General features: G+C 72.5%; 51 protein-coding genes, 2 tRNA genes and 1 pseudogene (2 of these 54 running past the window's edge). 9 read left to right on the top strand and 45 right to left on the bottom strand.

The genetic code is table 11. The annotated features are described in order from the left end of the window. From ACFV6X_RS14490 to ACFV6X_RS14455, 8 genes are all read right to left on the bottom strand, one after another. Positions 1–3, bottom strand: partial view of a cytidine deaminase gene (locus tag ACFV6X_RS14490; RefSeq protein ID WP_385382559.1) — the beginning only. It extends 351 nt beyond the left edge of the window; the window shows 3 of its 354 coding nt (coding positions 1–3); it begins with the start codon at positions 1–3; its stop codon lies off the left edge, out of view. Between the two features lie 31 nt (positions 4–34). After that, positions 35–394, bottom strand: coding sequence for an MmcQ/YjbR family DNA-binding protein (locus ACFV6X_RS14485; protein ID WP_385382556.1), 360 nt, complete (start codon positions 392–394; stop codon positions 35–37). Next, positions 391–1,698, bottom strand: a complete 1,308-nt coding sequence (locus ACFV6X_RS14480) for a hemolysin family protein (RefSeq protein WP_385382553.1) — start codon at positions 1,696–1,698, stop codon at positions 391–393. The genes ACFV6X_RS14485 and ACFV6X_RS14480 overlap by 4 nt, the downstream gene beginning before the upstream one ends. Then, complete coding sequence (gene ybeY / locus ACFV6X_RS14475; protein WP_365455445.1) at positions 1,695–2,192, bottom strand: rRNA maturation RNase YbeY; 498 nt, start codon at positions 2,190–2,192, stop codon at positions 1,695–1,697. The genes ACFV6X_RS14480 and ybeY overlap by 4 nt, the downstream gene beginning before the upstream one ends. A 12-nt stretch (positions 2,193–2,204) precedes the next feature. After that, on the bottom strand, positions 2,205–3,278 hold the full coding sequence (locus tag ACFV6X_RS14470; RefSeq protein ID WP_385382550.1) for a PhoH family protein: 1,074 nt from the start codon (positions 3,276–3,278) through the stop codon (positions 2,205–2,207). Positions 3,279–3,426: 148 nt separating this feature from the next. Beyond that, the gene (locus ACFV6X_RS14465; protein ID WP_385382702.1) at positions 3,427–4,533 is read right to left on the bottom strand and encodes a carbohydrate kinase family protein; all 1,107 of its coding nucleotides are present in this window, start codon (positions 4,531–4,533) and stop codon (positions 3,427–3,429) included. Positions 4,534–4,894: 361 nt separating this feature from the next. Next, a complete protein-coding gene (locus ACFV6X_RS14460; RefSeq protein WP_385382548.1) occupies positions 4,895–6,184 on the bottom strand; it encodes a glucarate dehydratase family protein in 1,290 nt (429 codons plus the stop codon). After that, on the bottom strand, positions 6,181–7,128 hold the full coding sequence (locus tag ACFV6X_RS14455) for a 5-dehydro-4-deoxyglucarate dehydratase (RefSeq protein WP_385382545.1): 948 nt from the start codon (positions 7,126–7,128) through the stop codon (positions 6,181–6,183). Before ACFV6X_RS14455 ends, ACFV6X_RS14460 begins: the two co-directional genes overlap by 4 nt. 120 nt (positions 7,129–7,248) lie before the next feature. Here ACFV6X_RS14455 and ACFV6X_RS14450 point away from each other — a divergent pair, with 120 nt between their 5' ends. Together ACFV6X_RS14450 and ACFV6X_RS14445 are read left to right on the top strand one after the other, a co-directional pair. After that, positions 7,249–8,031, top strand: coding sequence for an IclR family transcriptional regulator (locus ACFV6X_RS14450; RefSeq protein ID WP_385382542.1), 783 nt, complete (start codon positions 7,249–7,251; stop codon positions 8,029–8,031). Between the two features lie 239 nt (positions 8,032–8,270). Then, positions 8,271–9,524: an MFS transporter gene (locus ACFV6X_RS14445; protein WP_385382539.1), complete on the top strand. Its 1,254-nt coding sequence runs from the start codon at positions 8,271–8,273 to the stop codon at positions 9,522–9,524. Positions 9,525–9,527: 3 nt separating this feature from the next. Here the strand turns inward: ACFV6X_RS14445 and ACFV6X_RS14440 are convergent, their stop codons facing one another. The 10 genes from ACFV6X_RS14440 to hrcA form a co-directional block, all read right to left on the bottom strand. Next, a complete protein-coding gene (locus ACFV6X_RS14440; RefSeq protein WP_385382536.1) occupies positions 9,528–10,520 on the bottom strand; it encodes an adenosine deaminase in 993 nt (330 codons plus the stop codon). A 20-nt stretch (positions 10,521–10,540) separates the two neighbouring features. Further along, positions 10,541–11,446 (bottom strand): ribonuclease Z, encoded by a 906-nt coding sequence (locus tag ACFV6X_RS14435; RefSeq protein WP_385382533.1) that lies wholly within the window; start codon positions 11,444–11,446, stop codon positions 10,541–10,543. Positions 11,447–11,452: 6 nt separating this feature from the next. After that, the gene (locus ACFV6X_RS14430) at positions 11,453–11,806 is read right to left on the bottom strand and encodes a histidine triad nucleotide-binding protein (RefSeq protein ID WP_385382530.1); all 354 of its coding nucleotides are present in this window, start codon (positions 11,804–11,806) and stop codon (positions 11,453–11,455) included. Positions 11,807–11,926: 120 nt separating this feature from the next. Continuing rightward, positions 11,927–15,163: a S41 family peptidase gene (locus ACFV6X_RS14425; RefSeq protein WP_385382527.1), complete on the bottom strand. Its 3,237-nt coding sequence runs from the start codon at positions 15,161–15,163 to the stop codon at positions 11,927–11,929. 62 nt (positions 15,164–15,225) lie between these two features. Further along, the gene (locus ACFV6X_RS14420) at positions 15,226–15,762 is read right to left on the bottom strand and encodes a hypothetical protein (protein ID WP_385382524.1); all 537 of its coding nucleotides are present in this window, start codon (positions 15,760–15,762) and stop codon (positions 15,226–15,228) included. Positions 15,763–15,847: 85 nt separating this feature from the next. Then, positions 15,848–16,240: a VOC family protein gene (locus ACFV6X_RS14415; protein ID WP_385382521.1), complete on the bottom strand. Its 393-nt coding sequence runs from the start codon at positions 16,238–16,240 to the stop codon at positions 15,848–15,850. A 20-nt stretch (positions 16,241–16,260) separates the two neighbouring features. After that, a complete protein-coding gene (locus ACFV6X_RS14410) occupies positions 16,261–17,001 on the bottom strand; it encodes a 16S rRNA (uracil(1498)-N(3))-methyltransferase (protein ID WP_385382518.1) in 741 nt (246 codons plus the stop codon). Next, the gene (locus tag ACFV6X_RS14405) at positions 16,998–18,074 is read right to left on the bottom strand and encodes a nitronate monooxygenase (RefSeq protein ID WP_385382515.1); all 1,077 of its coding nucleotides are present in this window, start codon (positions 18,072–18,074) and stop codon (positions 16,998–17,000) included. Before ACFV6X_RS14405 ends, ACFV6X_RS14410 begins: the two co-directional genes overlap by 4 nt. Before the next feature lie 210 nt (positions 18,075–18,284). Beyond that, positions 18,285–19,424 carry a molecular chaperone DnaJ gene (gene dnaJ / locus ACFV6X_RS14400; protein WP_385382512.1) on the bottom strand — a complete coding sequence of 380 codons (1,140 nt, stop codon included), beginning with the start codon at positions 19,422–19,424 and terminating at the stop codon, positions 18,285–18,287. Then, positions 19,425–20,441 carry a heat-inducible transcriptional repressor HrcA gene (gene hrcA / locus ACFV6X_RS14395; protein WP_385382509.1) on the bottom strand — a complete coding sequence of 339 codons (1,017 nt, stop codon included), beginning with the start codon at positions 20,439–20,441 and terminating at the stop codon, positions 19,425–19,427. A 238-nt stretch (positions 20,442–20,679) separates the two neighbouring features. Between hrcA and ACFV6X_RS14390 the strand changes: the two genes are divergently transcribed. After that, positions 20,680–21,426, top strand: a complete 747-nt coding sequence (locus ACFV6X_RS14390; RefSeq protein WP_385382506.1) for an MBL fold metallo-hydrolase — start codon at positions 20,680–20,682, stop codon at positions 21,424–21,426. 29 nt (positions 21,427–21,455) lie between these two features. Further along, positions 21,456–22,262 carry a DUF3097 domain-containing protein gene (locus tag ACFV6X_RS14385; protein ID WP_385382503.1) on the top strand — a complete coding sequence of 269 codons (807 nt, stop codon included), beginning with the start codon at positions 21,456–21,458 and terminating at the stop codon, positions 22,260–22,262. A 696-nt stretch (positions 22,263–22,958) separates the two neighbouring features. Here ACFV6X_RS14385 and hemW read toward each other — a convergent pair. The 4 genes from hemW to lepA form a co-directional block, all read right to left on the bottom strand. After that, a complete protein-coding gene (gene hemW, locus ACFV6X_RS14380) occupies positions 22,959–24,191 on the bottom strand; it encodes a radical SAM family heme chaperone HemW (protein ID WP_385382500.1) in 1,233 nt (410 codons plus the stop codon). A gap of 27 nt (positions 24,192–24,218) precedes the next feature. Next, entirely contained in the window at positions 24,219–26,159 is a 1,941-nt protein-coding gene (locus ACFV6X_RS14375) for a SpoIIE family protein phosphatase (RefSeq protein ID WP_385382497.1), read from the bottom strand. 245 nt (positions 26,160–26,404) lie between these two features. Beyond that, on the bottom strand, positions 26,405–28,279 hold the full coding sequence (locus ACFV6X_RS14370; protein WP_385382494.1) for an AMP-dependent synthetase/ligase: 1,875 nt from the start codon (positions 28,277–28,279) through the stop codon (positions 26,405–26,407). A 265-nt stretch (positions 28,280–28,544) separates the two neighbouring features. Further along, positions 28,545–30,413, bottom strand: a complete 1,869-nt coding sequence (lepA, locus tag ACFV6X_RS14365) for a translation elongation factor 4 (protein WP_385382491.1) — start codon at positions 30,411–30,413, stop codon at positions 28,545–28,547. 228 nt (positions 30,414–30,641) lie between these two features. On the opposite strand from lepA, the gene rpsT reads away from it, so the two are divergent. Further along, complete coding sequence (gene rpsT / locus ACFV6X_RS14360) at positions 30,642–30,908, top strand: 30S ribosomal protein S20 (RefSeq protein WP_019074070.1); 267 nt, start codon at positions 30,642–30,644, stop codon at positions 30,906–30,908. A 228-nt stretch (positions 30,909–31,136) separates the two neighbouring features. Here rpsT and holA read toward each other — a convergent pair whose 3' ends face one another. The 8 genes and pseudogenes from holA to leuS all read right to left on the bottom strand — a co-directional run bounded on the left by holA (position 31,137) and on the right by leuS (position 41,829). Next, the gene (gene holA / locus ACFV6X_RS14355) at positions 31,137–32,126 is read right to left on the bottom strand and encodes a DNA polymerase III subunit delta (RefSeq protein ID WP_385382488.1); all 990 of its coding nucleotides are present in this window, start codon (positions 32,124–32,126) and stop codon (positions 31,137–31,139) included. 146 nt (positions 32,127–32,272) lie between these two features. Beyond that, positions 32,273–32,518: a hypothetical protein gene (locus tag ACFV6X_RS14350; protein WP_385382486.1), complete on the bottom strand. Its 246-nt coding sequence runs from the start codon at positions 32,516–32,518 to the stop codon at positions 32,273–32,275. A gap of 43 nt (positions 32,519–32,561) precedes the next feature. Continuing rightward, a pseudogene (locus ACFV6X_RS14345) lies at positions 32,562–33,351 on the bottom strand (arylamine N-acetyltransferase). Between the two features lie 103 nt (positions 33,352–33,454). Then, positions 33,455–35,941 carry a ComEC/Rec2 family competence protein gene (locus tag ACFV6X_RS14340; RefSeq protein WP_385382483.1) on the bottom strand — a complete coding sequence of 829 codons (2,487 nt, stop codon included), beginning with the start codon at positions 35,939–35,941 and terminating at the stop codon, positions 33,455–33,457. After that, positions 35,938–36,918 carry a helix-hairpin-helix domain-containing protein gene (locus ACFV6X_RS14335; RefSeq protein WP_385382480.1) on the bottom strand — a complete coding sequence of 327 codons (981 nt, stop codon included), beginning with the start codon at positions 36,916–36,918 and terminating at the stop codon, positions 35,938–35,940. Before ACFV6X_RS14335 ends, ACFV6X_RS14340 begins: the two co-directional genes overlap by 4 nt. A gap of 144 nt (positions 36,919–37,062) precedes the next feature. After that, the gene (locus ACFV6X_RS14330) at positions 37,063–37,908 is read right to left on the bottom strand and encodes a DegV family protein (protein WP_385382477.1); all 846 of its coding nucleotides are present in this window, start codon (positions 37,906–37,908) and stop codon (positions 37,063–37,065) included. Positions 37,909–38,034: 126 nt separating this feature from the next. Beyond that, positions 38,035–38,763 (bottom strand): hypothetical protein, encoded by a 729-nt coding sequence (locus tag ACFV6X_RS14325; RefSeq protein WP_385382474.1) that lies wholly within the window; start codon positions 38,761–38,763, stop codon positions 38,035–38,037. Positions 38,764–38,949: 186 nt separating this feature from the next. Continuing rightward, positions 38,950–41,829, bottom strand: a complete 2,880-nt coding sequence (gene leuS / locus ACFV6X_RS14320) for a leucine--tRNA ligase (protein WP_385382471.1) — start codon at positions 41,827–41,829, stop codon at positions 38,950–38,952. Between the two features lie 376 nt (positions 41,830–42,205). On the opposite strand from leuS, the gene ACFV6X_RS14315 reads away from it, so the two are divergent. Then, complete coding sequence (locus ACFV6X_RS14315) at positions 42,206–43,504, top strand: cytochrome b/b6 domain-containing protein (RefSeq protein WP_385382468.1); 1,299 nt, start codon at positions 42,206–42,208, stop codon at positions 43,502–43,504. Continuing rightward, positions 43,501–45,108: an NADH-ubiquinone oxidoreductase-F iron-sulfur binding region domain-containing protein gene (locus tag ACFV6X_RS14310; protein WP_385382465.1), complete on the top strand. Its 1,608-nt coding sequence runs from the start codon at positions 43,501–43,503 to the stop codon at positions 45,106–45,108. Before ACFV6X_RS14315 ends, ACFV6X_RS14310 begins: the two co-directional genes overlap by 4 nt. Before the next feature lie 103 nt (positions 45,109–45,211). Here ACFV6X_RS14310 and ACFV6X_RS14305 read toward each other — a convergent pair. After that, positions 45,212–45,284 (bottom strand) — tRNA-Ala (locus ACFV6X_RS14305). A 112-nt stretch (positions 45,285–45,396) separates the two neighbouring features. Here ACFV6X_RS14305 and ACFV6X_RS14300 point away from each other — a divergent pair. After that, complete coding sequence (locus ACFV6X_RS14300; RefSeq protein ID WP_385382462.1) at positions 45,397–46,587, top strand: glycosyltransferase 87 family protein; 1,191 nt, start codon at positions 45,397–45,399, stop codon at positions 46,585–46,587. On the opposite strand, the gene ACFV6X_RS14295 is transcribed toward ACFV6X_RS14300, so the two are convergent. The 9 genes from ACFV6X_RS14295 to ACFV6X_RS14255 all read right to left on the bottom strand — a co-directional run bounded on the left by ACFV6X_RS14295 (position 46,566) and on the right by ACFV6X_RS14255 (position 51,363). Beyond that, on the bottom strand, positions 46,566–46,799 hold the full coding sequence (locus ACFV6X_RS14295) for a hypothetical protein (RefSeq protein WP_003976229.1): 234 nt from the start codon (positions 46,797–46,799) through the stop codon (positions 46,566–46,568). The genes ACFV6X_RS14300 and ACFV6X_RS14295 overlap by 22 nt on opposite strands. A 3-nt stretch (positions 46,800–46,802) precedes the next feature. After that, a complete protein-coding gene (locus ACFV6X_RS14290) occupies positions 46,803–46,979 on the bottom strand; it encodes a hypothetical protein (RefSeq protein WP_385382459.1) in 177 nt (58 codons plus the stop codon). Between the two features lie 205 nt (positions 46,980–47,184). Then, positions 47,185–47,257: transfer RNA gene (locus ACFV6X_RS14285), tRNA-Ala, on the bottom strand. A 119-nt stretch (positions 47,258–47,376) separates the two neighbouring features. Next, positions 47,377–48,054, bottom strand: coding sequence for a histidine phosphatase family protein (locus tag ACFV6X_RS14280; RefSeq protein ID WP_385382699.1), 678 nt, complete (start codon positions 48,052–48,054; stop codon positions 47,377–47,379). After that, the gene (gene rsfS, locus ACFV6X_RS14275; protein WP_365448926.1) at positions 48,045–48,491 is read right to left on the bottom strand and encodes a ribosome silencing factor; all 447 of its coding nucleotides are present in this window, start codon (positions 48,489–48,491) and stop codon (positions 48,045–48,047) included. The genes ACFV6X_RS14280 and rsfS overlap by 10 nt, the downstream gene beginning before the upstream one ends. A 68-nt stretch (positions 48,492–48,559) precedes the next feature. Next, positions 48,560–50,263: an LCP family protein gene (locus ACFV6X_RS14270; RefSeq protein ID WP_385382455.1), complete on the bottom strand. Its 1,704-nt coding sequence runs from the start codon at positions 50,261–50,263 to the stop codon at positions 48,560–48,562. Between the two features lie 16 nt (positions 50,264–50,279). After that, positions 50,280–50,906 (bottom strand): nicotinate-nucleotide adenylyltransferase, encoded by a 627-nt coding sequence (gene nadD / locus ACFV6X_RS14265; protein ID WP_385382452.1) that lies wholly within the window; start codon positions 50,904–50,906, stop codon positions 50,280–50,282. 32 nt (positions 50,907–50,938) lie between these two features. Further along, positions 50,939–51,103 (bottom strand): hypothetical protein, encoded by a 165-nt coding sequence (locus tag ACFV6X_RS14260; protein ID WP_385382449.1) that lies wholly within the window; start codon positions 51,101–51,103, stop codon positions 50,939–50,941. Between the two features lie 110 nt (positions 51,104–51,213). Then, positions 51,214–51,363, bottom strand: a complete 150-nt coding sequence (locus tag ACFV6X_RS14255; protein ID WP_365448932.1) for a hypothetical protein — start codon at positions 51,361–51,363, stop codon at positions 51,214–51,216. 151 nt (positions 51,364–51,514) lie between these two features. Here ACFV6X_RS14255 and ACFV6X_RS14250 point away from each other — a divergent pair, with 151 nt between their 5' ends. Continuing rightward, entirely contained in the window at positions 51,515–52,690 is a 1,176-nt protein-coding gene (locus ACFV6X_RS14250; protein WP_385382446.1) for a M48 family metallopeptidase, read from the top strand. A gap of 29 nt (positions 52,691–52,719) precedes the next feature. On the opposite strand, the gene ACFV6X_RS14245 is transcribed toward ACFV6X_RS14250, so the two are convergent. The 5 genes from ACFV6X_RS14245 to proB form a co-directional block, all read right to left on the bottom strand. Next, the gene (locus ACFV6X_RS14245; RefSeq protein ID WP_385382444.1) at positions 52,720–53,793 is read right to left on the bottom strand and encodes a hypothetical protein; all 1,074 of its coding nucleotides are present in this window, start codon (positions 53,791–53,793) and stop codon (positions 52,720–52,722) included. Between the two features lie 159 nt (positions 53,794–53,952). Next, positions 53,953–54,555: a hypothetical protein gene (locus ACFV6X_RS14240; RefSeq protein WP_385382441.1), complete on the bottom strand. Its 603-nt coding sequence runs from the start codon at positions 54,553–54,555 to the stop codon at positions 53,953–53,955. Between the two features lie 73 nt (positions 54,556–54,628). Continuing rightward, the gene (locus ACFV6X_RS14235) at positions 54,629–55,915 is read right to left on the bottom strand and encodes a glutamate-5-semialdehyde dehydrogenase (protein ID WP_385382439.1); all 1,287 of its coding nucleotides are present in this window, start codon (positions 55,913–55,915) and stop codon (positions 54,629–54,631) included. Positions 55,916–55,987: 72 nt separating this feature from the next. Continuing rightward, on the bottom strand, positions 55,988–56,461 hold the full coding sequence (locus ACFV6X_RS14230; protein ID WP_385382436.1) for a hypothetical protein: 474 nt from the start codon (positions 56,459–56,461) through the stop codon (positions 55,988–55,990). A 178-nt stretch (positions 56,462–56,639) separates the two neighbouring features. Beyond that, a protein-coding gene (gene proB, locus ACFV6X_RS14225) for a glutamate 5-kinase (RefSeq protein ID WP_385382697.1) crosses the window boundary here: on the bottom strand, positions 56,640–57,027 show its end. Its footprint extends 719 nt past the window's final position; the window shows 388 of its 1,107 coding nt (coding positions 720–1,107); the start codon falls outside the window, past its right edge — the gene reads right to left on this strand; its stop codon occupies positions 56,640–56,642.

Below are 57,027 nucleotides of genomic sequence, written 5' to 3'. Positions count from 1 at the left end.
CATGTCCCGAGCATACGGAGGCCGGCGGCCTGGTTCAGGGGCGGTCCAGGCGCAGCCGCTCGGCCCGCGGCAGCCCGGCCACCACCAGGTCGTAGGAGTCCTCGATCAGCTCCCGGACCAGGCGACGGGGCAGCGAACCGTCCACCGTCACGGTGTTCCAGTGCCGCTTGTTCATGTGCCGGCCGGGGGCGATCAGGCCGGGGTGGTCGGCGCGCAGGCGCACCGCGTCCTGCGGGTCGCACTTGAGGTTCACCGTGAGCGGGCGGGCGTCCAGGGAGGTCAGCGCGAACATCTTGCCCAGCACCTTGAACACCGAGGCCTCCGGCCCGAACGGGAACTCCTCGACGGCCGCGTCGAAGGACAGACAGAAGGCGCGCAGCTCCTGGGGCGTCACTCCGGCTTCGTCTCCTCCTCAGGCGCCTCCGTGGCGGCCACCGGCTCCACGAGCACAGTCACGATCTTGTTCCGGCGTCCGGCGGCGGCCTCGGCGGTGAGCCGCAGTCGCCGGCCGTCCGGCAGCTCGACCACGGACGTGGCCCCGGCGATCGGGACGCGGCCCAGCGCCTTGGCCAGCAGCCCGCCGACCGTCTCCACGTCCTCGTCGTCGTACGCCTCCAGCCCGTACAGCTCGCCGAGGTCTCCGATGTCGAGGCGGGCGGTGACCCGGTGGCGGCCCTCGCCGAGGGGCTCCACGGGCGGCAGCTCCCGGTCGTACTCGTCGGTGATCTCGCCGACGATCTCCTCCAGGATGTCCTCGATGGTGACGATCCCGGCCGTGCCGCCGTACTCGTCGATGACGACGGCGACGTGGTTGCGCTCCTTCTGCATCTCGCGCAGCAGGTCACCGGCGTTCTTGGTGTCCGGTACGAAGACGGCGGGCCGCATGGCCGTCGAGACCAGCTCGCTCTCGGCCTCCCGGCTGATGTGCGTCTTGCGGACCAGGTCCTTCAGATACACGATCCCGACGATGTCGTCCTCGGACTCCCCGGTCACCGGGATGCGCGAGAAGCCGGACCTGAGCGCGAGGGTCAGGGCCTGGCGGATGGTCTTGTAACGCTCGATGACGACGAGGTCGGTGCGCGGGACCATCACCTCCCGTACGAGGGTGTCGCCGAGCTCGAAGACCGAGTGCACCATGCGGCGCTCGTCGTCCTCGATCAGGGACTCCGCCTCGGCGAGGTCGACCAGGGCGCGCAGCTCCGCCTCCGAGGCGAACGGTCCGCGCCTGAAGCCCTTGCCCGGGGTGAGGGCGTTGCCGATGAGGATCAGCAGGGACGGGATCGGGCCCATGATCCGGGCCAGCGGAACCAGGACGTAGGCCGCCGCGGTGGCCGTGTTCAGGGGGTGCTGGCGGCCGATGGTGCGCGGCGAGACGCCGACCGCGACGTACGAGACGAGGACCATGACCGCGATGGCGATCAGCAGCGCCTCGGTGGTGCTGTCGAACTCGTTCAGGCAGGCGTAGGTGATCAGCGCGGCCGCGGCCATCTCGCAGGCGACGCGGACCAGCAGCGCCACGTTGAGATAGCGGGTGGGGTCGGCGGCGACCTGGGCGAGCTTGGCGCCGCCGCGCCGGCCGGAGCGTACGGCCTCCTCGGCGCGGAAGCTGGAGACGCGGGCGAGGCCCGCCTCCGCGCAGGCGGCGAGCCAGGCGACGACGACCAGCGCGACGGCGCCGGTGACCAGCGGGAGGCTCATGACACGGTGGGGGCCGGGGAGGGGCCGGTGAGGCCCTTCTCCGCACGCCAGCCGTCCACGATGGCTGCCTGCAGGCCGAACATCTCGGCCTTCTCGTCGGCCTCCTCGTGGTCGTACCCGAGCAGGTGCAGCACTCCGTGGACGGTGAGCAGCTGGAGCTCCTCGTCCATGGAGTGCTGCGTCGGGGCCTCGGCCCCCTGCTTGGTGGCGACCTCCGGGCACAGCACGATGTCGCCGAGCAGGCCGTTCGGCGGCTCGTCGTCGTCCTTCGCCGGCGGGCGCAGCTCGTCCATCGGGAAGGACATGACGTCGGTCGGACCCGGCAGGTCCATCCACTGGATGTGCAGCTGCTCCATGGCGTCGGCGTCCACGACGATCACCGAGAGCTCGGAGAGCGGGTGGATGCGCATCCGTGCGAGCGCGTAGCGGGCGATGTCGAGGATCGCCTGCTCGTCGACCTCGGTTCCGGACTCGTTGTTGACGTCGATCGACATGGTCGTGCTGGTCTACTTCCCCTTGGTGCCCTTGGCGCCGGACCTGCCACGGCCCTGGTGTGTGCCGTTCTCCGTGCCGTTCTGGCTGTCGAACTTCTCGTACGCGTCGACGATACGGCCCACCAGCTTGTGCCGGACGACATCGTGGGACGACAGCCGGGAGAAGTGGACGTCCTCGACGCCCTCCAGGATCTCCTGCACCTGGCGCAGACCGGACTTGGTACCGCCGGGCAGGTCGACCTGGGTCACGTCACCCGTGATCACGATCTTCGACTCGAAACCGAGGCGGGTGAGGAACATCTTCATCTGCTCGGGGCTCGTGTTCTGGGCCTCGTCCAGGATGATGAAGGCGTCGTTGAGCGTGCGACCGCGCATGTAGGCGAGCGGCGCGACCTCGATCGTCCCGGCGGCCATCAGACGGGGGATGGAGTCGGGGTCGATCATGTCGTGCAGCGCGTCGTAGAGCGGGCGCAGGTAGGGGTCGATCTTCTCGTAGAGCGTGCCGGGGAGGAAGCCGAGGCGCTCGCCGGCCTCGACCGCCGGGCGGGTCAGGATGATGCGGTTGACCTGCTTGGACTGCAGGGCCTGCACCGCCTTGGCCATGGCGAGGTAGGTCTTGCCGGTGCCGGCGGGGCCGATGCCGAAGACGATCGTGTGCTTGTCGATCGCGTCGACGTACCGCTTCTGGTTGAGGGTCTTGGGGCGGATCGTGCGGCCGCGTGAGGACAGGATGTTCTGGGTGAGCACCTGCGCCGGCGTCTCTTCCGCGCCCTCGCCGTTCTCCGTCGCCCGGAGCATGGCGATCGAGCGTTCCACTGCGTCCTCCGTCATCGGCTGCCCGGTGCGGAGCACCAGCATCATCTCGTCGAACAGGCGCTGGACGAGGGCGACTTCCGCCGCGGGTCCGACCGCGCTGATCTCATTGCCCCGGACGTGGATGTCGGCCGCCGGGAAGGCCGTCTCGATCACACGCAGCAGGGAGTCGCCGGACCCCAGGACGGTGACCATGGGGTGCTGGGCGGGGACGGTGAACTGTGCTCTCGCCTGCCCCTGCGCGGGGGTGTGAGCTGTGGGTGTCTGAGTCATGGGCCGGCGCTTAAGGCCTGCACGTCCTCCTCGATACGACTCGCCTGCCACAAGGGCGGCCTGGCGATTTCCAGAGTACGCCGCAGGACTGACATCGCCGTAGGACTTTTCGATGCGCCGTGCGGCACATGAGGCGCGCGGGGCCGGGTCAGGCGGACCGGCCGAAGCCGATCGTGGGGACGGCGCGGCGCAGGGGCCAGGGGCGGGTGGTGGCGGGGATCAGGTCCTCCAGGAAGGAGTACCGGCGCAGGGCCGCGGGGTCCTGGTCGTCGTACGACTGCACCCTGCGCCACCAGGCCGCGATCTCGGACCAGCCGGGGGCCGAGAGGGAGCCGCCGAACTCCTGGACGGACAGGGCGGCGGTGAGGCCGGCGAAGGCGACGCGGTCGGCCAGGGGCCAGCCGGCCAGGGTGCCGGTGACGAAGCCGGCGACGAAGACGTCTCCCGCGCCGGTGGGGTCCAGGGCCTCGACGGCGATCGCCGGGACCTCGGCGGACTCGCCGGTGCGGCGGTCCACGGCGTACGCGCCGTCGGCACCGAGGGTGACCACGGCGAGCGGCACGTGTTCGGTGAGGGCGTGCGCGGCGGCGCGGGGGCACGTGGCGCCGGTGTAGCGCATCGCCTCCTCGGCGTTGGGCAGGAACGCCTCGCAGTGTTCGAGGTCGGGCAGGCCCGCCAGGTCCCAGGCGCCGGTGTCGTCCCAGCCGACGTCGGCGAAGATGCGGGTGCCCGTGCTCGCGGCCTGGGCGATCCAGGGGGCGCGCTCGCTCGGGGTGAGCGAGGCGACGGCGGCACGCGCGCGGGGCGGGCAGTCGGGGGCGGGCTCCTCGGGGGGCGGCTCGTGGCCGTGGGAGACCATCGTGCGCTCGCCCTCGTAGGCCATGGAGACGGTGACCGACGAGTGCCAGCCGGGCACCGTGCGCGAGGGCGTGAGGTCGATGCCCTCGCCCTGCTCCAGGGCGTCCCAGCAGTAGTCGCCGTAGTGGTCGTCGCCGAAGGCCGCCGCGAGGGACGTCCGCAGGCCGAGGCGGGACAGCGCGGTCGCCATGTTGGCGACGCCGCCCGGGCTCGATCCCATCCCGCGCGCCCAGGACTCCGTCCCGCGCACCGGGGCGGAGTCGAGCCCGGTGAAGATGATGTCGAGGAAGACGCTGCCGGTGAGATATACGTCCCACGGTGGCTCGCCCGGCCCGCGCAGGGCGGCCAGGGGATCGACATGGGCGTGGCAGTACCGACCCTCCCGGATGGTCGGCATCGCCCGGGCGGCGGGCAGCGGTCCCTCTCCGTCGGACCCGATCACAGTGCGCTCCCTGACGTGGTACTGACCCGGCCAGTGTGCACCACACCACTGACAACACCCCGGCGCCCAGGCGGGGAGGGGCGCCCGCGCCGGACTCACGGGGGAGGCGCGCGGGGGCGACCCCGAGGCGTACCGGCGACGTTTCACGCTGTCGCGGGACCCGGTCGCGGAGCCCCCTGGGTCAAACGGGCCCGGGTCGGGGCGGTGTGGCCCCGGGGGCGGTCGTCGGGGCCGCCGTGGACCAGCAGGACGAAGGCTTTCGATCGTGGGCAGGGAACGGGGGTGCGGCGGGCACGGTGCCCGGCGGGCCGGGGACCTACCAGCGGGGCATGGCGGGGGTGACCCACTCCGGGTCGGCGACCCGCATCGCCGCCGCGTCGTCGCGGTCGCGCAGCGTGCCGTCGTCGTCCAGCCAGCGCCGGTGCAGCAGGGCGAGCCGGTCCCGGTCGAGGTCGACGCCCAGGCCGGGGGCGTCCGGGACCTTCACGGACCCGTCCTCGAAGACCAGCCGTTCGGTGAGCACGTCCTCCGACTGCCAGGGGTAGTGGGAGTCGCAGGCGTGGTGGAGGCCGGGGACGGTGGCCGCCACGTGGGTCATCGCGGCGAGGCTGATCCCGAGGTGGGTGTTGGAGTGCATGGACACCCCGACGCCGAAGGTCCGGCAGACCGCGGCGAGTTGCTGGGTGTTGCGCAGCCCGCCCCAGTAGTGGTGGTCGGAGAGGACGACCTCGACGGCACCGCGCGTGAACGCCTCCCTGATCTCGGCGAACGTCGTCACGCACATGTTGGTGGCGAGCGGTACGCCCGTCCGCCCGGCGACCTCCGCCATGGCGGGCGTGCCGAGCGCCGGGTCCTCCAGGTACTCCAGGACGTCACCGAGTTCCTCGGCCACCTTGACCGACGTCCCCACGGACCAGGCCCCGTTGGGGTCGAGCCGCAGCGGGTGCCCGGGGAAGGCCGCCGCCAGCGCCCGTACGGCCGCGATCTCCTCGTCGGGCGGGAAGACGCCCCCCTTGAGCTTGAACGACGAGAACCCGTACCGCTGCTTGAACTTCCGCGCCTGCTCCACGACCCCGGCCGGATCGAGCGCGGCCCCCCAGTCGTCCCGTTCGGCCGGGACGCCGGCCGGGTGCTCGGCCCACTTGTAGAACAGGTAGGCGCTGTACTCGACCGTGTCCCGCACCTTGCCGCCGAGCAGCGCGTGCACGGGCAGCCCGAGCGACTTGCCGAACGCGTCCAGGCAGGCCACCTCGAAGCCGGAGACGACGGACAGCCGCAGCTTGTCCGCGGTCTGCACCCCGCGCAGCCCGCCGACGTCCACCGCCTCGGAGACCCGCGAGGCGTCCACGGCCACCTCGTCGGCGACGGCGAACAGCGCGTTCAGATCACTGACCCGCCGCCCCTTCAGCCTCTCCGCGAAGGGCCGCGCCAGCTCCAGGTACTTGGTGTCCCCGTAGGTCTCCCCGACGCCGGTCACGCCGTCCGCCGTCACCACCTCGACGATCAGCCGGGGTGTATAGGGCTGGTGGACGCCCTGCGTGTTCAGCAGCGGCGGGTCGGCGACCAGGATCGGGGTCAGTCGTACGTCCGTGACGGTGAGGTTCACAAGGCGGCTCCTACGAGGTCGAGTCCGGTGGCGAGCAGGGTCCTCAGGTCGGCGAGGTCGGCCGCCGAGGGGTCGGTGAGCGGGGCGCGGACCGGTCCGGCCGGCCGGCCGCGCAGCCGGGCCGCGGCCTTGACCAGCGACACGGCGTAGCCGGGCGTCCGGTCGCGCAGTTCGACGAGCGGCACGTAGAAGTCCCGCAGCAGCTTGTCCACCACGGCGTCGTCGTCGGTGCGCAGGGCGGTGAAGAAGGCGTTCGCGATCTCGGGCGCGAAGGCGTGCACGGCGGAGGAGTAGGCGGGGACGCCGACGGCGGCGTAGGCGCGGGCCTGGATCTCGGCGGTGGCGGCGCCGTTGAAGAACAGGAAGTCGTCGGGGGCGGCGAGGGTGAGGCGCTGGAGCCGGTCCAGGTCGCTGTGGCCGTCCTTGAGTCCGATGACGCCGGGGATCCGCGTGATCCGGCGGAACGCCTCGGTGCCGTAGGCGACCTGGCCGCGCTGGTAGGCGACGAGCGGCAGCCGGGTGCCGGCGGCGAGCCGCTCCAGCTGGGCGACCAGGCCCTCCTGGGGCGCGGTGACGAGGTAGTGCGGCAGCACGAGCAGCGCGTCCGCGCCCGCCTCCTCGGCGATCCGCGCGAACCGTAGGGCCTGCGCCCAGCCGTAGCCGACCCCGGCCACGACCGGCATCCGGCGCGCCGCCTCCCGCACGGTGGCGGTGACGACCTGCCGGTACTCGTCCTCGTCGAGCGAGAAGAACTCGCCGGTGCCGCAGGCGGGGAAGACCGCGCCGGGTCCGGTGACGAGCTGCCCGGCGAGGTAGGCGCGGAAGCCGTCGAGGTCGAGGGAGCCGTCGTCGTGGAAGGCGGTGAGCGGGAAGGACAGCACGCCGCCCGCCATCCCGGCCCGCAGGCCCGCCGCCACGTCGGTGTCGAGGCTCACGCCCACCATCTCCCTATGTAGACGACATCCATGCATGAAGACGGAGATTAGATAGGCGAACGGCCGCCGTCAATGGTCCGCGCGCCCCGAGCGCACCCCGGAGGGCGGCGCCCTGCTTACGATCAGGACATGTCGGAGACAGGTGGCGTCCGCGAGGTGAAATCGGCGGCGCGGACGGTCGAGTTGCTGGAGCTACTGGCCGCGCGCGGCGACCGTCCGGCACGGCTTCAGGAACTGGCGGACGAGCTCGGCGTACCCCGCAGCTCGATGTACGCGCTGCTCCAGACCCTCGCCGCCCGTGGCTGGGTGCGCAGCGACGTCACCGGCTCCCTGTACGGCATCGGCATCCGCGCCCTGCTCACCGGCACCAGCTACCTCGACTCCGACCCGCGCGTCAGGGCCGTGCGCCCGTACCTCGACGAGGCGTCGGAGGCGCTCGGCGAGACCATCCACATGGGACGGCTGGACGGCCGGGACGTGGCCTATCTGGCGACCCGCGAGTCGCACGAGTACCTGCGGACCATCAGCCGCGTCGGCCGTCGGCTCCCCGCACACGTGGGCGCCCTGGGCAAGGCACTGCTCGCGGAGCACCCCGACACCGACCTGCCCGACGGCCCGTACGAGGCACGCACCCCGCACACCCGCACCACCCGCGCCTCCCTGGTCGCCGACCTCGCCGAGGTGCGGGCGCGCGGCTACTCGGTGGACCGCGAGGAGGGCGTGCTCGGCATCGTCGGCTTCGGCTTCGCCCTGCGCTACGACGACCCGGCCCAGGACGCGATCAGCTGCTCGGTGCCGGTGGCCCGGCTGGCACCCGGGCGTGAGGAGCGGATCGTCGCGGTGATGCGGGAGATCAGGGCGAAGATCGAGGCGACGGTGCCGGGCGGCGGGGGCTCGGCGCACTGGCGTTAGGCGCGCGGGCCGGCCGGAAGCCGTCCCGAAGCCGGTTGGAGGGCAGCCGGAAGCCTGCCGGAAGGCGCTCGTTTACCCGGCCGGGCCGACCCCAAACAGAAGGTGATCCAGATCACCCACCCCGGCCTCCCGTCGCCCTCCCCCCGCTTGATACAAATTGCCCGCGCGTTCCTGTCCGTCGACGGTCGTCGCCCAATCCCCCTTCCTGTGCCGTCCTTTCGCATGCCCTGGGAACGCCCGTGTTCGCCCCCCGCACCACCACGCCCTGGCCCCTCGTCGCCCTTTTCACGGCCGGGTATCTCGCCCCGTACCTCCTCCCGACCGTCGTCGGCAGGCTGGACTCCGGGCTCCCCGTCTCCGCCACCCAGGCGGGCGCCATCGGCAGTGCCCTGCTGCTGAGTTCGGCGGCCGCCGGGTTCCTGCTGGCCTCCCGGGTGGACCGGATCGGCCCGCGCGCCCTGGCCCGTGCCGGACTGGCGCTCGCCGTCCTCGGCTACGGCGGCGCCACCCTCACCACCGCCGTCCCCGCGGTCGTCGCCGGCGCGATGGCCGGTGGCTTCGGCTCCGGGACGGCGACCGCGGTCGCCGCCTGCGGGATCGCGGCTCGGCGCGACGCGCACCGCGTCACCACACTCGGCCTGCTCAGCGTCTCCGCCCTCGCCGGGGCGGTCTATCTGACGGTCCCGCACCTCGGCCCCGGCCACGGACTCCCGCTGGCCGCGATCGCCCTGACCGCGCTCGCCGTCTGGCCGCTGACCGGCCGGCTCCACGCCCGGACACCGGCGCTCACCGTCAGCCGCCCCCGCGAGCCCCTCCCCCATCTGCGGTCGGGCCTGCTCCTCGCCGCCACGATGCCGTGCTGGTCGATGGCGCAGAACGCCCTCTGGGGCGTCAGCGGCAGGATCGGCCTCACCCAGGCGCACCTGGGCGAGGCGACCGTCGGCGCCGTCTTCGCCGTCGCGCTCGGCGCGGGACTGCTGGGCGTCGTCGGCGCCGGAGCCCTCGGCCCCCGGCTCGGGTACGCCGCACCCATCGGCGTCGGCACCGGCCTCATCGCGGGCTGCATCGTGGTCAGCGCGTCCGCGACCGGCCTGACGACCTTCGCGGCGGGCGAGATCGCCTGGAACACGTTTTACCCGATCGTCCTGTCGTACGTCATCGGCCTCGCCGCCTCCCTCGACCCGCGCGGCCGCTGGGCGGTCCTGGTCGGCTCGGCGTCCTCGCTGGGCACGGCCGCGGGCCCGCTGACCGGCAGCCTCCTGTCGGCGCAGGCCGGATTCCCGGCGATGGGCGCGGCACTTGCCGCCGGACTGCTGGTGATCGCCGTGCCGATGACCCTGGTGGCACGGCACGCGTCCCGGCGGCCCACGCACGTCGTCGACGTGCTGGAGATCCCCGTGGACGCCCTGCCGGCGATGCCCGCCCAGCAGCACGCCTACGGCACGGCGGGACCCCGGCAGGCAGCGGCCGCACCGGGGTCAGCGACCGCCTGAGGGCTACGGGAACTCGTACGCCTCGACCTCCGCGAGATACCGTGCCCGCCGCTCCTCGTCGTGCTCCAGGAAGGACGCGAGAAAGGAGTTGCGGGCCAACTCGCGCAGCCGCTCCTCGCCGAGGCCCAGGGCCACGCGCACGGCGTCGAAGGTGTCGCCCGCGTACCCGCCGAAGTAGGCCGGGTCGTCGGAGTTGACGGTGCACAGCAGCCCGGCGTCGAGCATGGCGGGCAGCGGGTGGTCGGCGAGGACGTCGACGGCGCGCAGCCGGACGTTGGACAGCGGGCACAGCGTCAGCGGGACCCGCTCCCGCACCAGCCGCTCCACCAGCGCCGGATCCTCCAGGCACCGCAGCCCGTGGTCGACGCGCTCCACGCCGAGCACGTCGAGGGCCTCGGTGATGTACTCCGGCGGCCCCTCCTCACCGGCGTGCGCGACCCGCCGCAGCCCGAGGGCGGCGGCGGCCTCGTACACCTCGCGGAACTTCACCGGCGGATGCCCGACCTCGGCGGAGTCGAGACCGACCCCGGTGATCCGGTGCAGATACGGCTTCGCCGCGTCCAGCGTCGCCATCGCCGATTCGGCGGACTCGTCGCGCAGGAAACACATGATCAGCCGGGTGGAGACGCCGTGCTCGCGCTCGCTGTGCTCCAGCGCCCGCCACAAACCCTCGACCACAGTGCCCATCCCGACCCCCCGCGCGAGGTGCGCCTGCGGGTCGAAGAAGATCTCCGCGTGCCGCACACCCTGCGCGGCGGCCCGGGCGAGGTAGGCGTTCGCGAGGTCCGCGAAGTCCTGCTCGGTGCGCAGCACGGCCATGAGCTCGTAGTACAGGTTCAGGAAGGACTGGAGATCCTCGAACCGGTACGCCTCGCGCAGCTCGCCGGTGTCCGCATAGGGCAGCTTCACGTCGTTGCGAGCGGCGAGCTCGAAGGCGAGCTCCGGTTCCAGGGTGCCTTCGATATGAAGGTGCAATTCGGCTTTCGGGAGGGGCATCACCTCATCGTACGACCGCTTCACCTGCGCTTCGGAACCGGCACTCTCAGTAGATCGTGCGCCACACTCAGCTCCCCGTCGAAGCCGGCGGCCCGCGCCTGCCGCTCGAACTCCTCCGGCTCTGAGTAGCGCTGGCTGAAGTGGGTGAGCACGAGATGCCGCACACCGCTCTCCGCGGCCACCCGCGCCGCCTGACCGGCCGTCAGATGGCCGTGCTCCACGGCGAGTCCCTCGTCTTCGTCGAGGAACGTCGACTCGATGACGAGCAGGTCGCAGCCCTCGGCGAGCGCGTACACGCCGTCGCAGAGCCGGGTGTCCATGACGAACGCGAACCGCTGACCGCGCCGCACCTCACTGACCTCGTCGAGGGCGACCCCGCCGAGCTCGCCCTCGCGCTGGATGCGGCCCACGTCCGGCCCCTTGATGCCGTGCGCGGCGAGCCGCTCGGGCAGCATGCGGCGCCCGTCCGGCTCGACCAGGCGGTAGCCGTACGCCTCGACCGGGTGGGAGAGCTTGCGGGCCTCCAGGCGGTAGGACGCCGAGGAGGCGAGCACCCCGTCCCGGTCCACCGGCGCCTCGGTGATCCCGACGGTCTCGCGGTAGGCGGTGGCGTACCGCAGCCGGTCGAAGAAGCGCTGCCCGGAGCGGGGGTAGTGCGCGGTGACCGGGTGGGGCACCTGGTCGAGGTTGACGCGCTGGACGACGCCCGCGAGGCCCAGCGAGTGGTCGCCGTGGAAGTGCGTGACGCAGATCCGGTTCAGGTCGTGGGCGGCGACTCCGGCACGCAGCATCTGGCGCTGGGTGCCCTCGCCGGGGTCGAAGAGGATGCCCTCGCCGTCCCAGCGCAGCAGGTAGCCGTTGTGGTTGCGGTGCCGGGTCGGGACCTGGCTGGCGGTGCCGAGGACCACCAATTCACGGACGGACACGACGACTTACCCGGGCGGCCATTCCAGTCCGCGCCCGCCCAGGACGTGGGCGTGCGCGTGCCAGACGGTCTGGCCGGCGCCGGTGCCCGTGTTGAAGACGATGCGGTAGCTCTCCAGCTTCTCGTCGTCGGCGACCGCCTGGGCCTCGCGCAGGACGTCGGCGGCGATCGCCGGTTCGGCGGCCGCGAGGGCCGCCGCGTCCCGGTGGTGCACCTTGGGGATCACCAGGACATGGGTGGGCGCCTGGGGGTTTATGTCCCGGAACGCGACGGTCGTGCCGGTCTCCCGCACGATCGTCGCCGGGATCCGACCCGCGACGATCTTGCAGAACAAGCAGTCGTCCTGCGGCTCCCCTGCCATGGTCCCTCCGGGGGTCGAGCGGTGGATCGTGTGGGGCATCGTATCGTCGCCGGGTGCGCCCGCCGTGTGGCCGGCCGCGCCCATGCGGCGGAGTCGCACATCGAAACGGCCCCGCGCCCCTTACGTGGGCAAGCTCGGCGGAGTCTTCGCGGGACGCCCCTCCAACTCCTCCAGAGCCAGCCTTATGGCCTCGTCGAGCTGTACGTCCCGTTCCGCGGCGTAGTCCTGCGGGCGCTGCACGACCTCCACGTCCGGGTCCACGCCGTGGTTCTCGACGCCCCACTCGTAACCCTCCAGCCAGAAGGCGTACTTCGGCTGGGTGATCAGGGTGCCGTCCACCAGCCGGTAGCGGCTGTCGATGCCGATCACGCCGCCCCACGTCCGCACCCCGACGACCGGGCCGAGCCCGAGCGCCTTGATCGCCGCGTTGACGATGTCGCCGTCCGACCCGGAGAACTCGTTGGCGACGGCGACGACAGGCCCGCGCGGCGCGTCCTGCGGGTAGCTGTAGGGCCGCATGCCGCGCGGCACCGCCCAGCCGACGATCCGCCGGGCCAGCTTCTCCACCACCAGCTGTGAGGTGTGCCCGCCCCGGTTCTCCCGGACGTCCACGACGAGCCCCTCGCGGCCCACCTCCACCCGCAGGTCGCGGTGGATCTGCGCCCAGCCCGGCGCCTGCATGTCCGGCACGTGGAGATAGCCCAGCCGGCCGCCGGACCGCTCGTGCACGTACGCCCGCCGGTCCGCGACCCACGCGTGGTAGCGCAGCGGCTCCTCGTCGGCGACCGGTACGACGACGGCGTGCCGCACCTCGCCGCCGCCGGACGGCGAGATGGTCAGCTCGACCGCCTTGTCCGCCGTACCGACGAGCAGCGGCCCCGGACCGGTCACCGGATTTACCGCGCGTCCGGCCACCGCGACGATCGCGTCCCCGGCGCGCACCGCGACGCCGGGGGCGGCCAGCGGGGAGCGGGCCTCCGGATCGGAGGTCTCCGAGGGCAGGATGCGGTCGATGCGCCAGCTGCCGTCCGCGTGCCGGGAGATGTCCGCGCCGAGCAGTCCCTGCCGGGCGCCGTCGCCGTGTCCGCCGCGCGGGACGACGTAGGCGTGCGAGGTGCCCAGTTCGCCCTGCACCTCCCACAGGAGGTCCACCAGGTCGTCGTGGGTGGCGACCCGGTCCAGCACGGGCCGGTAGCGGTCGAGGACGCCGTCCCAGTCGACGCCGCTCATGTCCGGCCGCCAGAAGTGGTCACGCATGATGCGGCCGGTCTCTTCGTACATCTGCCGCCACTCGGCCGCCGGTTCGACGGTCTGGCGGACGCGGGTGAGGTCGACGGTGACGTTGGTGTCGCTGTCGTCGTCGCCGGAGGCGCGCCGGTCGCTCGGTACGACCTTCAGCCGGCCGTCGGTCCACAGCAGCACCCGCTTGCCGTCGCCGCTGACCGCGAAGTGGTCGGCGTCGGCCGCGAGGTGCTCCAGACGCTGCTGGGCGAGGTCGTAGCGCTCCAGCTCGGTCTTGGGGTCGGGGTCGTCCGGGGTGGCCCGGGCGGAGCCGAGGACGCCCTGCACGGGGTGCCGCAGCCACAGCACCCCGTCCTTCGCGGCGCGCAGGTTGGAGTAGCGCCCGGCCTCGACCGGGAAGGGCACGATCCGGTCGGCGAGGCCTTCGAGGTCGATCCGCGTCGTCGGCGTGCCCTCGCTGTCGGGGGTCTCGTCCTTGTCCGGCGTCTCGAAGGGACGGCCGTGCCGCTGCGGGCCGAACGGGGAGGGCGTGGTCGCGGACAGCGTGATCAGGTGCGGCCGGTCGCCGACCACGAACGCCAGGTCGAAGACGTGCTCGTCGTAGACCGGGTCGAAGGCGCGGTTGGACAGGAACGCGAGGTGCTTGCCGTCGGTGGTGAAGGCCGGGGCGTAGTCCTGGAAGCGCAGCGGGGTCGCCTCTGTGACCGACAGGTCGGTGGTGTTGGCGAGCTTCAACTGGCACAGCGGGCGCGGGCCGGGGTGGGACCAGGCGAGCCAGGCCGAGTCGGGCGAGAAGACCAGGCCGCGCACGTCGCCGTTCTCGCTGCGGTCGACCTCGCGCACCTCGCCGGTCTCCCGCTCGACGAGCAGCAGCCGTCCGTCGTGCGAGGCGACGGCGGCCCGGCTGCCGTCGGGAGCCATGGCGAGCCCGAGGACCCGGCCGAGCCGGCCGCCGGCGAGCCGGCGCGGGATCGAGCCCGGCGCCAGCCCGGAGGCGGGCGCGAACTCCAGGGCGTCCTCGCCCTCGGCGTCCGTCACCCACACCACCCACTCCTCGCCCTCGGCGCGGAACGTGCGGGGCAGCCGGGCCCGGACGCCGGGTTCGGCGGCGAGCGCGCGGGCGGGCCCGGAGCGGTGGGTCACCCAGTGCACGCCGCCGCGCACGGCGACCGCGCTGCCGCGCGCGGTGTGGTCGGGGGAGGCCGAGCCGAACCAGCGGGAGGCGTTCACCGGGTAGGGCTGGCGGTCGGTGCGCTGCCCGCCGGTCCGGATGTCGAGGCGGCGGGGCTCGGCGCCGTCGAGGTCGTCCAGCAGCCACAGCTCACCGGCGGAGGCGTACACGACGCGGGTGCCGTCACCCGCCGCGTGCCGGGCGTAGAAGCCTCCCCCACTCTCGGCTTCGCTCGAGCGGGAGGTGCCCCCAAGGGGGGTGTGCCGGCGCAGGTCGGAGCCGTCGGCGAGGGAGGAGTACAGCGCGCCGGTGCCCTCGTGGTCGCAGAGGAAGGCGATCCGGTCGCCGACCCAGACCGGGTACTCGATGTTCCCGTCGAGGTCCGCGTGCAGCCGTACGAACTCCCCGTCGCCCTCCGCGTCGATCCACAACTTGCCTGCCGTGCCGCCCCGGTAGCGCTTCCACGCGGCGGCCTCGCGGCCCATCGGCGCGGACAGCAGCACGGTGCGCGGGCCGTGGGCGACCTCGCCGACGGGGCCGTACGGCAGCCGCCGCGACGGTCCGCCGTCGAGCGGGAGGGCGTGCGCCCAGGTGCGGCGGAGGGTGGCCTGGCCGTGGGTGGTCAGGGCGAGGATCTGCCCGTCGGGGGTCCAGCCGCGCACCCGGGTCGTCCAACTGCCCCAGTACGTCAGTCGCTTGGCGGGGCCGCCGTCGACGGGCGCGACATGCACCTCCGGGGCGCCGTCGCGGGTGGAGGTCCAGGCGACGGTGGTGCCGTCGGGGGAGATACGTGGCTGGGTCACCGGCACGTTGTCGGCGCTGACCCGCCAGGCGCGCCCCCCGTCGAGCGGCGCGAGCCAGACGTCGTCCTCGGCGGTGAAGGCCACCAACTCGCCCTGGACATGCGGAAACCGGAGATACGCGGGCACTGCGGACTGGGTCACCAGGTCACCCTACGCAGGCACCCGGGTCCGCGCACAGGGGTTTGGATCACTTGCGTCACCTGCTATTTGCCTTCGGGCCAGCATGTGGGGGCGCTTCGGCAGTAGACGGTCTTGGTGACGGTCACCGTCGTGGTGGGGCCGCCGCCCGGCGGGTTGCCGCCCACCGGCGGGGCGGAGGTGGCGTCGCAGTCACCCAGTCCGGTGACCCGGAACCACTCCCTGCCGTCGATCTTCGCGGTGAGGTCGCCGCGCACACAGGCGCCGCCGACCGCGCGCGTCACCTCGCCGGTGACGGTGATGTCCCTGCCGTCGGTGGTCCGCCCCTCGCAGTCGACGTCCGCGACGGTGCGGACGCTCGCCGACGGCGCCGACGCGCTCCGGTCCCCGAAGTCGGCCGTGCACGTCAGCCACCGCACATCGGCCTCGCGCCGCTCCAGCTCCCTCGTCACCAACTCGTCGGTCGTGTAGGCCACGGTCGCGGAACTCGGCGTCCCCGGCTCGCAGGCCACCAGCCCACCCGCACCGGCCACGACAACCACCACCGCACCGGCCGCCCGCCACCCACGAGGACGGCCCCGAATACACCGCGAAGCCCCCATGGCGGCAGCCTGCCACGCTCCCGCCCGCCCCGAAAGGGCACACCCGGCCACTCGGTGCCCGGCGCCGGCGTCGATGCAGGTGTCGTCAGACGTGCAGGAGTTGCCACTCCTGGAGTTCCACCAGGTTGCCTTCCGGGTCCTTGAGGTGGGCCACGCGCAGGCGTGGGGTCATGGGGGCCGGGCCGTGGAGGAGGGTGGCGCCGCGGGACGCGACGCGGTCGCAGTAGGTGTCGAGGTCGTCCACGCGCAGGACGACGAGGGAACGGTGGCCCGTGACGGTGTCGTTCACCTCGCCGAGCAGGTCGGCCATCGTCGCGCGGTCCTGGAGCGCGATGCCCGCCGAGCCGGTCGTGGGGCTGAACTTCTCGTACGGCCCCTCGGTCGCGCCGGACTGCGGCTTCAGGCCCAGGACGTCGGCGTAGAAGCGGTAGCAGGTGGCGAAGTCGCTGACCAGAAGTCTGACCTGGGCTAGTTCCATGGTGTCCTCCCGCGTGGGGATCAGGACCAGCGTCCGGTACGGCCGAGCAGCAGGGCCGCCGCCGCGGTACCGGCCGTCGAGGTGCGCAACACGGACGGCCCGAGGCGGTAGGCAGGCGCCCCGGCCTCGGCGAACAGGGACAACTCCTCGGGTGACACGCCCCCTTCGGGGCCGACGACCAGCATGATCTCGCCCTCGGTGGGCAGTTCGGCCGCGGCCAGCGGCTCCTCACCGCTCTCGTGCAGTACGGCGGCGAAGTCGGCCTTCGCCAGCAGCGCGGCGACCTGCTTGCTCGTCGCCGCGTCCGCGACCTCGGGGAAACGCACGCGCCGGGACTGCTTGCCGGCCTCGCGCGCGGTGGCCCGCCACTTGGCCAGGGCCTTGGCGCCGCGGTCGCCCTTCCACTGCGTGATGCAGCGGGACGCGGCCCACGGCACGATCGCGTCGACCCCGACCTCGGTCATCGTCTCCACGGCCAGCTCGCCCCGCTCCCCCTTGGGCAGTGCCTGGACGACCGTGACGCGCGGCTGGGCCGCCGGCTCCTCGGCCACCGAGTCCATGTGGACGATCAGCCGGTCCTTGCCCTCGGTGTCCACCACCACGCACTCCGCCCAGCGCCCGGCCCCGTCGGTGAGGACCACGTCCTCACCGGCCCGCAGCCGCTTCACGGAGACCGCGTGCCGCCCTTCGGGCCCGTCCAGGACGTACCGCCCGCCGCCGCCCGCGTCGAAGTGGTCGACGACGAACACCGGCGCGGTCATCCGGCACCGCCCCGGCCGGACAGCGCCGACCCGGCCTCGGCCAGCTCGGCCGCCAGCACCTCCACCAGCTGCCCGGCGGGCAGCTCCCGCGCCATCCGGTGCCCCTGGCCCGCCCACAGCGCCATGCCCTGCGCGTCGCCCGCCTTCGCGGCGGCCTTGCGGACCGGGGAGGTGAGGTGGTGGACCTCGGGATAGGCGGCGGGGGCGTACGGGCCGTGCTCGCGCAGGAAGCGGTTGACCAGGCCGCGGGCGGGGCGGCCGGAGAACGCGCGGGTGAGTGCCGTACGCACGAAGAGCGGGTTGGTCAGTGCCTGCTTGTGCGCGGCGTTGGCGCCGGACTCGGCGGTGGCGAGGAACGCCGTGCCGAGTTGCGCCGCGCTCGCGCCGGCCGCCAGCACGGCGGCGATCTGGCTGCCGCGCATGATGCCGCCGGCGGCGATCAGCGGCAGGCCGACCGCCTCGCGGATCTCGCCCAGCAGGGAGAGCACACCGACGGCCGAGCCGTCGTTCTCGGGGATGTCCCGGTGGGTGCCCTGGTGGCCGCCGGCCTCGGCGCCCTGCACGATCACGCCGTCCGCGCCGGCCTGCTCGACGGCCCGGGCCTCGTCGGGGGAGGTGGCGGTGACCAGGGTGAACGTTCCGGCCCGGCGCAGGGCGTCGAGCACCTCACGGGAGGGGACGCCGAAGTGGAACGAGACCACCGGCACCGGGTTGTCCAGCAGCACCGCGAGCTTGGCCTCGTAGCCGTCGTCCCGGCCGCTGTCGGGGTCGCCCAGCTCGGTCTCGTACCACGCGGCCTCGCCGGCCAGCTGGTGGGCGTAGACGTCGACGGCGGCGGGCTCGGCGTACTCGGGCTGCGGCATGAACAGGTTCACGCCGAAGGGTCGGCCCGTCAGCCCCCGCAACTGCTTGATCTCCTGGTACATGCCGTCGGCCGTCTTGTAGCCGGCCGCGAGGAATCCCAGCCCGCCGGCCTCGGACACGGCCGCGGCGAGCTGCGGAACGGAGACGCCGCCCGCCATGGGGGCCTGCACGATCGGAAGTGGGACGAGATCGGTCAGTGCGGAGGACATGACGGCATGTTGTCACGTCCTCCGAACAAGTCCGAATCGGGCCTGCCACCCGGCATGGGCCGGCGGCAACCCGCGGAGCCCGCAGTCCCCGGCGTCCGCGAACGGGCCCGCCGACCGCCGGAACAACCCTTGCCGCCCCGGCCGGCCGGGCCCGCCCGGGGGACGCCCCCAGGCCCCCGGCCGGCCTCGGCAGCCGTGCCGCTCGCCCCGTCAGCGCCCGTTGAACGCGTCCTTCAACCGCGAGAACAACCCTTGCTGCCCCGGCTGGAACTGGCCCGTGGGCCGTTCCTCCCCGCGCAGCTTGGCCAGCTCGCGCAGCAGGCGCTCCTGCTCCACGTCCAGCTTGGTCGGGGTCTGGACCTCGACGTGGACGATGAGGTCGCCGCGTCCGCCGCCGCGCAGGTGGGTCACGCCCCGGCCGTGCAGCGGGATCGACTGGCCGGACTGGGTGCCCGGGCGGATGTCGACCTCCTCCATGCCGTCCAGGGTCTCCAGCGGCACCTTCGTGCCGAGGGAGGCCGCCGTCATCGGGATCGTGACCGTGCAGTGCAGGTCGTCGCCGCGGCGCTGGAAGGTCTGGTGCGGCAGCTCGTGGATCTCGACGTAGAGGTCACCGGCGGGACCGCCACCGGGCCCGACCTCGCCCTCACCGGCGAGCTGGATGCGCGTGCCGTTGTCGACACCGGCCGGGATCTTGACCGTCAGGGTGCGGCGGGACCGCACCCGGCCGTCGCCCGCGCACTCCGGGCACGGGTTCGGAACCACGGTGCCGAAGCCCTGGCACTGCGGGCAGGGGCGCGAGGTCATGACCTGACCCAGGAAGGACCGCGTGACCTGCGACACCTCACCACGGCCGCGGCACATGTCACACGTCTGCGCCGACGTACCCGGCGCCGCGCCCTCGCCGCTGCACGTGGAGCAGACGATGGCCGTGTCGCCCTGGATGTCCTTCGTCGTGCCGAAGGCCGCCTCGTCCAGCTCGATCTCGATACGGATCATCGCGTCCTGGCCCCGGCGGGTGCGCGAGCGCGGCCCGCGCTGCGACGCCGTACCGAAGAACGCGTCCATGATGTCCGAGAAGTTCCCGAAGCCACCCGCGCCGAAGCCGCCCGCGCCACCGGCGCCGCCGGCCTGCGACAGGGGGTCGCCGCCGAGGTCGTAGACCTGCTTCTTCTGCGGATCCGAGAGCACCTCGTAAGCGGCGTTGATCTCCTTGAACCGCTCCTGGGTCTTCGGATCCGGGTTCACGTCCGGATGCAGCTCGCGTGCGAGCCGCCGGAAGGCCTTCTTGATCTCTTCCTGCGACGCGTCGCGGCGCACGCCGAGGACGGCGTAGTAGTCCGTGGCCACTTACGACTCCGCCAGGATCTGTCCGACGTACCGTGCCACTGCGCGTACCGCTCCCATCGTTCCCGGGTAATCCATGCGGGTCGGTCCGACCACGCCGAGCTTGGCAACCGCCTCGCCGCCCGAACCGTAGCCCACCGACACCACCGACGTGGAGTTGAGTCCCTCATGGGCGTTCTCGTGCCCGATGCGCACGGTCATGCCCGAATCCTTCGCCTCGCCAAGCAACTTGAGGAGGACGACCTGCTCCTCCAACGCCTCCAGCACCGGCCGGATGGTGAGGGGGAAGTCATGTCCGAAGCGGGTGAGATTGGCCGTACCGCCGATCACCAGCCGCTCCTCCGTCTCCTCGACAAGCGTCTCCAGCAGGGTGGAGAGCACCATCTGGACAGTGCTACGGTCCTCCGCCTCGAAGGCCTCGGGCAGATCCTGCACCAGTTGGGGCACATCCGAGAAACGGCGGCCCGCGACCCGGCTGTTCAGCCGCGCCCGCAGATCCGCCAGCGACGCCTCGCCGAACGGGGCCGGGCAGTCGACCATCCGCTGCTCGACCCGCCCGGTGTCCGTGATCAGCACCAGCATCACACGCGCGGGTGCCAGCGACAGCAGCTCCACGTGCCGCACGGTGGAGCGGGTCAGCGACGGGTACTGCACGACCGCGACCTGCCGCGTGAGCTGCGCGAGCAGCCGCACGGTCCGGGTCACCACGTCGTCCAGGTCGACGGCCCCGTCGAGGAAGTTCTGGATCGCGCGCCGCTCCGGCGCGGTCAGCGGCTTGACCTCGGCCAGCTTGTCCACGAAGAGCCGGTAGCCCTTGTCGGTCGGGATGCGCCCGGCGCTGGTGTGCGGCTGGGCGATGAACCCCTCGTCCTCCAGCGCCGCCATGTCGTTGCGGACCGTCGCCGGGGAGACGCCGAGACTGTGCCGTTCGGTGAGCGCCTTGGAGCCGACCGGCTCCTCCGTGCCGACGTAGTCCTGGACGATCGCACGCAGTACCTGCAGCCGTCGTTCACTGAGCATCCGCGCGCACCTCCAGTACGTCGTCCCTGGGCGCTCCCCCTGGCACTCGACGCACGCGAGTGCCAGTCTTACCGGCCCAGTGTACGGCCGTCCGGTACACCCCGGGCAAGGCCCGTCCTGCCAGGTCGTGCCGGACGGGGGGTACGGCAGGCCCTGTCGACCCTGTCGCCGTGCTCCCGATTCCGGACGTTCGCCCCCGGGCAGGCGCGAACACCCCGACAGGGCCTAGCGTCGCCGTATGAGCGTGACTTGGGAAGAGGTGGGCTGGGAGCGGCTCGCGAGCGGCGTCGGGCGGTGCCGGCTGCCCGGGTGGGACTGCACGGTGGGGCTGGTGACCGGCAGGGGCGCGGCGCTGCTGATCGACGCGGGGTCGAGCCTCGCCGAGGGGGCGGGGCTGCGGGCGCGGGCGGAGGCTCTGGCCGGGCATCGTGTGACCCATCTCGCGCTCACGCACCCTCACTTCGACCACGTCCTCGGCGCGGCGGCGTTCGCGGGCGCGGAGGTCTTCGGCGCGGTCGGCGCCGACACCGTGCTCGGCGGCCGGCGCGGCCGGGAGGAACTGCGCGCGGACGCCGTCCGGCACGGCCTCGACGCCGCGACCGCCCAGGAGGCGGCCGACACCCTGGTCGCGCCCCGCCACCTCGTCTGCGGCGAGTGGACCCTCGATCTGGGCCCCGGCCGCCAGGTCCTGCTGGCCAACGTGGGCCCGGCGCACACGCCGTACGACCTCGCCGTGCTGGTCCCCGGGGAGCGCGCGGGCGAACCCGAGGTGGTCTTCTGCGGCGACCTCGTCGAGGAGTCCGGCGAGCCGCAGGCGGGCCCCGACGCCGTACCGTCCCACTGGCCCGCCGCCCTCGACCGGCTGCTCGGCCTCGGCGGCGAGGACGCGCTGTACGTGCCCGGTCACGGTGCGGTCGTGGACGCCGCGTTCGTGCGGCGCCAGCGTGACGCCCTGGCCGCGCGGTTCGGCGTGTCGCACGAATGACGTAAGGAGCTGTCCATATCGTCATGCGAATGCGCCAGTATTCTCCGGACCTGACACCGCCGTGGAAGAAGCCCCGACCCGTGCCGGAGGTCCCCGCGGAGCCCGGACTCGTGGTCGAGGAGCCGGGCACCGGTTTCTGCGGCGCGGTGATCCGCTGCGAGGCGGGCACGGTGACCCTGGAGGACCGCTTCGGCAAGCACCGGGTCTTCCCGCTGGAGCCACGGGGGTTTCTGCTGGAGGGCCGCGTGGTGACGCTGGTGAGGCCCGCCGCGGGGCCGGAACGGCCCACTCGCACCGCCTCCGGCTCTGTCGCCGTTCCCGGCGCACGCGCGCGTGTGGCCCGCGCCGGCCGCATCTACGTCGAGGGCCGGCACGACGCCGAGCTCGTCGAGAAGGTCTGGGGCGACGACCTGCGCGTCGAGGGCGTGGTCGTGGAGTACCTGGAGGGAGTGGACGACCTGCCCGCGATCGTGCGGTCCTTCGCGCCGGGCCCGGACGCCCGGCTGGGCGTGCTGGTGGACCACCTGGCGCCGGGCACGAAGGAATGGCGTATCGCCGAGTCGGTGACGAGCGAGCACGCCCTGGTGGTGGGCCACCCGTACATCGACATCTGGGAGGCGGTGAAGCCGTCGGCGCTGGGGATCCCCGCGTGGCCGACGGTGCCGCGGGGGCAGGACTGGAAGACGGGGGTGTGCCGGGCCCTGGGCTGGCCCTGGGAGAACACGGGGGCGGTGTGGCAGGCGATTCTGAAGCGGGTGGGGTCCTACAAGGACCTGGAGCCGGAGCTGCTGGGCCGCGTGGAAGAACTGATCGACTTCGTCACGGCCCCCGCGTAGAGCACACCCCGAGCACCCTCGCCCCCGGAGCCCCCGGCTCCCTACAGCGCGCCCCGGCCCCCGGAGCTGTCCCAGACTCCCGTACAGCGCGCCCCGGCCCCGGACTCGTGCACCGTGCCCCGACGGCGAGCCCCCGGACTCCCGGCCACCACGCACCGCCCCCAGGGCCCCGACCCCGACCCCCGGTCCCGGGCACCACACGCCACCCCAGGCCCCGAGCCCCCAGACTGCTGGCACCACGCACCACGCACCGCGCCCGGGCCCCGAGCCCCAGACTTCCGGGCCCCACGCACCGCCCCAGGCCCCGAGCCTCTGGCCACCACGCTCTACGCCAGTCCCCGAGGCCCCAGACTTCCGGGCACCACGCACCGCGCCCAGACCCCCGACCCCCGGGACTTCCGGGCACCACGCACCGCGCCCAGACCCCCGACCCCCAGGCTCCCGGGCACCACCCACCGCGCCCAGACCCCCGACCCCCAGGCTCCCGGGCACCACCCACCGCGCCCAGACCCCCGACCCCCGGACTCCCGGGCACCACCCACCGCGCCCAGACCCCCGACCCCCGGACTTCCGGTCACCACGGACCACGCCCCGGCACTCGCGCCCCCGGACTCCGTGCGCCGCGCCCCGGCCCCCGAGACCCCTGACGCCTGGGCCGCGATGCCGGGGAGCGCGCTCCCGGCGTCGGGCGCCGGGTCAGTCCACGAGGTCTCGTACCACGGCGTCCGCCAGCAGGCGTCCCCGCAGCGTCAGTACGGCGCGCCCCTCGGCGTACGGCGTCTCCTGGAGGAGGCCGTCCGCCAGGGCCCGCCGGGCGACCGTGCGGCCCTGTTCCCGGAGCAGCGACAGCGGCACGCCCTCGCGCAACCGCAGCTCCAGCAGGACGCGCTCCACGCGACGGTCCTCGTCGGAGAGCAGCTCGCGCCCGGCGCCCGGGGAGCGGCCCTCGGCCAGCGCGGCGGCGTAGGCACCGGGGTGCTTCACGTTCCACCAGCGCACGCCCCCGGCGTGGCTGTGCGCGCCCGGGCCCGCGCCCCACCAGTCGGCGCCCCGCCAGTACAGCTCGTTGTGCAGACAGCGGGCGGCGTCGGACGTGGCCCAGTTGGACACCTCGTACCACTCGAAACCGGCTGCGGACAGCCGCTCCTCCGCGATCAGGTACCGGTCGGCGTGCACGTCGTCGTCCGTCATCGGCACCTCGCCCCGCCGGATCCGGCGGGCAAGCTGCGTGCCCTCCTCGACGATCAGCGCGTACGCGCTGATGTGATCCGGCCCCGCGCCGAGCGCGGCGTCCAGCGAGGCCCGCCAGTCGTCGTCGGACTCCCCGGGGGTGCCGTAGATCAGGTCCAGGTTCACATGCTCGAACCCTGCGGCCCGGGCCTCCGCGACACACGCCTCGGGGCGGCCGGGGGTGTGCGTGCGGTCCAGGACCTTCAGCACGTGCTGCTTCGCGCTCTGCATCCCGAAGGACACCCGGTTGTAGCCGCCCTCCCGCAGGGCCGCGAGATACGCCGGGTCGACCGACTCCGGATTCGCCTCCGTCGTGATCTCGGCGTCCGCCGCCAGCCCGAACTCCTCCCGGATCGCCCCCAGCGTCCGGACGAGATCGTGCGCGGCCAGCAGCGTCGGCGTACCGCCCCCGACGAAGACCGTCCGGACCTCGCGGGGGTCGTCACCGAGCACCTTGCGGGCCAGCCGGATCTCGTCGATCAGCGTGTCGGCGTAGTTGTCGCGCGAGGCGAGCACGCCGCCCGTGCCGCGCAGCTCGGTGGCCGTGTAGGTGTTGAAGTCGCAGTAGCCGCAGCGGGTGGCGCAGTACGGGACGTGCAGATAGAACCCGAGGGGTCGGTCCGCCGCCCCGGCGAGCGCGGCCGGGGGCAGCGCGCCGTCGTGCGGGACGGGCTCGCCGTCGGGAAGTGCGGAAGGCATGTCCCCCATTGTCCCGTACGCCGGGCGTCACTCCGCCTGCAGCACCAGCAACGCCAGATCGTCCTCCGGCGGCCGTCCGCCGAACTCGTGCACCAGGTGCCGGATCCTTTCGGCGATCAGCTCCGCGTTCATCCCCGCGCACCCCGCCAGCGCCGCCGCCAGTCCGTCCCCGTCGTCGAACTGCCGCGAGCCGCTGCGCCGCTCGGTCACCCCGTCCGTGACGCACAGCAGGGTGTCACCGGGCCGCAGCTCGAAGCTCTCGCTGATGTACGTCTCGTCCTCCACGACCCCGAGCAGGGTCTGCGGCCGCGCGGCCGTACGGACGTCGCCGCCGGGCCCGAGGAGCAGCGGCAGCGGGTGTCCGGCGGAGGCGACGGTGCAACGGACGCCGCCGTCGAAGGGGGCGAGTTCGCCGTAGAGCAGCGAGAGGAAGCGGGTCTGCGGGCCGTCGCCGGGGCCTGCGGGGCCGACCAGGGCTCGGGCGGCCGCGTCGGCGGCCTCCGTGGCGTCGTCGAGGAGGAGCTGGTTGAGGCGGTCGAGGACGTCGGCGACGCGGTAGCCCTCGCGGGCGAGCAGCCGCAGCCAGGGGCGGGCCAGCCCGATCACGACGGCCGCCTCGGGCCCCTTGCCCTGCACGTCCCCGATGGCGAAGCACCAGCGCCCGTCGCCGGCCGGGAAGAGGTCGTAGAAGTCCCCGCTGGGCCCGCCCTTGTCGCAGGGCTCGTACACCAGCGCGCTGCGCACGCCGGGGATCTGCGCGACCGCGCCGGGCAGCAGGCCGCGCTGGAGCACGGCGCTGATGGTGGCCTGCCGGGCGTACTGCCGGGCCGCCCCGATGGCCAGCGCCACCCGCCGGCTGAGATCCTCGACGAGCCCGGTGATCTCGTCCGGGAACCCGGGGACGCCGGCCCGCCCGATGACCAGCGTCCCGAGCGGCCGTCCCCCGGCGACGAGCGGGTAGGAGAGGGCGCTGCCGCCGGGTGCGGTGGGGGACGCCCCGACGCCGGGCCCCGGGTCGGCGACCAGCCCCTCGGGCACGACGGACGCGCCGTCCCCCCGTCCCCTCCCGGGCCAGCAATCCACACCCCCCGCGTCCGACGGCCACGGGTACGGTGTCGGTCCCGACGGCGTCGGACCCTCCCCGCCGCGCGGTGGCTCCTTCTCCAGACAGCGGCGGAGTTCCTCGATCCGCTCCTCGCTGGCGTGCCACACCCGCGCCAGGCGCGTTCCGCCCGCCCCGCCACCCATGGCCTCGTCCGCCAGCCAGACCGCGCACCAGTCGGCGAGCCGGGGCACGATCAGCTGGCCGGTGAGCGCGGCGACCAGGTCCTCGTCCAGCTGTCCGGCGAGCAGGTCGGAGGCCTCGGCGAGGAAGGACAGCGCGCCCCGCCCGAGCCAGTCCCGGTCCCGCTCGGCCCGCTGCGGCGCGGGCGCGAGCAGCTCTGCGCCGAAGAAGTTCGTGTCCTCCGGGTCGTACCCCGCCGCGTCCGGGCCCACCTCGGCGGACATCCGCGCCCACACCGACTTGGCGCCCCGCCGGTACGTCACGCCCCAGGAGTCGGAGAGCGCGGCGACCAGCCGCAGCCCGCGCCCGTACTCCGCTGTCTCGTACGCCGTTCCGCCGTCCCCGTCGCGGGGCGGCCGTGAGGGATGGTGGTCGCAGACCTCGACGACGACGGCACCGGTGTCCGGTTCCAGCCGGCAGACGAGCTCGACATCGGTACCGGCGTGCACGACGGCGTTCGTCACCAGCTCGCTGAGGACGATCATCGCGTCATGGGCGAGCCGGTCGGTGAGCCCCTCGGCGCCGGGCAGTCCGAGGGCACTCCACTCCTGGAACGCCGTGCGCAGCAGTCCCCGCGCGGTACCCGGCGCGAGAGGGCTTCCGCCGAGAGCGGCGCGCACCTGTGCGCCGGGGCGCACGGCGGCAAGGGACCCGGACTCCCTCTGCGCCGGAACGGCCCCCATCTACGGCTGCCCGAGCGGCTCGGACCAATACGCCTCGATCACGTCCGACAGGGTGACAGACAGGTCCCGCCCATCAGCGCGGAGTTACCGAAGTGGCCAATTTCGACCAGAAAACGCCAGCCGTGCGTACAGGGGAGGCGCAAACCAACCCCGGGGCGCGGGCCTGTGTCCATATACAGCACGACCGCGTACGCGCGACCGGCCCTCGGAACGGCCGACCGCGCGTGCGTCCCCTCAGCGTCCCCTTACGCCTCGCGCGTCCCCTCGTACATCTCCTCCAGCAGATGCTGGTACTCGCGCTCCACCACGGGCCGCTTCAGCTTCAGGCTCGGCGTGATCTCCCCGTGCTCCACGTCCAGATCCCGGGGCAGCAGCCGGAACTTCTTGATCGTCTGCCAGCGCTGCAGCCCGGCGTTGAGCTGCTGCACATACCCCTCGACCATCGCCAGGGTCGCCGGCGCGGCGACCACCTCGGCGTACGGCTTGCCCTCCAGCCCGTTCTCCTGGGCCCACTGCATGATCGACGCCTCGTCGAGCGCGATCAGCGCGGTGCAGAAGTTCCGGTCGGCGCCGTGCACCAGGATGTTGGAGACGTACGGGCACACCGACTTGAACGCGCCCTCGACCTCGCTCGGCGCCACGTACTTCCCGGCCGAGGTCTTGAACAGGTCCTTCTTGCGGTCGGTGATCCGCAGATACCCGTCGGGCGACAGCTCACCGATGTCCCCGGTGTGGAACCAGCCGTCCGGCTCCAGCACCTCGGCGGTCTTCTCGGGCAGCCCGTGGTACCCCTCCATGATCCCGGGCCCGCGCAGCAGGATCTCGCCGTCCTCGGCGATCCGCACCTCGGTCCCGGGCAGCGGCTTGCCGACCGTGCCGGTCCGGTACGCCTCACCCGGGTTCACGAAGGACGCGGCCGACGACTCGGTCAGGCCGTACCCCTCCAGGATGTGGATGCCGGCGCCGGCGAAGAAGTAGCCGATCTCGGGCGCCAGCGCCACCGACCCGGACACACACGCCCGCAGCTGCCCACCGAAGGCGTCCCGCAGCTTGGAGTAGACGAGCGCGTCGGCCACCTTGTGCTTCGACGCCAGCGCGAACGGCGCCGACGCGGTCCCGGTGCGCCGGAAGTTGTCCTGCGTGACCTTCGCGTACTCGCGCGCGACACCCGCCGCCCACTGGAAGATCTTGTACTTGGCGGCGCCACCGGCCCGGGCCTTCGCGGCGACACCGTTGTAGACCTTCTCGAAGATCCGCGGCACGGCCGCCATGTACGTCGGCCGCACCACCGGCAGATTCTCGATGATCTTGTCGACCCGCCCGTCGACGGCGGTGATGTGCCCGACCTCGACGTGCCCGGAGGTCAGCACCTTGCCGAAGACGTGCGCGAGCGGCAGCCAGAGGTATTGCACGTCGTCCGGCCCGAGCAGCCCGGTCGAGGCGATCGCCTTCGCCATGTACGACCAGTTGTCGTGCGGGAGCCGGACACCCTTGGGCCGGCCGGTCGTACCGGAGGTGTAGATCAGGGTGGCCAGCTGGTCCTTGGTGATCGCGCCGACCCGCTCCTTGACCAGGCTGGGCTCCTTCTGCAACCGGGCCGCGCCCAGCGCCTCCAGCTCGGCCAGGCTGAGCACCCCGTCGCCGGTCTCCACGCCCTGCGCGTCGATGACGACGACATGCGTGAGCTCGGGCAGTTCGGCGCGCCTCTCCTGCGCCTTGGCCAGCTGCTCGGCGTTCTCCGCGACGAGCACCCGGCTGCCGGAGTCCGCGAGGATGTACGCCGACTCCTCGGCGTTGGTCTGCGGATAGATCGTGGTGGTGGCCGCGCCCGCGCACATGATGCCGAAGTCGGCGAGGATCCACTCGATCCGGGTGGCCGAGGCCAGCGCGACCCGCTGCTCCGGCTCGACACCCAGCTCGATCAGTCCGGCGGCGATCGCGTACACCCGCTCGGCGGCCTGCCCCCAGCTCAGCGACTTCCAGTCGTCCGGCCCCTGCCCCGAGGCCGGCGGGACCGGATAGCGGTAGGCCTCGGCGTCCGGGGTGGCCGAAACCCGCTCCAGGAAGAGGCCCGCGACGGACGGCGGACGGTTCTCGATCAAGGTCTGTGTGTCGCTCACGACATCCTCCGGGGCCCGCGACGGTGCGGCTGGCTCAGGGCGTCTTGCGCCTTCAATGCGGCAGTTTTCGCTCGCGAGCCGTTGTTTAACTCGCGAGTAACTATCGAGCAGGGATCAGGGTAGATGCCTACCGGCCACTGCGTAAGTGTCCGCGCTTTGTCACTTCCTCCAGAAGCACAGCCGTACGCATGCGACAGGGGCCCGCCGTCACGTACGGCAGGCCCCTGTTTGCGTGATGTGCGAGGCAGCCCCTCGTTGACGCCGGCTACTTCTTGCTCTTGCCCGACGCCGCGCTGTCATCGCTGGACAGCACCGCGATGAAGGCCTCCTGCGGAACCTCCACAGAACCGACCATCTTCATCCGCTTCTTGCCTTCCTTCTGCTTCTCCAGCAGCTTCCGCTTTCGGGAGATGTCACCGCCGTAGCACTTGGCGAGGACGTCCTTGCGGATGGCGCGGATGGTCTCGCGGGCGATCACCCGCGAACCGACGGCGGCCTGGATGGGCACCTCGAAGGCCTGCCGCGGGATCAGCTCGCGCAGCTTGGCGACGAGCCGCACCCCGTAGGCGTACGCGGCGTCCTTGTGGGTGATCGCCGAGAAGGCGTCGACCTTGTCGCCGTGCAGCAGGATGTCGACCTTGACCAGGCTGGAGGTCTGCTCGCCCGTGGGCTCGTAGTCGAGGGAGGCGTAGCCGCGGGTCTTGGACTTCAGCTGGTCGAAGAAGTCGAAGACGATCTCCGCGAGGGGCAGTGTGTAGCGGATCTCGACGCGGTCCTCGGAGAGGTAGTCCATGCCGAGCAGAGTGCCGCGCCGGGTCTGGCACAGCTCCATGATCGAGCCGATGAACTCGGTCGGCGCCAGGATGGTGGCCCGGACCACCGGCTCGTAGACCTCGCTGATCTTGCCTTCGGGGAACTCGCTCGGGTTGGTCACGATGTGCTCGGTGCGGTCCTCCATCACCACGCGGTAGACCACGTTCGGCGCGGTGGCGATGAGGTCGAGGCCGAACTCGCGCTCCAGCCGCTCACGGATCACATCGAGGTGCAGCAGGCCGAGGAAGCCGACGCGGAAACCGAAGCCGAGCGCGGCGGAGGTCTCCGGCTCGTACACCAGCGCGGCGTCGTTGAGCTGGAGCTTGTCGAGGGCCTCGCGCAGCTCGGGATAGTCGGAGCCGTCCAGCGGATACAGGCCGGAGAAGACCATCGGCTTGGGGTCCTTGTACCCGCCGAGGGCCTCGGTCGCGCCCTTCGCCTGGCTGGTGACGGTGTCACCGACCTTGGACTGGCGGACGTCCTTCACCCCGGTGATGAGGTAGCCCACCTCGCCGACGCCGAGGCCGTCGGCGCCCAGCATCTCGGGCGAGTTGGTGCCGATCTCCAGCAGCTCGTGGGTCGCGCCCGTGGACATCATCCGGATGCGCTCGCGCTTGTTGAGCTGGCCGTCGATGACCCGGACATAGGTGACGACGCCCCGGTAGGAGTCGTAGACCGAGTCGAAGATCATGGCGCGGGCGGGGGCGTCCTTGACGCCGACCGGCGGCGGGACCTCCCGGACCACCCTGTCGAGCAGCGCGTCGACGCCGAGCCCGGTCTTGGCGGAGACCCGCAGCACGTCGTCGGGCTCGCACCCGACCAGGTTCGCCAGCTCCTCGGCGAACTTGTCCGGCTGCGCGGCCGGAAGGTCGATTTTGTTCAGCACGGGGATGATGGTGAGGTCGTTCTCCATCGCCAGGTACAGGTTGGCGAGGGTCTGGGCCTCGATGCCCTGGGCGGCGTCCACGAGGAGGACGGTCCCCTCGCAGGCGGCGAGCGACCGCGAGACCTCGTAGGTGAAGTCGACGTGCCCCGGGGTGTCGATCATGTTGAGGATGTGCGTGCTGCCCGGGTCCTGGGTGGGAGCCCAGGGCAGGCGCACGGCCTGGGACTTGATCGTGATGCCGCGCTCGCGCTCGATGTCCATCCGGTCGAGGTACTGAGCACGCATCTGCCGCTGCTCGACCACACCGGTCAGCTGGAGCATCCGGTCGGCGAGTGTGGACTTGCCGTGGTCGATGTGCGCGATGATGCAGAAATTGCGGATCAGAGCCGGGTCGGTACGGCTCGGCTCGGGCACATGGTTAGGGGTCGCGGGCACGCAGGGTCCTGTCTCTTGAGGCGCCTTATGCCTCGGGTCGGATCGTTACGTAGCCTCCATGGTCCCATGGGCGGCGACCGGGGACCGGTTTGGGCCACCAGGGGCGCCGCTGGTACCGTGGGCGGATGTGCCTCATGCCCTCTCAGCACGAGGCGCGTCCTAAGAAATCACCTGGCACGGGTCCCGGAGTCGTTCCGGCCCCGCGCCTGAACCTGAAAAGGCTCATTCGTGGCGAACATCAAGTCCCAGATCAAGCGGATCAAGACCAACGAGAAGGCCCGGCTGCGCAACAAGGCCGTCAAGTCCTCCCTGAAGACCGCGATCCGCAAGGCCCGCGAGGCTGCTGCCGCGGGTGACGTCGAGAAGGCCACCGAGTACCAGCGCGCTGCCGCGCGTCAGCTCGACAAGGCCGTCTCCAAGGGCGTCATCCACAAGAACCAGGCCGCCAACAAGAAGTCGGCGCTTGCTTCCAAGGTCACCGCGCTCAAGGGCTGAACCCTTCACTGATCTGATCGCCGGAAGGACCCAGGGCGGGCCCTCTCTCATCCGCCCCCGACCGGCACACACGGATTCGCGCGCGGCCTGCGTTCGCCACGCGGGCGCGAATCCAGCAGCTTGATTCGCAGGCCCCGGCACCCGCTCTTCCCCAGAGCGAGCACCGGGGCCTTCGGCATGCCGCCCCCGGACCGTCGCCGCGTCCGCTGGCGGGCCGCGGCCACGGCTCTAGCCGCGCCCTCGCGACCGCGCCGCCCGTGCGATCGTCACGACCGCCTTCTCCAAGGCGTACTCAGGATCGTCGCCGCCCCCCTTCACGCCCGCGTCGGCCTCGGCGACCGCCCGCAGCGCCACCGCCACCCCGTCCGGCGTCCAGCCACGCATCTGCTGCCGCACCCGGTCGATCTTCCACGGCGGCATCCCCAGCTCCCGCGCCAGATCGGCCGGACGGCCACCCCGCGCGGACGACAGCTTCCCGATCGCCCGCACGCCCTGCGCCAGCGCGCTGGTGATCAGCACCGGCGCCACCCCGGTCGCCAGCGACCACCGCAGCGCCTCCAGCGCCTCCGCCGCCCGCCCCTCGACCGCCCGGTCGGCGACCGTGAAGCTCGACGCCTCGGCCCGCCCCGTGTAGTACCGCCCGACCACCGCCTCGTCGATCGTGCTCTCCATGTCCGCGCACAGCTGGGACACGGCCGACGCCAGCTCCCGCAGATCGCTGCCGATCGAGTCGCAGAGCGCCTGGCAGGCCTCCGGCGTCGCCGACCGCCCCAGCGCGCGGAACTCGCCCCGCACGAACGCCAGCCGGTCCGCCGGCTTGGTCATCTTCGGGCACGCCACCTCCCGCGCCCCCGCCTTGCGCGCGGCGTCCAGCAACCCCTTGCCCTTGGCCCCGCCGGCGTGCAGCAGCACGAGCGTGATCTCCTCGGCGGGCGCTCCCAGATACGCCTTCACGTCCTTGATCGTGTCGGCCGACAGATCCTGCGCGTTGCGCACGACGACGACCTTGCGCTCCGCGAACAGCGACGGGCTGGTCAACTCCGCGAGCGTGCCCGGCTGGAGCTGGTCCGGCGTCAGGTCACGCACGTCCGTGTCGGCGTCGGCGGCCCTGGCGGCGACCACCACCTCCCGCACGGCACGGTCGAGCAGGAGATCCTCCTGGCCCACGGCAAGCGTCACGGGGGCGAGAGGGTCGTCTTGAGCAGTCTTCCTGGCCATCCCGCACAGCATCCCACGCGCCACTGACAACGACTCCGTCAGCGGCGAAGACCCAGCCGACGGACACCGGCCTCGCCGACGGACACCGACCCCGCCGGCTGACACCCACCCGTCGGCGGTCGACGACCCCGCACCGGCCCCTCGGCCTACGGCTCCTCCCGCCACCCCTCCCACTCCGCCGCGAACTCGTCCAGCTCCCCCGCGTCCAGCCGACCGTCCTCGTCCCGCAGCACCACCAGCCACTGCGCGTCCTCGGCGTCGTCCTCCCCGGCCAGCGCGTCCCGCACCAGCAGCGGCTCCTCACGCAGCCCGAACCGCTCCCCGAGCGCCTCCGCCACCTCCTGCGCGGCATCACGGTCGGGCAGCACCAGCACATGTCTCACATCACTCACGCCAGCCATCTTCCGGCACCGCCCCGGCCCGCGAGTACGCAGGTCAGCCCTCCCCGCCCCCGCTCCCCCGCACCACCGGCACCCGGCCCAGCCCGATCCCGAACCGCTCCCGGTACACGGCCAGCACCTCCTCGTCCGTCCCCAGCTCCCGTGTGTCCCGCGTCCCGTCCGGGGCCGTCATCTTCAGCTGCCGCCCGCTGAGCGTGAGCCGCCCGCCGTCCTCCGTGAGCCGGGAGCACACCAGCGACTGCACGAAGTGCGACTCCGGCGAGGTGCTGTGCCACCAGGCCCCGGCCACGAAGTCCCGGAGCACCCGCGGCCGCATCTCCAGCCGGTACACGGGACTGCCGTCCCTGACCAGGTCCACGTCGGGGGTTCCGGCCCCGCCGCCCGCCAGAACGGCACCCCGCGCGCCCGCCGCGTCCGGCCCCGCCCGGGCGACCCGGAAAGCGCCCCCGGGGTCCTCCTGTTCCCGCCCCTCCTCGAAGACCAACGGGTAGTGGCTGAGCGCGCCGAACCCGACGTCGGCCAGCCACTCCCCCGCGTCCACCGTCCGCACCCGCAGCGCGAGGTGGTCGTAAGGGATCCCGAGCCGCCCGCCCTCCCCGTGGACCCGCCCCGTGGACCCGCCCCGCCAGCAGCGAGACGTCGTACCCCAGCGCGGCGAGCAGCGCCCCCAAGGCCCCGTTCAGTTCGTAGCAGAACCCGCCCCGCAGTTCGTAGCAGAACCCGCCCCGCCCCGGCCCCACCACCATGTCCAGCAGCCGCTTCTCCTCCAGCACGATCTCCTCGCCGAGGTGGATCGCCAGGTTCTCGAAGGGGACCGTCTGCAGATGTCGCCGTTACAGTTCACGCAGGACGTCGATGGTGGGCCATGCCGGGCGCCGGACCCCGAGGCGGCTGAGACAGGCGTCGACCTGTGCGGAATTCATGCCCTCAGTCTCGCGCCACGCGCAACCCCGCGCCCGCCTCCACCACCGCCATCGCCCCGTCCACATCCGTCCGCAGCACCGTCGCGCCCCCGTCCCGCAGCGCTGCGACCGTACTGGGAGCCGGGTGGCCGTACGGGTTGTCCGCACCGCAGGAGACCAGCGCCAGCCGCGGCGCGGCCCGGCGTATCAGCTCCGGGTCCTGGTAGGCCGAGCCGTGATGCGCGACCTTCAGCACGTCCACGCCGCCCACCAGCGCCGCCGCAGGTGTCCGCAACAGTGCCCGCTGGGCCGGGGGTTCGAGATCCCCGAGCAGCAGCATCCGCAGGCCCGCCGACCGTACGAGCATCGCGACGCTGGCGTCGTTCGCGCCCTCCGGCGCCGGTGACGCTGCCGGCGGCCACAGGACCTGCCAGGACAGGTCCCCCGTACGCCGCCGCTCGCCGGCCAGGGCACGTGTGACCGGGATCCCCCGCGCCGCCGCCTGACCGTGGACGAACTCCGCCTGGTCGACGGGCTCTTCGAAGCCGGTCGTCTCGATCGCCCCCACGGCCCGCCCCCGCAGCACGCCCGGCAGCCCGGCCACATGGTCGGCGTGGAAGTGGGTGAGGACCACCAGCGGGACACGGGTGATGCCGAGGTCGCGCAGGCACCGGTCCACCAGTCCCGGGTCGGGCCCGGCGTCCACGACGACCCCCGTGCCCGGCCCGGCGGCGAGCACGGTCGCGTCGCCCTGGCCCACGTCGCACATCGCCAGCCGCCATCCCCGCGGCGGCCAGCCCGTGACGACGGAGGCCAGCGGTGGCGGCTGCACCACCGCCAGCACCAGCAGCACCCCGCAGCCCACGCACAGCCACGGGTGCCGCAGCAGCCGCCGGCCGGCGACCACGACGGCCACCGTGACGAGGGCGAGCAGCGCCGCCCCACCCCAGCCACCGGGCCAGTCCACCCCGGCACCGGGCAGCGCCGCCCCGCTCCGGGCGACGTCCGCGATCCACCCGGCCGGCCAACTCGCGCACCATGCCAGCGCCTTGGCCACCGGCATCGTCACCGGCGCCACCGCCAGTGCCGCGAAGCCCAGCACGGTGGCCGGCGCGACCGCGAACTCCACGAGCAGGTTGCACGGCACCGCCACCAGGCTCACCCGCGCCGACAGCACCGCCACCACCGGCGCGCACAGCGCCTGCGCCGCCCCCGCCGCGGCCAGCGCCTCCGCGAGCCGAGGCGGCACCCCGCGCCCGCGCAACGCGCTGCTCCACCGGGGCGCCAGGGTGAGCAGGGCACCCGTGGCCAGCACGGAGAGCAGGAAGCCGTAACTGCGGGCCAGCCACGGATCGTAGAGCACCAGCAGCAGTACGGCGGTCGCCAGCGCCGGGATCAGCGACTTGCGGCGGCCGGTCGCGAGGGCCAGCAGCGCCACGGCTCCGCAGGCCGCGGCCCGCAGCACGCTCGGGTCCGGTCTGCACACGACGACGAACGCCAGAGTGAGGGCTCCGCCGAACACCGCCGTCGTCCGCAGCGAGATGCCGAGCCTGGGTGCGAGGCCTCGCCGCTCACTGCGCTGCGCCAGACCTGGCGGTCCCAGCAGCAGGGCGAGGATGATCGTGAGGTTGCTCCCGGACACGGCGAGCGTGTGGGCCAGGTCGGTCTCCTTGAAGGCCGCGTCCAGCTCCGGGGTGATCCGCGCGGTGTCCCCGACGACCAGCCCCGGCAGCAGCGCCCGCGCGTCCGCCGGCAGCCCGTCCGTGGCCTCGCGCAGTCCCGCCCGCAACCGCCCCGCGAACCGCTGGGCCCCCGACGGCTCCCCCACCACCTCCGGCCCGGCCCGGTCCCGCACGCGCAGCACGGCCGCGATCCGGTCCCCGCCCACCAGGGCGGGTGCCAGCCGCCCGGTCACCCTCACCCGCGTGGAGGGCAGCAGCCCGAGCCACTCCCGCCGCCCGGCCGCCCTCACGTCGACGATCACCAGCACGGGCGTCCGCGTCACCGCCCTCGCCCCGGCCGTCTCCTCCACGCCGCGCACCTCCGCCTTCGCCAGTACGGACACCGGGGCCAGGTGGTTCCCGGTGACCCTCGGCCGCGTGAGCCGGGGATCGGAGGTGACCGCGATCTCCGCGGTCACCGTGGCGAACCGCTCCGCCAGCCCCGGCACCGGTCCCCGGCGCAGATCGGCTCCGTGCAGCCCGGCCGAGACGGCCGCCGCCGCGACGCAGAGCAGCACGGCGGCGACGGGAGCACGCGACCGGACGCCCACTGCCGGAACGGCACCGAGCAGCAGCCCGCACGCCACGACCAGGCCGGCCACGGCCACCCCGGTCAGCAGCCCCGGCGAGGCGTCCGGCGCCAGGGCCGCCGTCGCCCAGGCGGCCAGGGCGGGCGGCACGAGCCGCAGGTCCGTCGGGCCTTCCTGCCGTGGGTGCGCCGCACCGAGGCGGCTCGGGGCAGCCTCGTGGACGGAGGAGCGCACACCCTGGACGTCCTCGGAGCGCCTCATGGCCGTACGAGATCCCGTAGGTCGGCGAAGCGCCGTTCACCGATGCCGTTGACCTCCCGCAGCTCGTCCACCGAGCGGAAACCGCCGTGCTGGGTGCGGTAGTCGACGATGTGCTGCGCCAGCACGGGACCGACGCCGGGGAGGGTGTCCAGCTGCTCGACCGTGGCGGTGTTGAGGGAGACGGGGGCCGCGGGCGCACCCGCCCCGCCCGCCGGTACTCCCCCGGCCGGGGCCGCCGGGACGGCCGCGGGGCCCCCGACGACCACCTGCTCGCCGTCCACCAGGAACCGGGCCCGGTTCAGACCCTCGACGTCCGTGCCCGGCCGCACGCCGCCGGCCGCCTTCAGGGCGTCGGCGACCCGTGAGCCGACCGGCAGACGATGGATTCCGGGCTCGCGCACCTTTCCGCTCACGTCCACGACGATCTCGGCGACCGGCGTGCCGGTGGCCGCGCCGGGCGGATCCGTCGCCGTGCCCGCGGCGGTGCTCGGCTCGCCGTCCGGCGGCTGCCCGAACGGCGCCGCCGCGCTGACCACCTCGGGCGCCCGCACGGACTGCGTCCGCCCGGCCCAGAAGTGCTGGACGGCGAACCCCGCGACGACGACGAGCAGCACGGTGAGCGCCACCACGCTCCTGCGCTCCAGGCCGCACCGCGCCTGCAACCACACCGGCATCCGCTCCCGCAGTGCGAGCGCGGCCCGCTCCCGCCGGCCCTCCGTGGCGCCAGGCACGGCCGCGGCGCCGTCCGCACCGGCGTCACCCGGTGGTCCCGCTCCCGACTCCCGCCACTTGCCGGCGCGTTCGCCGAAGAGCACCCCGGCGCGGCGCCGGAGCTCCTCCGCCGAGGCGTGCCGGTGCCGGGCGCGGGCCAGGGCGGGAGTGTGGCGACGACGGTGTGCCGTACGGCCGTCGGAGGCGGGTCGGCGGCCGGGGCCGCTCGTCACGGATGCTGCGCGGGTGTGTGATCGAAGTGCCATGCGACGAGGATGCGGCCACCGGCATCCTCACGATGATCTTGCTCAATTCCCGGGGACGACCGCCCGGTTGTGGATATCTCCACCACCCACACGGGTGAGACCGCTCAAGAATCCGCTCAAGAACCGTTCAAGAGATGGGCCCCCTCACCGCGCCGAAACCACGACCCCCAGCAACCCCGGCCCCGTGTGCGCCCCGATCACGGCCCCCACCTCACTCACATGCAGGTCCGCCAGCCCCGGCACCCGCCCCCGCACCCGGTCCGCCAGTGCCGACGCGCGGTCCGCCGCGGCCAGATGGTGCACCGCGATGTCCACCGGCGCATCCCCCGCCCGGTCGGCCACGATCTCCTCCAGCCGGGCGATGGCCTTCGACGCCGTCCGGACCTTCTCCAGCAGCTCGATCCGGCCTCCGTCCAGCTGCAACAGCGGCTTCACGGCGAGCGCGGACCCGAAGAACGCCTGGGCGGTGCCGATCCGGCCGCCGCGCCGCAGATAGTCGAGGGTGTCGACGTAGAAGTACGCCGAGGTGCCGGAGGCCCGCTTCTCCGCGGCCGTGACCGCCTCGTCGACCGTGCCGCCCGACTGCGCCGCCTCCGCCGCGGCCAGCGCGCAGAAACCCAGCGCCATCGCGATCATGCCGGTGTCCACCACCCGTACCGGCACCGGCGCTTCGCGTGCCGCGAGGACCGCCGCGTCGTACGTGCCCGACAGCTCGGCCGACAGGTGCAGGGAGACGATGGCCGTGGCGCCCGCCTCGGCGGCCTTCCGGTAGGTCTCGGCGAACAGCTGGGGGCTGGGGCGCGAGGTGGTGACGGGGCGTCGCTTCTGCAGCGCCTGGGCCAGCGAACGGGTCGAGATCTCGGTGCCCTCTTCCAGCGCGCGGTCGCCGAGGACCACGGTCAGGGGGACCGCTGTGATGCCGTGGCGCTCCATCGTCCGGGGCGGCAGGTAGGCCGTTGAATCGGTGACGATCGCGACATGGCGGGACATGAGCTGGAGGTTACCTGCCGTAGCGCCCGGGTGGCAGCCCGGGCCTCTCACCTGCACGGAACATGTGCGCGCAAGCCACGCCGAACCCGCGCGCACCGCGCGGGCCACCGGGCCGACGCCACCTGCTCAGGTCGTGCTCTCGGGGCGGGGCTTCTTCTGCCAGGGGTACGTGGGGCGCGGTCCCGGCGGAGTGATGGCGGGGCGCGTCGGCTCCTCGGCCGTACGCGGTGTGTCCGGCCAGGTCTGCTGCGCGCTCGGGGCGTCGGTGGGCGGGGCCTCGGGCCACGGCGGCGGGGTCGCGGTGGAGTCCGTCGTCGTCCAGTGCCGCAGCGCCCCGCTCTCCACGTCGATCTGCGCGCTCAGCGCGTCCAGGTCGTCGTCGGCGAAGCGCCCTGCGCGGTCCCGGGCGGCCCAGCGCAGCGACTCCGCCGAGTGCGTGATGCGCGCGGTGCGGTCGCGCAGCTCGGGCAGCCGCCCGGCGAGCGTCGCGCGGTCCGGCTCGGACTCCAGGCGCCTGAGCTCGGCGTCCAGTTCGTGCCCATGGGCGCTGAGGCGCTGGAACAGGCCGAGCGCCTCCTTCAGGGACTCGTCCTCGGCCGCGCCCGCCTGCAGCGTGTCCTGGGTGGCCCGCATCGACGTGCGCAGCTTCAGCCGGAGCTGGGCGATCTCGCCCACGGGGCCCGCCTGGGTGAAGGACTTGGCCCGCAGCGTGTGGTCCTCGACCGTACGACGGGCCTGCGTGAGGGTGCGGTCCACGCCGCGCTTGGCGGCACCGACCACCTTGACCGTGGCGTACGCGCCCAGGCCCAGGAAGAGCACGAAGAGCAGGGCGAACACCATGATCACTGCTTCCACGACGCTCCTCCTCCGAACCGGCCGCGGCACACACCGCGCTCCTCTTCAACGGTAAACGCAACGGGCAGGCCCGGAGTTCCGGAAGAACCCCGAACCTGCCCGCAGAGCACCCCGAACCATCCCGTAGGGGACGACCCGGAGCAGGGGCCTCACTGCCCCCGGACATCCGCGCCGAAAGGATCGCCCCTACGCCGGAACGATGTTCACCAGCTTCGGCGCCCGCACGATCACCTTCCGGATCCCGGCCCCGCCCAGCGCCGCGACGACCTTCTCGTCGGCCAGCGCCACCTTCTCCAGCTCCTCGTCGGAGATCGCCGGGGGCACCTCCAGCCGCGCCTTGACCTTGCCCTTGACCTGCACCACACAGGTCACGGTCTCGTCCACGACGTACGCGGGGTCGGCGACGGGGAAGTCCGCGTGGACGACCGAGCCGGTGTGCCCCAGCCGCCGCCACAGCTCCTCGGCGATGTGCGGCGCCAGCGGCGCGACCATCAGGACCAGCGCCTCGGCGACCGGCCGGGGCACCGCGCCGCCCGCCTTGGTCAGGGTGTTGTTCAGCTCGGTGACCTTGGCGATCGCGGTGTTGAACCGCAGTCCCTCCAGGTCGCCGCGGACACCGTCGATGGCCTTGTGCAGGGCACGCAGCGTGTCCTCGTCGGGCTCGGCGTCGACCACGGTCACGTCGCCGCTCGTCTCGTCGACGATGTTGCGCCACAGCCGCTGCAGCAGCCGGTACTGGCCCACCACCGCGCGCGTGTCCCACGGCCGCGACACGTCCAGCGGGCCCATGGCCATCTCGTACAGCCGCAGCGTGTCGGCGCCGTACTCGGCGCAGATCTCGTCCGGAGTGACCGCGTTCTTCAGGGACTTGCCCATCTTGCCCAGCAGCCGGGTTACCTGCTCGCCCTCGTAGTAGTAGGCGCCGTCGCGCTCCTCCACCTCGGCGGCCGGCACGGCGATGCCGCGGCCGTCCCGGTAGACGTAGGCCTGGATCATGCCCTGGTTGAACAGCCGGTGGAACGGCTCGGCGGACGAGACGTGCCCCAGGTCGTACAGCACCTTGGACCAGAAGCGGGCGTACAGCAGGTGCAGCACGGCGTGCTCGGCGCCGCCGACGTACAGGTCGACGCCACCGTGCGGCTGGCCCTCGCGCGGGCCCATCCAGTACTGCTCGATCTCGGGGTCGACCAGCCGCTCGCTGTTGTGCGGGTCCAGGTAGCGCAGCTCGTACCAGCAGGAACCGGCCCAGTTGGGCATGGTGTTGGTCTCGCGGCGGTACTTCTTCGGGCCGTCGCCCAGGTCCAGCGTGACGTTGACCCAGTCCTCGTTGCGCGACAGCGGCGTCTCGGGCTGGGTGTCGGCGTCGTCCGGGTCGAAGGTGCGCGGCGAGTAGTCCTCGACCTCCGGCAGCTCCAGCGGCAGCATCGACTCGGGCAGGGCGTGCGCGATGCCCGCCTCGTCGTACACGATCGGGAACGGCTCGCCCCAGTATCGCTGCCGGCTGAACAGCCAGTCGCGCAGCCGGAAGTTGACGGTGCCCTCACCGATGCCCTTGCGCTCCAGCCACTCCGTGATGCGCGCCTTGGCGTCGACGACCCCCAGACCGTCCAGGGAGACGTCCTCGCCGGACGAGTTGACGATCTTCGCGTCGTACGAGGCGAAGGCGTCCTCCCAGGCCGAGGCGTCGGTTCCCCGGTCGTCGGAGGGCTCGACGACGCATCGCATCGGCAGCTCGAAGGCGCGGGCGAAGGCGAAGTCGCGGCTGTCGTGCGCCGGGACGGCCATGATCGCGCCGGTGCCGTAGCCCATCAGGACGTAGTCGGCGATGAAGACCGGGACCCGCTCGCCGTTGACCGGGTTGGTCGCGAACGCGCCCGTGAAGACACCGGTCTTGTCCTTGGCCTCGGCCTGCCGCTCGACGTCGGACTTGGCGGCGGCCTGCGCGCGGTACGCGGCGACGGCCTCGGCCGGGGTCCGGTGACCACCGGTCCACATCTGGTGGGTGCCCTCGGGCCACTGGTCCGGGGTGAATTTCTCGACCAGCGGGTGCTCGGGCGCCAGCACCATGTAGGTCGCGCCGAACAGGGTGTCCTGGCGCGTGGTGAAGACCGTGATGTGCTCGCCGTCGATCGGGAAGTCGACGCGGGCGCCCTCGGAGCGGCCGATCCAGTTGCGCTGCTGCAGCTTGATGGCCTCGGGCCAGTCCAGCGCCTCCAGGTCGTCCAGCAGCCGGTCGGCGTAGGCGGTGATGCGCATGTTCCACTGGCGCAGCTTGGCCTTGAAGACGGGGAAGTTGCCGCGCTCGGAGCGGCCGTCGGCGGTGACTTCCTCGTTGGCCAGGACCGTGCCCAGGCCCGGGCACCAGTTGACCGGCGCATCCGAGGCGTAGGCCAGGCGGTACTCGCCCAGCACGTCGGCGCGCTCGCCGGCGCTCAGCTCGTTCCAGGAGCGCCCGCCGGGCAGCGCGCGCTCACCGCTCTCGAACTGGGCGACCAGCTCCGCGATCGGGCGGGCCTTCTTCGCCTCGTCGTCGTACCAGGAGTTGAAGATCTGCAGGAAGATCCACTGGGTCCACCGGTAGTAGTCCGGGTCGATCGTGGCGAACGACCGGCGCTTGTCGTGGCCCAGGCCCAGCCGGCGCAGCTGGACCTTCATGTTCTCCATGTTGGCCTCGGTGGACACGCGCGGGTGCGTGCCGGTCTGCACGGCGTACTGCTCGGCGGGCAGGCCGAAGGCGTCGAAGCCCAGGGTGTGCAGCACGTTGTGGCCGGTCATGCGCTGGAAGCGCGCGAAGACGTCGGTGGCGATGTACCCCAGGGGGTGGCCGACGTGCAGCCCCGCACCGGAGGGGTACGGGAACATGTCCATGATGAACTTCTTGGGCCGCGCGACGATCTCGGGGTCGCCCGCCAGGTCACCCTTCGGGTTCGGCGCGGCGTAGGTGCCCTCGGCGTCCCAGAAGTCCTGCCAGCGTGCCTCGATCTCGGCTGCCATGGCGGCCGTGTAGCGGTGCGGCGCGGCATCCACCGACATGCCAGGGGTGGCTGCGGGGTTCGTCTCGCTCATGATCCTCAAAGCTCCATCGATCGTCTCTGCCAGCGGCTGTGATTCTTCAGAAACGAAAAATCCCCTCGCACAGGAGGGGACGCCGCGCCGACTCCGGCCACTCGACTCATCCGGTGGCCGGGACTGATCAGCGCGGCCCGCTAAGCAGAAGGCGTACGGCACGCATGGCGTCAGGGTACCGCAGCCGCCGCGCCGACCGCGACGGACTTGAACGCCGGTCAAAAAGCACTCCGCGTAACGGCCACTAAGGGGCAGAACTGCGAGCACATCGTCGTTTGATAACAACGCAATAACTCAAACCTCGTACCCATCGGTTTGGGCGCGACTTAGAGTGCGGCGCGGGACCGCTTTCCCGAATCCGCTCGGAGTTGCCCCCATGAACCCTCGACGTAGTACCAGCTCGCTGCCCCAGCCTGGCCGATCGGCCTATGGGGTCGCGACCGCTGTCACCCTTGTGCTCATACCCGTCGCCGTGCTGGTCGGAGGTGATCAGTTCCGCGAGTTCTTGGACTTCGGTGCGGGCGTCCTGTCCCTCGTGACCCTCACCGGTTCGGTGCTCTGGGGCCTCTTCGCCCAGGACCGGATCCTGCTCAACGCGCGCCAGCGAATCCTCGGGCAGGCGGTGCACCGGACGATGGCGGTCGCCTCGATCGCGTTCCTGCTGCTGCACATCACGACCAAGCTCGCGCTCGACCACGTCGGCTTCCTCGCCGTGATCATCCCGTTCTCGCTCGGCGTCGCCGGCAGCGCGGGACTGATCGGGCTCGGCTCGGCGGCCGCCCTGCTGATGATCTTCGTCGGCATCACCGGCGCGCTGCGCGGCGCCTTCGCCTCCCCGGCGCCGGTCGCCTCGCGCTGGCGGGCGATGCACAACCTGGCCTACCCGGCCTGGTGCGCGGCGCTGGTCCACGGCCTGTTCGCGGGCCGCGAGGCCAAGCCGGTCTTCGTGACCCTCTACGGCCTGTCCCTGGTCGCCGTGATGGCCGCCCTCGCCCTGCGCTCGGCACCCCGCTCGGTCAAGCGCCAGGTCGCCGACCGGGTGGGCGCCCTCCTCGGCACCCAGCAGCCGCCGGGCCGCGAGGACCTGGACGCGAGCCGCGCGCGGGTGGCCGGCGAGTCCGCCCTGCCGGGCTACGAGAAGGCGCTCCCCGGTTACGAGAGGCAGCGCCCGGCGGCCGGCCCCACGGCCCCGTCGTACGCCCCCTCCGGGGCATCCGCACGCCCTTCCGCGGCGGAGACCACGGGCGGTTTCGCCGCCGCCTACCGCGCCGTCGGCAACACCCCTCGGACCCAGCAGTCGTTCGCCGACCAGACCGCCCGCATGGAGGTGCCGGACCACCAGCCCACGGAGGCCTTCCCGCGCCTGGAGAGCCCGTCCGGATCATGGCCGATCCCGTCCCCGCCGCCGGTCGGCGAGGCGCCCCCGTCGGCCTACGACCCGCTCCAGGACACGGGATACAACATCCCGGCCTATGGCAATTCGGGCGCGGCCGGCTATGGATCGAGTGACGTGTACGACACCGGTGAGATGAACGCGGCCTTCGGCACGTACTACCCGGACGACACGTACAACAACAGCGGTCCCGCCACTGAAACACTGCCCGGTGCGTCCTACGACTTCGACGCACCGGGTTCGGGCGAACCTTGGAACACGCCTTCCGGAGGCTTTAAGTGAACGAGGCCCTGCCCGACGTCCCAGAAGTCCGCGTGGTCGGCCTTCCTCAGCTCACGTCGGGCTTCGACCTTGTCGAACGACTCGATCTGCCCATGCACCTCAAGGTGCACGGGCCGCTCGAACCACTGGGCGGCGAGCAGCTCGCGCAGCTCGCCGAGCGCATCAACCTCAGGGGCCGCGGCGGCGCGGGCTTCCCCTTCCACAAGAAGCTGCGCTCGGTCGCCGAAGCGGCGATCAAGCGCGGCGTCCGGCCGGTCGTCGTCGTCAACGGCAGCGAGGACGAACCGGCCTGCCGCAAGGACACGGTGCTGATCAACCGTGCTCCGCACCTGATCCTGGACGGTGCCCTGCTGTGCGCCGAGGCGATGGGCGCCCGCACACTCGTGGTGGGGGTCACCCGTGAGTCCACGCAACGCTCCATGGAGGCCGCGCTCGCCGAACGCGGCCTCAGCAACGGCCGCCGGTCGGTCCTGCGGGCCCGCGTGCAACGCAACCCGGTCCGCATGGTCACCGGCGCCGCCGCCTCCCTGATCCGCTCCATCGACGGCGGCCCGGCCATCCCGCCCGGCCGCAAGATCAGCGCCTCGCAGAGCGGCGTCGGCGGCGCGCCCACCCTGCTGTCCAACGCCGAGACGTTCGCCCAGCTGGCGATCGCCGCCCGCATCGGCCCGGAGCGCTACGGCAACACCGGCCTCTACGACGAGCCGGGCACCGTCATGCTGACGGTCTCCGGCGCCGTCGCCCGCCCCATGGTCATCGAGGTGCCCACCGGTGTGCCCCTCCGCTACGTCCTGCAGCTCGCCGGCGCCCCGCCGGTCCCGCAGGGCGTGCTGACCGGCGGCTACCACGGCAAGTGGATCGACGCGGCGACGGTCAACGAGGCGATCGTGTCCCGCAACTCGCTGGACGCCGTGGGCGGTTCGCTGGGCGCCGGCGCGATCCTCCCGATCACCCAGGACACCTGCCCCCTGGGCGAGTCGCTGCGGGTCGCCCAGTGGCTGGCGGAGGAGAGCGCGGGCCAGTGCGGCCCCTGCTACCTCGGCCTGCCCGCCGCCGCGCGCGGCCTGGAGGACATCCTCAACGGCGGTGGCCCCGCCGCCCTGGAGGCGCTGAAGCAGGTCGCCAAGAACGTCAAGCGGCGCGGTGCGTGTTCGCACCCCGACGGCTCCGCGATGTTCCTGGAGTCGACCGTCAAGGCCTTCACCGACGACCTGGCGGCCCATGTCCTCGGCAACGGCTGCGGACGGCCCGTGCAGGGCGTGCTGCCGCTCTTCGAGGGCGGCCGTGCCCCGACGGGCATCCCGGGCGGCGCCGGTGAGGAGAACGGCCCCAGCCGCCAGAAGATCTACGTCGACTGGACGCTGTGCCGGGGCCACGGCCTGTGCGCCGACATCCTCCCGGAGGTCTTCGAGCTCGGCGCCGACGGATTCCCCACCGTCGCCCAGGCCCAGGTACCGCGCCGCGCCGAGGACAAGGCGCTGCGCGCGGTCCGCCGCTGCCCGGCTCTCGCCCTGCGTATCGAGGAGCAGGCGGAGCGGGCACCGGCCCGCAACAACCTCCCGGTCCTGTCCCAGGGCCGCGGCCGCCGCGCCCTCGGCCGCTGACGGCAGACGAAGGGGCCGCCTGTAAGCAGGCGGCCCCGAACCCCCTCGAACACCCGGGGAAACGCAAAGATCCCACCGGGTCGAATCCGATGGGATCTGCTTGTGGAGCTAAGGAGAATTGAACTCCTGACCTCCTGCATGCCATGCAGGCGCTCTACCAACTGAGCTATAGCCCCTTGCGCTGTTCCGCCGGTCTCCCTGGCGGCGACGCCAACATTACACGGTCGACCGGGCACTCCACCAAATCGTTTCCTGTCTGCACCGATACGACCGATATGGTCTGCCCTCGTGACCGTGATCACGTCCACCGCAGTCCACCGCCGGACGCCCGTCGCCCTGGGCGCCTGCCTGCTGTCCTTCGTGGCGTTCTGTATCGCACAGCGGGCCGCGCACGTCTCGATGATCGACCTGATGGTGTACCGGGCCGAGGGTGCCACCGTGCGCGCCGGCGGCGACCTGTACTCCTTGCGCGCGACCGGAGCCCAACTGCCCGCCACCTACCCGCCCTTCGCCGCCCTGCTGTTCATGCCGCTGACGCTCCTGGACACGGGTTCCCTGCGCACGCTGGCCACCGCCGGGAACCTCGCCCTGCTGGTGGCGTTCGTGCACCTCTCCCTGCGGCTCGTGGGGCACGCGCGCGTGGAGACCGCCTGGTGGGCCTCGGCGGCGGCCGTGTGGTGCGAGCCGGTGTGGACGACCCTGCGCTACGGCCAGGTCAACCTGCTGCTCGCCGTACTCGTCCTGTGGGACCTCACCCGGCGGCCGGGCGACCGCTGGGCGGGCGTCGGCATCGGCGTCGCGGCGGCCGTGAAACTGACCCCGGCGCTGTTCGCCGTCCTCCTGCTGGCCACCGCCGTCGTGGCGCACACAAGCGGGCGGAAGGGCCCCTGGCTGCGGCACGCGCGGCGGGCCGCGGCCGGTTTCCTCTGGGCGACGCTCCTCGCGGCAGCCGTCCTGCCGCGCGACTCATGGCGGTTCTGGACCGACGTGGTGTTCCGGGCGGACCGGGCCGGGCACGCCGAGGAGACCGCCAACCAGGCGCTGCGCGGGGTTCTGGCCCGTCTGCTGCACACCCCCGACCCGGGGGCACTCTGGGCCGTCGTGGCGGCTCTCGTGACCGCGGCGGGGCTCGCGGTGGCGGTGCGGGCGGAGTTGCGCGGCGACCGGGCCTGGGCGGTGGCCGGCTGCGCCGTGACGGCGCTGCTCGTCAGCCCGGTGTCATGGTCGCACCACTGGGTCTGGTGCGTGCCGCTGGTCCTGCTCCTCGCGGTCCGTGACCGGCGCGCGGCCGCCGCCGCCACGCTGCTGGTCTTCTGCTCGTACACCCTGTGGTGGGTGCCGCACACCCCCGGCCGGCCCGAACTGCACCAGGGCCCTGCCGAGTTCGCGCTGTCGGGGCTCTACGCCGCGACCGGCTGCCTCGTCCTGGTGACCGCCGCCGCTTCCACCCGAAAGGGTCAGGCCGTCACGAACGAGTAGAACCGCTTGAGCGTGCAGTGCTCTTCGAGGAGCCGCCCGTAGATCGGCTCACCCTCGAGTTCACGGTACGTCTCGATGGGGTCGCCTTTTATGATCAGCGCCCGTGCGCATTCCTCGCACCAGTACTGGTAGTCGGGATTCACCGGTTCCATGTCGCGGACGATCGGTGTACCGCTGCCACACCAGTCGCACTTCCGCCTGTGTGCACCCATCGATCAGCTCCAGCTGTGGCCGCAGGCCGTGCACACGAAGGAGATCCCACCGTTGTCGCCGAGAACCTGGGCGACATGCGCGGAGCCGCAGGAAGGGCAGCTGAGCCGGGTGGTCGTGTCCCGTATCAACGCCGCTTCGCCAAGGAGGTGGCCGACCTCCCCGAGGATGCTCGCAGGCATCGCTACTCCCTCCCGTCGGGCCGCGCCCCCTTCCGGCCGTTTGATTCTGCCACGGCCGGGCCAATACGGTCAGCGACGCCTGGGTACCAGTCCGGCCACAGGCAGCCTGGGGCGCCTCCACAGAGGTATACGCCTCATGGGCCAGGACTGCTCAAACGTCTGAAGACGAAAAATCCCGCCCCCTGAAGGGGACGGGATTCGTCCGTGGAGCTAAGGAGAATTGAACTCCTGACCTCCTGCATGCCATGCAGGCGCTCTACCAACTGAGCTATAGCCCCTGGCCCCCACGCGGCGGAGCCGCATGGTGTTTCGCCCCGCTCGGCGGGGCGAACAAGAAGAACTTTAGCCTGCGACCTGCCGGAAAGCGAAATCCGGATGCCCGCCGTGCCCACACCGCTCAGTCGTCGTCGCCGAGCACCGGCTCCGGGAGCGTGCCGGCGTTGTGCTCCAGCAGCCGCCAGCCGCGGGCGCCCTCGCCGAGGACGGACCAGCAGCAGTTGGAGAGGCCGCCGAGGCTCTCCCAGTGGTGGGGGTCCAGGCCGAGCAGGCGGCCGATGGTGGTGCGGATCGTGCCGCCGTGGCTGACGACCACCAGGGTGCCGTCGTCGGGCAGCTTCTCGGCGTGCCCGAGCACGACCGGGGCGGCGCGGTCGGCCACCTCGGACTCCAGCTCGCCGCCACCGCGGCGCACCGCCTCACCGCGCTTCCACGCGGCGTACTCCTCGCCGTACCGGGCGATGATCTCGTCGTGCGTCAGGCCCTGCCAGACGCCCGCGTACGTCTCGCGCAGCGCCTCGTCGCGGTGCACCTCCAGGCCGGTGAGCGCGGCCAGCTCGGCGGCCGTGTGCGCGGCCCGCATGAGGTCGGAGGCGATGATCGCGTCAGGCCTCAGGGAGGCGAGCAGGCGGGCGGCGCGGCGGGCCTGGCCGACGCCGGCCTCGGTGAGCTCCACGTCCGTGGAGCCCTGGAAGCGGCGCTCCACGTTCCAGGAGGTCTGGCCGTGCCGCCACAGGATGATCCGGCGGCCCCGGCCGGGCCTCGCGGCGCTCACCTCACCCGTGCTGCTCACCGCCAGTCACCACCTGTCTCGGCGGCCTCCTCGGCGGCCTTCAGCCGGGCGTGCTCCTGGGCCTTGCCGCGGGTGGCCTTGGCGTCGGCGGGCAGCTCCAGCTCGGGGCAGTCCTTCCACAGCCGCTCCAGGGCATAGAAGACGCGCTCCTCGCTGTGCTGCACGTGCACGACGATGTCGACGTAGTCGAGGAGGATCCAGCGGGAGTCCCGGTCACCCTCGCGGCGCACCGGCTTGGCGCCCAGCTCCTTCTGGAGCCGCTCCTCGATCTCGTCCACGATCGACTTGACCTGGCGGTCGTTGGGCGCGGACGCGAGCAGGAAGGCGTCCGTGATCGACAGCACATCGCTCACGTCGTAGGCGATGACGTCGTGGGCGAGCTTGTCGGCGGCCGCCTGGGCGGCGCTGTTGATGAGCTCGAGGGAACGGTCTGTTGCGGTCACTACATGGCTTTCCGTCGGCGGTCACTTGACCTCAAGGGTCTCACGGACCGCCGACGGCGCCCCACGCATTACCCGGCGGAGGCCGGCTCGTAGTCCTGGCCGAGGACCACGGAGACGTTCGCGTTGGAGGAGACCTCACCCTTGGCGACCGCGCTGTCCGGCAGGCCGAGGGTCTTGGCGACCTCGGTGGCGTTCTGCTTGTCGGCGGCGTCCGCGTAGGTGACCTCGGACGAGGACCGGGCGCCGCTCGACGCACCGGCCTCCAGGAAGGTGAAGCCGCCGTTGAGGAGCACCACGCGGGCCTTCTCCGCGTTGTCCTTCACACCGGTGGCGTTCTGCACCGAGACCCGGACGGCCGCGTCCTGGTCGGGGCTCTTCGCCGTGCCGCCGAGGACGTCCTTGACCACGCTGTCGCTCGCCTCGGCGCTGAGCGTGCCGTCGGTCTGGACGGGCAGCATGGCGGTCTTGAAGTCGCCGCTCTTGGCGAGGTCGGACAGCTTCGCGAGGAAGGTGCCGAGGTCCTTGTCGGTGAGCGACGGGTCGAGGATCTGCGCCAGTGTCTGCACGGTGGTCGTGGCGGCCTGCGCGTCGGACGACACCTTGCGCAGCACCCCGTGCATGACCTGTCCGAATCGCTCCAGTTGGGCGTTCTGGGCCTCGCCCGGGGCGCGGTAGGTGGCGTAGGCGACGGCCATCTTGCCGCTGAGGGTCTGGCCCTCGCCCTTGTTGACCAGCGGCGCCTCGCCCTTCTTCTTGGCGGCCGGGTCGGGCACGTCGGCGTCGGTGTCCACCTCGACGTTGCCGACGAGGTCGACGAGGTTCTGCAGGTAGGGGGTGTCCAGGCGCCAGGTGCCCTGGATGGAGGTGCCGAGGACGGTGTCCAGGGCCTCGCGGGTGCCGGAGGAGCCGTCGTCGTCGACCGACTTCGCCAGCGTCGTCGTGCCGTCGTCGCCGGACAGTGCGAGCGAGTTGGGCAGCAGGACGGTGGTGCCCTGCTTGGTGGTGGCGTTGTCGACGAGCAGCGCCGTGGAGGTGCCGCCCTTCTTGGTGTCGTGCAGGTGCACGACGATCACGTCCCGCTTCTGGGCCGCGACCGACGTCGTACCGCCCTTCTTGTCCTCGGGCGTGGACAGGCCCGGCAGCTTCCCGGCGTACCAGAGGTAGCCGACCCCGCCGGCGGCGACCAGCGCCAGTACGACGACCAGGGCGGTCAGGCGGCTGCGGGCGCGGCGCTTGGCCTCCTCGCGGCGCTCGGTGCGGTTCTCGGTGAACGCCAGCCAGTCGATGACGTCCTCGGAGTCCTGGTCGGGCTCCTCGACGAAGGCGAACTGCTCCGTCCGGTAGTCCCGGTCACCGCGGTCGTCGTGGCCGCCGTGACCGTCCCCGGGACCGGGGGCACCCTGTCCGGGCTCCTGGCGCTGCCCGGGCTCGGCCGGCCTGGCCTGCTGCGGGATGTAGGCGGTCTGCTCGGCGACGCGCGGCTGCTGCCCGCTGGTGGCGGTCTGCCCGTAGGGGTCGTACCCGTCGTAGGTGTCGTACGAGGTCACGGGCGGCTGCCGGCCGGTGCCGTAGGCGTCGTACGGGGGCACCGGCTGCTGCTGGCCGGTGGCGTACGGGTCGTAGCCGTAGCCCTGCTGCTGCGCGTAGGGGTCGTACTGCTGCTGGGCCTGCTGCTGGGCCGGCACCTGCCGGTACACAGGCCGGCCGTACTCGTCGTAGCCGACGAGTTCGTACTGCTCGTCCCCGTACCCCGCGTCGTATCGGTCGTTCACCGGTGCCCCTCTCGGCTCACTCGCCGCGGTACAGCTGTCGCTTTGCGATGTAGCGCACGACTCCGTCCGGCACCAGATACCAGACGGGGTCGCCCTTGGCGACTCTCGCACGGCAGTCCGTGGAGGAGATGGCGAGGGCGGGAACCTCGACCAACGAGACGCCACCCTCCGGAAGCCCGGCGTCGGTCAGGACGTGACCCGGCCGGGTGACCCCGATGAAGTGCGCGAGGGAGAACAGCTCCTCGCTGTCGCGCCAGGTCAGGATCTGGGCGAGGGCGTCCGCGCCGGTGATGAAGAACAGGTCCGTGTCGGGATTGAGGGAGCGCAGGTCACGCAGGGTGTCCACGGTGTAGGTGGGGCCCCCGCGGTCGAGGTCGATACGGCTCACCGAGAACTGCGGGTTCTCGGCGGTCGCGATGACCGTCATCAGATAGCGGTCCTCGGCCGGGGACACACTGCGGTGGGTCTTCTGCCACGGTTGCCCGGTCGGTACGAACACCACCTCGTCGAGGTGGAACTGCGCGGCCACCTCACTGGCCGCCACCAGGTGCCCGTGATGGATCGGGTCGAACGTCCCGCCCATGACGCCGAGGCGGCGCTTGGCCGGGGTCGACGGGCCGGTAGGCATGTCCTGCTCTCCCATGCGTGCAGACCCTACCGGCCCGGCCTGTGGAGTCAGCGGTCGCGGTTGAAGCGCGTGGTGATCCACAGCAGCAGGAGCAGGGCGACGAACGCGCCACCTCCGGTGAGCAGAGGGTTGAGGCTCTCGTGGTTGCCGCCGTGCTCCTCGCCCTCGGCGGCGAGTGTGACCAACTGGGCAGCGGCGCTGTGGAAGCTCATCTTCGGCAGAACCTATCGCGTGTGGGCGGGATAAAGACGTCGGCTCATCGTAAGCGGGCGCCTCGGCCGCGCTCACGCCGACTCCGCCGTCGGGCAACCTTCGCGGGCCCTCAGTCGTCCTTCCGCCTGTAACCCCGAAGCAGGAACCACCCCGTCAGCACACAGCCGACGACCATCACGATCAGTACGACCCGGAGGAGATTCCCCGCCCCCTGCTCTTGAGCGGCGCTGAGCCAGTCGGTCGCGGCGATGTGGTGCATGGTGCGGGACTCCTTCGTCGTACTGCCCGACCACCGTATCTCCGCCTAGGCTGGAGCTTGCTTCGGGGCGTACAGGAAAACGCGGAAGAACACCGCGGAAGCAACACCGCAGAAGAAACACCAGGGCACACCGACGCACATGGGGGATCACATGTCCGACGACGGCCGTCAGCAGGACGGGTACGAGAAGGTGCCGGGCAGGCAGCGCAGGCGCTTCCCGGACATCTCCTCGCGCGCGTACGAGCACCCGGCCGACCGCTCCGCCCTGGTCGCGCTGCGCAAGCTGAGCGGCTTCGACACGGTCTTCAAGGTCCTCAGCGGCCTGCTGCCCGAGCGGAGCCTGAGGCTGCTGTTCCTGTCGGACTCGGTGCGCGTCTCGGACCGGCAGTTCGCCCATCTCCACGACATGCTGCGGGACGCCTGCTACATCCTGGACCTGAAGAAGGTCCCGCCGATGTACGTCAACCAGGACCCGCAGCCCAACGCGATGTGCATCGGCCTGGACGAGCCGATCATCGTCGTGACCACGGGGCTCGTCGAACTGCTCGACGAGGATGAGATGAGGGCGGTCATCGGCCACGAGGTCGGCCACGCCCTGTCCGGCCACTCCGTGTACCGCACGGTCCTGCTCTTCCTGACCAACCTCGCCCTCCGGGTGGCCTGGATCCCGCTCGGCAACGTCGCGATCATGGCGATCGTGACGGCGCTGCGCGAGTGGTTCCGCAAGTCGGAGCTGTCCGCCGACCGGGCCGGGCTGCTGGTCGGACAGGACCTGCAGGCCTCGATGCGCGGCCTGATGAAGCTCGCCGGCGGCAACCACCTGCACGAGATGAACGTGGACGCCTTCCTGGAGCAGGCCGAGGAGTACGAGGCGGGCGGCGACCTGCGCGACTCCGTGCTGAAGATCCTCAACGTGCTGCCCCGCTCCCACCCGTTCGCCACGATCCGCGCGGCCGAGCTGAAGAAGTGGGCGGCCTCGCGCGACCACCAGCGGATCATGGACGGCCACTACCCGCGGCGCGGCGAGGACAAGGACACCTCGGTCACCGACTCCTTCCGCGAGTCGGCGGCGAGCTACGCCGGGCAGGTGCGCAACAGCAGGGACCCGCTGATGAAGCTGGTCACGGACATCGCGGGCGGCGCGGGCGACCTCGGCAGCCGGGTGCGGCGGGGCTTCGGCGGCTTCGCGGGCGGCGGCGCGGGTTCCCCCGGCGCGCCGGGCTCCGCGGGTGCGGGGGGCACGGGCACGACGGGTGCCAATGGCTCCCCCGGCTCCGGTGGTCCCACCGACCCCACGTCGAAGGAGCCGCCGCGCGACGAGGACTGAGCTCCCACGCGCCCGCCTCCCGCCCCCGCTCACGCCTTTGGCTGTGCGCTGTCCGCCAGCGTCCCGCACAGTGCCGCCGTGCCGTGCGGCGCGTACGGGTCCGTGCCGGCCGGGCCGCCCGCCCTGGCGGTCTGGCCGGCGAGCAGGGGGCGCAGGTGGTTGGTGGCGTCGTCGGCGCAGGACAGCGGACCGGCCTGGAGGACCGAGCCGACCAGCTCGGCCTGGTGCAGCCGCAGGTCCTCGCGGTCGAAGCGGAAGTGGAGCTCGCGCCGGACGGTGAACAGCGACGCCTCCGCCCGGTCGCCGGCCGCGGCCGGTCGCAGCGCGTACACGAACGTGTGGTCCGTGGTGACCTCGAGGGTGGACGCGTCGGCCTCGGTGGCCTCCAGCGAGCCCTGCACCCGGATCTTGCGGTCGGCGAGCTCGGCCCGGGCCGGGTCGAAGCGCACCAGCCAGCCGGTGGGGGCGTGCCGGCCGTCGGCGGTCGGCAGCGCGAAGCTCTGGTCGAACTGCTCGAGTTGATCCGGGTCGAGCAGCACCCGCACGGGCCTGGTCTGCCCACCGGTGAGCACGTCGGGGTAGAACGAGGAGCGGACGAGGTAGTCCTTCGCCGTGGTCAGGGCGGTGACGACCTGGGCGTCGGAGAAGTTCGCGGTGCGCCGGGCCGCCGGGAGCGCGATGCCCTCGGCGCCGACGCGGAACTGGGCCGCCGGACTGCTGGCGTACAGCTGCTCGGGGTCGGTGGCGCCGGGGACCTTGGCGCGCGTGGAGAGCGGGACGACGGTCATCCGCAGCGGCTCGGCGAGCCGGGCGCCCCCCGAGCTCTGATACGGGTGCCGTACACCCAGGTAGATGGCGGTGCCGAAGGCGACCGCGATCAGCATGACCAGGATCAGGGCCTGCCGGGACAGGCTCCGGCGCATGGGCGGGCGACGGCGTACGGCGGGCGCGTGGTCCCCGATGCGCTCCTGGGCGGAGAACTCCTGGAGGCGGGCAGCACGGACGAACGATTCGTCGAACACGACGGATCGGTATTCGTCGTCCGCTCCGTTGTTGGGGGCGCCGTCGGGTGTCCCCTCAGGTGGTTCTCCAGGCCCGCCCATATCTTCAGAGTAGGTCTCCCGAAGCCCCGGTAAACGCCCCGCTGCACGACAACTTCTGACAGGTACTCACCAGGTCTGCGAGCCTCTGTCAGTGCCTTTGCCGGGCCCTTCGGCCCGGGCTCCGCCGGGTCCTCCGGCCGGGCCGCAGGATCCGGCCGCTCAGGGGGTGCGCGGGACCGCGGAGACGGCCGGCCGGGAGTAGTCGGCCGACGCGGAGGGCGCCGCCGACATGCCGTGCTCCAGGCCGGTCGAGGCGGGCGCCGGGACCGGGTCCTGACGGTTCGAGGAGGCACTCCGGTAGACCGCGGCGAAGGCCAGCGCGACCATGCCGACGCCCATCACCAGGGCGAGCAGCCAGGCGACGGGGCGGTGCCAGCGGACCTGTTTTCCGTAGGGCCCCGCGGCGCCGTCGTGGTCGTCGAGGACGTCGAAGTCGTCCAGGTCGTCGAAGTCCGGGTCATGGTCGAGATCGCCGGGGTCGTCGGGGCCGTACCCGTCGTCATAGCGCTCGCCTCGGCCGTGTGCCCGGCGGGCCTCCGCCTCGGACGCCTCGGCTCTCGCCTGCGCGGCGGCCAGAAGTCGTTCGACCGCGGTCGGCTCGTGCACCACGGCCGCCCGTACGAAGGCCTCGTCGAAGACCACGGAGGCGAACTCTTCGTCCGACACCCCGCGGTTGTGGTCGTCGTCGGGCTCCCAGCCGTCAGGGAACGGCGTGCCCCCCACGTCCTCCGGCACGGATCCAGAGTAGACCTGGGGGGTCAATTTGGGCAGACGGTATGGAAATTCATCCGCTTGCCGGGACCTCTCCCGGTCGCGCGCGCCGGGGTCGTGCGCCTCAGCGCCGTACGTGCCCGTCCCCGGTCACGATGTACTTCGTGCTGGTCAGCTCGGGCAGCCCCATCGGCCCGCGGGCGTGGAGTTTCTGCGTGGAGATGCCGATCTCGGCGCCGAAGCCGAACTGGCCGCCGTCGGTGAAACGGGTCGAGGCGTTCACCGCGACGGTGGTGGAGTCCACCAGCTGGGTGAAGCGGCGGGCGGCCTGCTGGGAGCTGGTCACGATGGCCTCGGTGTGGCCGGAGGTCCACAGTCGGATGTGCTCGACGGCCTTGTCCAGGGAGTCCACGACCGCCGCGGCGATGTCGTACGACAGGTACTCCGTCTCCCAGTCCTCGGTGGTCGCCTCGACGACGGTCGCCTTGCTGTCCTTGGCGTACGCCATCACCCGCTCGTCGGCGTGCACGGTCACCCCGGCCTCGGCGAGCGCCTCCAGGGCGCGCGGCACGAACCGGTCGGCGATGTCCCGGTGGACCAGCAGCGTCTCGGCGGCGTTGCAGACGCTGACCCGCTGGGCCTTGGAGTTGATCAGGATCTCGACGGCCGTGTCGAGGTCGGCGTCGGCGTCGACGTAGACGTGGCAGTTGCCGGTGCCGGTCTCGATCACCGGGACGGTGGACTCCTGGACGACCGTCCGGATCAGCGAGGCCCCGCCGCGCGGGATCAGCACGTCGACCAGGCCGCGCGCCCGCATCAGCTCGCGCACGCTCTCGCGGCCCTCGCCGGGCACCAGTTGCACCGCGTCGGCGGGCAGCCCGGCGCCGCCCACGGCGTCGCGCAGCACCCGGACGAGGGCGGTGTTCGACTCGTAGGCGGAGGCCGAGCCGCGCAGCAGGACGGCGTTGCCGGACTTCAGGCAGAGCGCGGCGGCGTCCACGGTGACGTTCGGGCGGGCCTCGTAGACGATTCCGACGACGCCGAGCGGGACCCGCACCTGGCGCAGGTCGATGCCGTTGGGGAGGGTCGAGCCGCGGACCACCTCGCCGACCGGGTCGGGCAGCGCGACGACGTCACGGACGTCGGAGGCGATGGCCCGCACGCGCTCCGGGGTCAGGGCCAGCCGGTCGACGACGGCCTCGCCGGTGCCGGCCTCGCGCGCCTTGGCCACGTCCTTGGCGTTGGCCTCGACGATCTCGGTCGTACGGACCTCCAGGGCGTCCGCGACGGCGAGCAGCGCGTCGTCCTTCACGGCCCGCGGCAGCGGCGCGAGGTCGGCGGCGGCGGCCTTGGCGCGGTAGGCGGCCCGGGTGACCGGGGTCATGGAGTCGTACGGCGAAAGCGTGGTCATGAGGGAAGGGTAGTGCGCCTCAGCGGCCGGTCCCCCGGCCATCCCAAACCCCGAGACAAGCGCGCAAGGCCCTCAAAAGGGATGTACGCCGACGGGTGCGGCGGGCAGCGGTCCGTAGCCCTCGGAGACGCGCTGGTGGTAGGTGGCCCGGTCGATGACCTCCAGGCCGACGATCTCCCACGGTGGTAGCCCGGCGGTCTGCCGGTGCTCGCCCCACAGACGCAGCGCGACGGCGGCCGCGTCGTGCAGGTCGCGGGCCTCCTCCCAGTACCGGATCTCCGCGTGGTCGTCGGCGTATCTGCTGGTCAGCAGGAAGGGGTGGTCGTGGGCGAGCTGTTCCAGGGCGCGCCGGAGCTCCGGCAGCGGGGCCGCCTCGCCGGAGACGCTGAGGGTGACGTGCCACAGCCGTGGCACATCCTCGGCCTCCTCGCCCAGGTAGCGGTCACCGGCGGCGACGCTCGTGAGGGCCCGCTCCTCGCCCGCCGGGCGGGAGGAGGCTCCACCGGCACCGCCGCGGGACGCTGCCCCAGGGCGCACTCGTCTCACGACGGCCTCCTTTACACGATGGTCGAGCAGGCGTCGAGCCATGCCCGTGCGGAATGTGCCTCTGAGAGAAAGTTGAGCAGGCCCCACAGGATCGCGGGGCGGTTTTGCGGAACGTCCACCTCAGGGCGGTGGCTTTTGCGGGGCGTTCCCCCTGTTTTCGGCCGCGCGCCGGGCTGCGTCAGTGGTGCAGGATCACCAGGTCGTCCCGGTGGACGACCTCACGCTCGTAGGCAGGGCCCAGGTCACGCGCCAGCTCCCGGGTGGAGCGGCCGATCAGCTGGGGGATCTCCTTGGCGTCGAAGTTGACCAGCCCGCGCGCCACGGCGTGCCCGCTGCCGTCCCGCAGTTCGACCGGGTCTCCCGCGCTGAACTCGCCCTCGACGGCGGCGATCCCGGCCGGCAGCAGCGACGTGCGGCGCTCCACGACCGCGCGCACAGCACCGTCGTCCAGGGTGAGTGCCCCCTGCGGCGCGGAGGCGTGCTGGAGCCACAGCAGCCGGTCGGCGGAGCGCTTGCCGGTGGGGTGGAAGAACGTGCCGGTGTCCTGGCCGGTCAGCGCGTCGGCT

Source organism: Streptomyces sp. NPDC059861, assembly GCF_042731435.1.
In the GTDB taxonomy this organism is placed as follows: Bacteria; Actinomycetota; Actinomycetes; order Streptomycetales; family Streptomycetaceae; genus Streptomyces.
The sequence above is the reverse complement of the archived record's forward strand: the minus strand, read 5'-3'. Positions and strand labels throughout refer to the sequence as shown.

Coding starts and splice junctions, on each gene's coding strand:
- ACFV6X_RS14480 (WP_385382553.1), bottom strand. CDS start 1,698: ATGAGCCTCCCGCTGGTCACCGGCGCCGTCGCGCTGGTCGTCGTCGCC.
- ybeY (WP_365455445.1), bottom strand. CDS start 2,192: ATGTCGATCGACGTCAACAACGAGTCCGGAACCGAGGTCGACGAGCAG.
- ACFV6X_RS14470 (WP_385382550.1), bottom strand. CDS start 3,278: ATGACTCAGACACCCACAGCTCACACCCCCGCGCAGGGGCAGGCGAGA.
- ACFV6X_RS14465 (WP_385382702.1), bottom strand. CDS start 4,533: ATGCCGACCATCCGGGAGGGTCGGTACTGCCACGCCCATGTCGATCCC.
- ACFV6X_RS14455 (WP_385382545.1), bottom strand. CDS start 7,128: ATGGTGGGCGTGAGCCTCGACACCGACGTGGCGGCGGGCCTGCGGGCC.
- ACFV6X_RS14450 (WP_385382542.1), top strand. CDS start 7,249: ATGTCGGAGACAGGTGGCGTCCGCGAGGTGAAATCGGCGGCGCGGACG.
- ACFV6X_RS14440 (WP_385382536.1), bottom strand. CDS start 10,520: ATGCCCCTCCCGAAAGCCGAATTGCACCTTCATATCGAAGGCACCCTG.
- ACFV6X_RS14430 (WP_385382530.1), bottom strand. CDS start 11,806: ATGGCAGGGGAGCCGCAGGACGACTGCTTGTTCTGCAAGATCGTCGCG.
- ACFV6X_RS14420 (WP_385382524.1), bottom strand. CDS start 15,762: ATGGGGGCTTCGCGGTGTATTCGGGGCCGTCCTCGTGGGTGGCGGGCG.
- ACFV6X_RS14415 (WP_385382521.1), bottom strand. CDS start 16,240: ATGGAACTAGCCCAGGTCAGACTTCTGGTCAGCGACTTCGCCACCTGC.
- ACFV6X_RS14410 (WP_385382518.1), bottom strand. CDS start 17,001: ATGACCGCGCCGGTGTTCGTCGTCGACCACTTCGACGCGGGCGGCGGC.
- ACFV6X_RS14405 (WP_385382515.1), bottom strand. CDS start 18,074: ATGTCCTCCGCACTGACCGATCTCGTCCCACTTCCGATCGTGCAGGCC.
- hrcA (WP_385382509.1), bottom strand. CDS start 20,441: ATGCTCAGTGAACGACGGCTGCAGGTACTGCGTGCGATCGTCCAGGAC.
- ACFV6X_RS14390 (WP_385382506.1), top strand. CDS start 20,680: ATGAGCGTGACTTGGGAAGAGGTGGGCTGGGAGCGGCTCGCGAGCGGC.
- ACFV6X_RS14385 (WP_385382503.1), top strand. CDS start 21,456: ATGCGCCAGTATTCTCCGGACCTGACACCGCCGTGGAAGAAGCCCCGA.
- hemW (WP_385382500.1), bottom strand. CDS start 24,191: ATGCCTTCCGCACTTCCCGACGGCGAGCCCGTCCCGCACGACGGCGCG.
- ACFV6X_RS14375 (WP_385382497.1), bottom strand. CDS start 26,159: ATGGGGGCCGTTCCGGCGCAGAGGGAGTCCGGGTCCCTTGCCGCCGTG.
- holA (WP_385382488.1), bottom strand. CDS start 32,126: ATGGCCAGGAAGACTGCTCAAGACGACCCTCTCGCCCCCGTGACGCTT.
- ACFV6X_RS14340 (WP_385382483.1), bottom strand. CDS start 35,941: ATGAGGCGCTCCGAGGACGTCCAGGGTGTGCGCTCCTCCGTCCACGAG.
- ACFV6X_RS14335 (WP_385382480.1), bottom strand. CDS start 36,918: ATGGCACTTCGATCACACACCCGCGCAGCATCCGTGACGAGCGGCCCC.
- ACFV6X_RS14330 (WP_385382477.1), bottom strand. CDS start 37,908: ATGTCCCGCCATGTCGCGATCGTCACCGATTCAACGGCCTACCTGCCG.
- leuS (WP_385382471.1), bottom strand. CDS start 41,829: ATGAGCGAGACGAACCCCGCAGCCACCCCTGGCATGTCGGTGGATGCC.
- ACFV6X_RS14315 (WP_385382468.1), top strand. CDS start 42,206: ATGAACCCTCGACGTAGTACCAGCTCGCTGCCCCAGCCTGGCCGATCG.
- ACFV6X_RS14295 (WP_003976229.1), bottom strand. CDS start 46,799: ATGGGTGCACACAGGCGGAAGTGCGACTGGTGTGGCAGCGGTACACCG.
- ACFV6X_RS14290 (WP_385382459.1), bottom strand. CDS start 46,979: ATGCCTGCGAGCATCCTCGGGGAGGTCGGCCACCTCCTTGGCGAAGCG.
- nadD (WP_385382452.1), bottom strand. CDS start 50,906: ATGGGAGAGCAGGACATGCCTACCGGCCCGTCGACCCCGGCCAAGCGC.
- ACFV6X_RS14260 (WP_385382449.1), bottom strand. CDS start 51,103: ATGAGCTTCCACAGCGCCGCTGCCCAGTTGGTCACACTCGCCGCCGAG.
- ACFV6X_RS14255 (WP_365448932.1), bottom strand. CDS start 51,363: ATGCACCACATCGCCGCGACCGACTGGCTCAGCGCCGCTCAAGAGCAG.
- ACFV6X_RS14250 (WP_385382446.1), top strand. CDS start 51,515: ATGTCCGACGACGGCCGTCAGCAGGACGGGTACGAGAAGGTGCCGGGC.
- ACFV6X_RS14245 (WP_385382444.1), bottom strand. CDS start 53,793: ATGGGCGGGCCTGGAGAACCACCTGAGGGGACACCCGACGGCGCCCCC.
- ACFV6X_RS14235 (WP_385382439.1), bottom strand. CDS start 55,915: ATGACCACGCTTTCGCCGTACGACTCCATGACCCCGGTCACCCGGGCC.